The sequence below is a fragment of the Pectobacterium sp. IFB5596 genome, assembly GCF_021432585.1.
Classification (GTDB): domain Bacteria; phylum Pseudomonadota; class Gammaproteobacteria; order Enterobacterales; family Enterobacteriaceae; genus Pectobacterium; species Pectobacterium punjabense.
In genome coordinates this window covers 1-57,671 of the sequence record NZ_LXFY01000009.1, presented here as the reverse complement: position 1 = coordinate 57,671, position 57,671 = coordinate 1, and the positions used below count along the sequence as shown (strand labels likewise).

51 protein-coding genes, 3 tRNA genes and 1 riboswitch (1 of these 55 running past the window's edge) are annotated in these 57,671 nt (G+C 50.5%); of the genes, 22 read left to right on the top strand and 32 right to left on the bottom strand.

From position 1 onward, the window contains the following. Positions 1-94: the 3' portion of a tRNA epoxyqueuosine(34) reductase QueG gene (gene queG / locus A6301_RS09000; RefSeq protein WP_234257611.1), read on the top strand. It extends 1,046 nt beyond the left edge of the window; the window shows 94 of its 1,140 coding nt (coding positions 1,047-1,140); the start codon falls outside the window, past its left edge; the stop codon is at positions 92-94. Positions 95-621: 527 nt separating this feature from the next. Here the strand turns inward: queG and ahpF are convergent. From ahpF to A6301_RS08985, 3 genes are all read right to left on the bottom strand, one after another. Continuing rightward, on the bottom strand, positions 622-2,184 hold the full coding sequence (gene ahpF, locus A6301_RS08995) for an alkyl hydroperoxide reductase subunit F (RefSeq protein WP_234257610.1): 1,563 nt from the start codon (positions 2,182-2,184) through the stop codon (positions 622-624). Between the two features lie 147 nt (positions 2,185-2,331). After that, entirely contained in the window at positions 2,332-2,895 is a 564-nt protein-coding gene (ahpC, locus tag A6301_RS08990; RefSeq protein WP_010287114.1) for an alkyl hydroperoxide reductase subunit C, read from the bottom strand. Positions 2,896-3,008: 113 nt separating this feature from the next. Continuing rightward, complete coding sequence (locus A6301_RS08985) at positions 3,009-4,658, bottom strand: DUF4153 domain-containing protein (RefSeq protein WP_234257608.1); 1,650 nt, start codon at positions 4,656-4,658, stop codon at positions 3,009-3,011. 214 nt (positions 4,659-4,872) lie between these two features. Between A6301_RS08985 and A6301_RS08980 the strand changes: the two genes are divergently transcribed. The 3 genes from A6301_RS08980 to A6301_RS08970 all read left to right on the top strand — a co-directional run bounded on the left by A6301_RS08980 (position 4,873) and on the right by A6301_RS08970 (position 9,693). Then, positions 4,873-7,905, top strand: coding sequence for an autotransporter domain-containing protein (locus A6301_RS08980; RefSeq protein ID WP_234257606.1), 3,033 nt, complete (start codon positions 4,873-4,875; stop codon positions 7,903-7,905). Between the two features lie 431 nt (positions 7,906-8,336). Further along, complete coding sequence (locus tag A6301_RS08975; protein WP_205540331.1) at positions 8,337-8,789, top strand: hypothetical protein; 453 nt, start codon at positions 8,337-8,339, stop codon at positions 8,787-8,789. Positions 8,790-8,883: 94 nt separating this feature from the next. Then, positions 8,884-9,693: a hypothetical protein gene (locus A6301_RS08970; protein ID WP_234257605.1), complete on the top strand. Its 810-nt coding sequence runs from the start codon at positions 8,884-8,886 to the stop codon at positions 9,691-9,693. Positions 9,694-9,858: 165 nt separating this feature from the next. Here A6301_RS08970 and A6301_RS08965 read toward each other — a convergent pair whose 3' ends face one another. The 8 genes from A6301_RS08965 to A6301_RS08930 form a co-directional block, all read right to left on the bottom strand. Further along, entirely contained in the window at positions 9,859-11,124 is a 1,266-nt protein-coding gene (locus tag A6301_RS08965; RefSeq protein ID WP_234257603.1) for an efflux RND transporter periplasmic adaptor subunit, read from the bottom strand. Then, positions 11,117-12,583: a TolC family protein gene (locus A6301_RS08960; RefSeq protein WP_107170073.1), complete on the bottom strand. Its 1,467-nt coding sequence runs from the start codon at positions 12,581-12,583 to the stop codon at positions 11,117-11,119. Before A6301_RS08960 ends, A6301_RS08965 begins: the two co-directional genes overlap by 8 nt. Then, positions 12,576-13,823 (bottom strand): ABC transporter permease, encoded by a 1,248-nt coding sequence (locus A6301_RS08955; RefSeq protein WP_234257602.1) that lies wholly within the window; start codon positions 13,821-13,823, stop codon positions 12,576-12,578. Before A6301_RS08955 ends, A6301_RS08960 begins: the two co-directional genes overlap by 8 nt. Next, complete coding sequence (locus A6301_RS08950; protein WP_234257601.1) at positions 13,816-14,517, bottom strand: ABC transporter ATP-binding protein; 702 nt, start codon at positions 14,515-14,517, stop codon at positions 13,816-13,818. Before A6301_RS08950 ends, A6301_RS08955 begins: the two co-directional genes overlap by 8 nt. A 281-nt stretch (positions 14,518-14,798) precedes the next feature. Then, positions 14,799-15,317 carry a hypothetical protein gene (locus tag A6301_RS08945; protein ID WP_133169872.1) on the bottom strand — a complete coding sequence of 173 codons (519 nt, stop codon included), beginning with the start codon at positions 15,315-15,317 and terminating at the stop codon, positions 14,799-14,801. Positions 15,318-15,456: 139 nt separating this feature from the next. Beyond that, positions 15,457-15,915: a flagellar protein FlhE gene (locus A6301_RS08940; protein ID WP_107170069.1), complete on the bottom strand. Its 459-nt coding sequence runs from the start codon at positions 15,913-15,915 to the stop codon at positions 15,457-15,459. A 552-nt stretch (positions 15,916-16,467) separates the two neighbouring features. Beyond that, entirely contained in the window at positions 16,468-17,202 is a 735-nt protein-coding gene (locus A6301_RS08935) for a hypothetical protein (protein ID WP_107168427.1), read from the bottom strand. 197 nt (positions 17,203-17,399) lie between these two features. Continuing rightward, positions 17,400-17,867 (bottom strand): hypothetical protein, encoded by a 468-nt coding sequence (locus A6301_RS08930; protein WP_107168426.1) that lies wholly within the window; start codon positions 17,865-17,867, stop codon positions 17,400-17,402. Between the two features lie 749 nt (positions 17,868-18,616). Here A6301_RS08930 and A6301_RS08925 point away from each other — a divergent pair. After that, positions 18,617-19,090 carry a hypothetical protein gene (locus A6301_RS08925; protein WP_107168424.1) on the top strand — a complete coding sequence of 158 codons (474 nt, stop codon included), beginning with the start codon at positions 18,617-18,619 and terminating at the stop codon, positions 19,088-19,090. Between the two features lie 87 nt (positions 19,091-19,177). Then, positions 19,178-20,047 (top strand): hypothetical protein, encoded by an 870-nt coding sequence (locus A6301_RS08920; protein WP_234257600.1) that lies wholly within the window; start codon positions 19,178-19,180, stop codon positions 20,045-20,047. Between the two features lie 224 nt (positions 20,048-20,271). Here A6301_RS08920 and A6301_RS08915 read toward each other — a convergent pair. The 6 genes from A6301_RS08915 to A6301_RS08890 form a co-directional block, all read right to left on the bottom strand. Further along, positions 20,272-20,347, bottom strand: a tRNA-Gly gene (locus A6301_RS08915). 305 nt (positions 20,348-20,652) lie between these two features. Further along, complete coding sequence (locus A6301_RS08910; protein ID WP_107168422.1) at positions 20,653-21,054, bottom strand: hypothetical protein; 402 nt, start codon at positions 21,052-21,054, stop codon at positions 20,653-20,655. Between the two features lie 433 nt (positions 21,055-21,487). After that, on the bottom strand, positions 21,488-22,414 hold the full coding sequence (locus tag A6301_RS08905; RefSeq protein ID WP_107168421.1) for a D-2-hydroxyacid dehydrogenase: 927 nt from the start codon (positions 22,412-22,414) through the stop codon (positions 21,488-21,490). 61 nt (positions 22,415-22,475) lie between these two features. Beyond that, positions 22,476-24,188, bottom strand: coding sequence for a DUF6138 family protein (locus tag A6301_RS08900; protein ID WP_234257599.1), 1,713 nt, complete (start codon positions 24,186-24,188; stop codon positions 22,476-22,478). A 369-nt stretch (positions 24,189-24,557) separates the two neighbouring features. Beyond that, positions 24,558-25,607, bottom strand: a complete 1,050-nt coding sequence (locus A6301_RS08895; protein ID WP_234257598.1) for an NAD(P)-dependent alcohol dehydrogenase — start codon at positions 25,605-25,607, stop codon at positions 24,558-24,560. 172 nt (positions 25,608-25,779) lie between these two features. After that, positions 25,780-26,397, bottom strand: a complete 618-nt coding sequence (locus A6301_RS08890; RefSeq protein WP_205540342.1) for a LysE family translocator — start codon at positions 26,395-26,397, stop codon at positions 25,780-25,782. A 251-nt stretch (positions 26,398-26,648) separates the two neighbouring features. Here A6301_RS08890 and A6301_RS08885 point away from each other — a divergent pair, with 251 nt between their 5' ends. Then, on the top strand, positions 26,649-27,533 hold the full coding sequence (locus A6301_RS08885; protein WP_205540343.1) for a LysR substrate-binding domain-containing protein: 885 nt from the start codon (positions 26,649-26,651) through the stop codon (positions 27,531-27,533). A 19-nt stretch (positions 27,534-27,552) separates the two neighbouring features. Beyond that, complete coding sequence (locus A6301_RS08880) at positions 27,553-28,719, top strand: MFS transporter (protein WP_107168416.1); 1,167 nt, start codon at positions 27,553-27,555, stop codon at positions 28,717-28,719. A gap of 64 nt (positions 28,720-28,783) precedes the next feature. Here the strand turns inward: A6301_RS08880 and A6301_RS08875 are convergent, their stop codons facing one another. Genes A6301_RS08875 through A6301_RS08865 form a run of 3 tightly spaced genes read right to left on the bottom strand, consistent with a single transcriptional unit; the run spans position 28,784 to position 31,398 of the window. Then, complete coding sequence (locus A6301_RS08875; RefSeq protein WP_234257597.1) at positions 28,784-29,602, bottom strand: ABC transporter ATP-binding protein; 819 nt, start codon at positions 29,600-29,602, stop codon at positions 28,784-28,786. Then, positions 29,599-30,363, bottom strand: coding sequence for an ABC transporter permease (locus tag A6301_RS08870; protein WP_234257596.1), 765 nt, complete (start codon positions 30,361-30,363; stop codon positions 29,599-29,601). The genes A6301_RS08875 and A6301_RS08870 overlap by 4 nt, the downstream gene beginning before the upstream one ends. Positions 30,364-30,378: 15 nt before the next feature. Beyond that, positions 30,379-31,398 carry an ABC transporter substrate-binding protein gene (locus A6301_RS08865; protein WP_234257595.1) on the bottom strand — a complete coding sequence of 340 codons (1,020 nt, stop codon included), beginning with the start codon at positions 31,396-31,398 and terminating at the stop codon, positions 30,379-30,381. Between the two features lie 449 nt (positions 31,399-31,847). Here A6301_RS08865 and A6301_RS08860 point away from each other — a divergent pair, with 449 nt between their 5' ends. After that, entirely contained in the window at positions 31,848-33,497 is a 1,650-nt protein-coding gene (locus A6301_RS08860) for a DUF1963 domain-containing protein (protein WP_234257594.1), read from the top strand. 125 nt (positions 33,498-33,622) lie between these two features. Here the strand turns inward: A6301_RS08860 and A6301_RS08855 are convergent, their stop codons facing one another. Both A6301_RS08855 and A6301_RS08850 read right to left on the bottom strand, forming a co-directional pair. Further along, positions 33,623-34,318 (bottom strand): YjjG family noncanonical pyrimidine nucleotidase, encoded by a 696-nt coding sequence (locus A6301_RS08855; RefSeq protein WP_215483899.1) that lies wholly within the window; start codon positions 34,316-34,318, stop codon positions 33,623-33,625. Then, positions 34,315-35,547, bottom strand: coding sequence for an MFS transporter (locus A6301_RS08850; protein WP_234257593.1), 1,233 nt, complete (start codon positions 35,545-35,547; stop codon positions 34,315-34,317). The genes A6301_RS08855 and A6301_RS08850 overlap by 4 nt, the downstream gene beginning before the upstream one ends. Positions 35,548-35,713: 166 nt before the next feature. Between A6301_RS08850 and A6301_RS08845 the strand changes: the two genes are divergently transcribed. Further along, positions 35,714-36,319, top strand: coding sequence for a hypothetical protein (locus tag A6301_RS08845; protein WP_234257591.1), 606 nt, complete (start codon positions 35,714-35,716; stop codon positions 36,317-36,319). 45 nt (positions 36,320-36,364) lie between these two features. Here the strand turns inward: A6301_RS08845 and A6301_RS08840 are convergent, their stop codons facing one another. Then, positions 36,365-36,688 carry a helix-turn-helix transcriptional regulator gene (locus A6301_RS08840; protein ID WP_107168409.1) on the bottom strand — a complete coding sequence of 108 codons (324 nt, stop codon included), beginning with the start codon at positions 36,686-36,688 and terminating at the stop codon, positions 36,365-36,367. A 47-nt stretch (positions 36,689-36,735) separates the two neighbouring features. Here A6301_RS08840 and A6301_RS08835 point away from each other — a divergent pair, with 47 nt between their 5' ends. Together A6301_RS08835 and A6301_RS08830 are read left to right on the top strand one after the other, a co-directional pair. Beyond that, positions 36,736-37,575, top strand: coding sequence for an alpha/beta fold hydrolase (locus A6301_RS08835; RefSeq protein ID WP_234257590.1), 840 nt, complete (start codon positions 36,736-36,738; stop codon positions 37,573-37,575). 10 nt (positions 37,576-37,585) lie between these two features. After that, entirely contained in the window at positions 37,586-38,212 is a 627-nt protein-coding gene (locus tag A6301_RS08830; RefSeq protein WP_234257589.1) for a dimethylsulfonioproprionate lyase family protein, read from the top strand. A gap of 80 nt (positions 38,213-38,292) precedes the next feature. On the opposite strand, the gene A6301_RS08825 is transcribed toward A6301_RS08830, so the two are convergent. The 3 genes from A6301_RS08825 to orn all read right to left on the bottom strand — a co-directional run bounded on the left by A6301_RS08825 (position 38,293) and on the right by orn (position 39,256). Next, positions 38,293-38,368: transfer RNA gene (locus A6301_RS08825), tRNA-Gly, on the bottom strand. A 76-nt stretch (positions 38,369-38,444) separates the two neighbouring features. Next, positions 38,445-38,520: transfer RNA gene (locus A6301_RS08820), tRNA-Gly, on the bottom strand. Positions 38,521-38,713: 193 nt separating this feature from the next. Further along, positions 38,714-39,256 (bottom strand): oligoribonuclease, encoded by a 543-nt coding sequence (orn, locus tag A6301_RS08815; RefSeq protein ID WP_215484395.1) that lies wholly within the window; start codon positions 39,254-39,256, stop codon positions 38,714-38,716. A gap of 183 nt (positions 39,257-39,439) precedes the next feature. Here orn and rsgA point away from each other — a divergent pair, with 183 nt between their 5' ends. From rsgA to mscM, 3 genes are all read left to right on the top strand, one after another. After that, positions 39,440-40,489, top strand: coding sequence for a small ribosomal subunit biogenesis GTPase RsgA (gene rsgA, locus A6301_RS08810; protein ID WP_205540359.1), 1,050 nt, complete (start codon positions 39,440-39,442; stop codon positions 40,487-40,489). 144 nt (positions 40,490-40,633) lie between these two features. Next, a complete protein-coding gene (gene asd, locus A6301_RS08805) occupies positions 40,634-41,587 on the top strand; it encodes an archaetidylserine decarboxylase (RefSeq protein WP_205540360.1) in 954 nt (317 codons plus the stop codon). Between the two features lie 54 nt (positions 41,588-41,641). Next, positions 41,642-44,965: a miniconductance mechanosensitive channel MscM gene (gene mscM, locus A6301_RS08800; RefSeq protein ID WP_107168403.1), complete on the top strand. Its 3,324-nt coding sequence runs from the start codon at positions 41,642-41,644 to the stop codon at positions 44,963-44,965. Between the two features lie 51 nt (positions 44,966-45,016). On the opposite strand, the gene epmA is transcribed toward mscM, so the two are convergent. Next, the gene (gene epmA / locus A6301_RS08795; RefSeq protein ID WP_234257588.1) at positions 45,017-45,994 is read right to left on the bottom strand and encodes an elongation factor P--(R)-beta-lysine ligase; all 978 of its coding nucleotides are present in this window, start codon (positions 45,992-45,994) and stop codon (positions 45,017-45,019) included. A gap of 473 nt (positions 45,995-46,467) precedes the next feature. Here epmA and frdA point away from each other — a divergent pair, with 473 nt between their 5' ends. From frdA to A6301_RS08770, 5 genes are all read left to right on the top strand, one after another. Further along, positions 46,468-48,264 carry a fumarate reductase (quinol) flavoprotein subunit gene (gene frdA / locus A6301_RS08790; RefSeq protein ID WP_215484397.1) on the top strand — a complete coding sequence of 599 codons (1,797 nt, stop codon included), beginning with the start codon at positions 46,468-46,470 and terminating at the stop codon, positions 48,262-48,264. Then, positions 48,257-48,994 carry a succinate dehydrogenase/fumarate reductase iron-sulfur subunit gene (locus tag A6301_RS08785; protein ID WP_205540363.1) on the top strand — a complete coding sequence of 246 codons (738 nt, stop codon included), beginning with the start codon at positions 48,257-48,259 and terminating at the stop codon, positions 48,992-48,994. The genes frdA and A6301_RS08785 overlap by 8 nt, the downstream gene beginning before the upstream one ends. Before the next feature lie 13 nt (positions 48,995-49,007). After that, complete coding sequence (gene frdC / locus A6301_RS08780; protein WP_107168445.1) at positions 49,008-49,403, top strand: fumarate reductase subunit FrdC; 396 nt, start codon at positions 49,008-49,010, stop codon at positions 49,401-49,403. 14 nt (positions 49,404-49,417) lie between these two features. After that, positions 49,418-49,774, top strand: coding sequence for a fumarate reductase subunit FrdD (frdD, locus tag A6301_RS08775; RefSeq protein WP_014701584.1), 357 nt, complete (start codon positions 49,418-49,420; stop codon positions 49,772-49,774). Between the two features lie 121 nt (positions 49,775-49,895). Further along, a complete protein-coding gene (locus tag A6301_RS08770; protein ID WP_234257587.1) occupies positions 49,896-50,495 on the top strand; it encodes a lipocalin family protein in 600 nt (199 codons plus the stop codon). Positions 50,496-50,537: 42 nt separating this feature from the next. Here the strand turns inward: A6301_RS08770 and A6301_RS08765 are convergent, their stop codons facing one another. From A6301_RS08765 to efp, 3 genes are all read right to left on the bottom strand, one after another. Beyond that, positions 50,538-50,891: a DMT family protein gene (locus A6301_RS08765; RefSeq protein WP_107168432.1), complete on the bottom strand. Its 354-nt coding sequence runs from the start codon at positions 50,889-50,891 to the stop codon at positions 50,538-50,540. Between the two features lie 376 nt (positions 50,892-51,267). After that, positions 51,268-51,399: an entericidin A/B family lipoprotein gene (locus A6301_RS08760; RefSeq protein WP_005972977.1), complete on the bottom strand. Its 132-nt coding sequence runs from the start codon at positions 51,397-51,399 to the stop codon at positions 51,268-51,270. Positions 51,400-51,852: 453 nt separating this feature from the next. Then, positions 51,853-52,419: an elongation factor P gene (gene efp, locus A6301_RS08755; RefSeq protein ID WP_107168434.1), complete on the bottom strand. Its 567-nt coding sequence runs from the start codon at positions 52,417-52,419 to the stop codon at positions 51,853-51,855. Between the two features lie 41 nt (positions 52,420-52,460). On the opposite strand from efp, the gene epmB reads away from it, so the two are divergent. Beyond that, positions 52,461-53,507 carry an EF-P beta-lysylation protein EpmB gene (gene epmB / locus A6301_RS08750; RefSeq protein ID WP_234257586.1) on the top strand — a complete coding sequence of 349 codons (1,047 nt, stop codon included), beginning with the start codon at positions 52,461-52,463 and terminating at the stop codon, positions 53,505-53,507. Between the two features lie 49 nt (positions 53,508-53,556). Here the strand turns inward: epmB and A6301_RS08745 are convergent, their stop codons facing one another. Both A6301_RS08745 and pgi read right to left on the bottom strand, forming a co-directional pair. Next, positions 53,557-53,901 (bottom strand): DUF4156 domain-containing protein, encoded by a 345-nt coding sequence (locus tag A6301_RS08745; RefSeq protein ID WP_205540365.1) that lies wholly within the window; start codon positions 53,899-53,901, stop codon positions 53,557-53,559. Positions 53,902-53,944: 43 nt separating this feature from the next. Further along, entirely contained in the window at positions 53,945-55,594 is a 1,650-nt protein-coding gene (gene pgi, locus A6301_RS08740; protein WP_107168437.1) for a glucose-6-phosphate isomerase, read from the bottom strand. A 168-nt stretch (positions 55,595-55,762) separates the two neighbouring features. Next, a riboswitch (Lysine riboswitch) is annotated at positions 55,763-55,955 on the top strand. A gap of 116 nt (positions 55,956-56,071) precedes the next feature. Between pgi and lysC the strand changes: the two genes are divergently transcribed. Further along, a complete protein-coding gene (gene lysC, locus A6301_RS08735) occupies positions 56,072-57,448 on the top strand; it encodes a lysine-sensitive aspartokinase 3 (protein ID WP_107168438.1) in 1,377 nt (458 codons plus the stop codon). The last annotated feature ends 223 nt before the right edge of the window (positions 57,449-57,671 follow it).

Below are 57,671 nucleotides of genomic sequence, written 5' to 3'. Positions count from 1 at the left end.
AGCACGCCGCGCATTATTGGAAATTGACGTCCAATCCACACAGAAAAAACGACTCATCCGTGCAGTAGAGAAAGGATTACCGCGCGATGCATGAGCGGCTAAAACCGTTGCCATCAGTTTGTCGCATTCGCTGTGAATAAATAAAAAAAATCGTTGCCAATCAACTGTCACAAAAAGTACAAGCGATCGTTATAGCGTTTTATAAGTAAATTTTATGAATAAATATCAATAAGATACTCTACTGTATTTTATCAACAATATTGCGGGGTTAATAAATAACCAACAAACAGCCTGTGGATAAGTCTGTTAAGAAGAATATGATTTTTTGTATTAACTGATAAAAAACGATGTGAATTGAGGTAACGCTAGCGCCCTAAATACGATGTTGTGAAAACAGCAAAAAACAGGTCACAACACAGAGCGGCCAGCATTATGAATTTCTTATTGTCCTTTAGCAAGGGCTGAGATCTAATTTTTACGATCGAAAGAAAAATTTTACGATCAAAAGCAAAAACGCGGCGACACCTCGTTATGAGGCATCGCCGCGCGGAACGTTAAGATCGTCGTCAGAGAAACAGAAGGATGGCAAATATATCCACCTCCGTCCTCAACAGGCCGATGTTATGCACGGGTTCTGATCAAGTAGTCAAAAGCACTCAAGGATGCTTTTGCGCCTTCGCCCGTCGCGATAATAATCTGTTTGTACGGTACCGTCGTACAATCGCCGGCAGCAAAGACCCCTTTCACACTGGTTTCACACTTGGCATCGATCTCAATTTCACCAATGCGGTTTCTGGCTACCGTACCTTCCAGCCAGTGGGTGTTAGGCAGCAGGCCAATCTGTACGAAGATCCCTTCCAGCGCTAAATCATGCACCGTATCAGTAAGACGATCTTTGTAGCTCAGCCCCGTCACCTTCTGCCCATCGCCCTTCACTTCTGTGGTTTGCGCATTCAGAATGATGTCGACGTTCGGCAGGCTACGTACCTTCTCCTGCAATACCGAATCCGCTTTCAGCTCCGGTGCAAACTCAAGCAGCGTGACGTGTTTCACCACGCCAGCCAGATCGATCGCCGCTTCTACGCCGGAGTTTCCGCCGCCAATCACCGCGACGTGCTTGCCTTTAAACAGTGGGCCATCGCAGTGTGGGCAGTATGTTACCCCACGCGTCCGATACTGATCTTCACCGGGCACATTCATGTTTCTCCAACGGGCGCCCGTCGCAATGATCACGCTACGCGCTTTCAGCGTCGCGCCGGATACGGTAATCACCTGATGCGGTTTACCCGGCTCTCCACCAGGAATTAAAGCTTCTGCACTCTGCGCATCGATCACATCAACATCATAGTCATCAACATGGCTCTTCAGTGCGGTCGCCAATTTGGCACCTTCCGTTTTCGGCACTGAAATGTAGTTTTCGATATCAACGGTATCCAACACCTGGCCGCCAAAGCGCTCACCGACCAAACCGGTGCGGATGCCTTTACGCGCCGAATAGACTGCCGCTGCCGCCCCTGCCGGGCCGCTGCCGATGATTAACACATCATAGACGTCACGCTGGTTCAGCTTCTCAACCTGCTTAGCGCCCGCGCCAGTATCGATTTTAGTCACAATCTCAGCAAGGCTTGTTCGCCCCTGGCTGAAATGTTCTCCGTTCAGGAAAACAGTGGGGACGCCCATGACATTACGGTTTTGGATCTCATCCTGAAACACGCCGCCGTCTATCGCGGTGTGGGTGATCTTCGGATTCAACACCGCCATTAAATTCAGCGCCTGCACCACGTCCGGGCAATTGTGGCAGGACAGCGAGTAATACGTTTCAAAGTGGAACGCACCATCAAGATTGCGGATTTGATCGAGTAATTCTTTTGCTTCTTTCGACGGATGTCCACCCACCTGCAATAACGCCAGAATCAGGGAAGTAAATTCGTGTCCCATCGGCGCACCGGCAAAACGTGGGCCGCTTTGGGAACCAGGGTTGGTAATCAGGAATGAAGGCTTACGGACGGATAGATCATTCTTTTCAATAAAGCTGACCTGATTGGACAACTCGGCAATATCGGTCAATAAGGTTCTCACTTCCGCAGATTTAGCGGAATCATCCAGAGTCGCAATTAACTCAACAGGTTTGGTTAATTTTTCCAGATAGGCTTTCAACTGGACTTTCATCGTATTGTCGAGCATCGGTCGTCCTTAATGAGGTAACTAGGTACAAAGGCAAAATTAGGTACGCAGACAAAGTAGTGCGAGGTGTTGGCCCGAAAAGGAGCCGGGCCAGAAAAATCGGGTGCATCGCACCCGAAAAACAGCCATATTTTCCGTGGTGTCAGCTTAGATTTTGCCAACCAGATCCAGAGACGGGGCCAGCGTGGCTTCGCCTTCTTTCCATTTAGCTGGGCAGACTTCGCCAGGATGAGATGCAACGTATTGAGCGGCTTTGACTTTGCGCAGCAGGTCAGAGGCATCGCGGCCAATGCCTTCAGCCGTGATTTCTACTGCCTGAATGATGCCCTGTGGGTCAACGATGAACGTACCACGGTCAGCCAGACCTTCTGCTTCACGCATGTTTTCAAAATTACGCGTCAATTGGCCAGTTGGGTCACCGATCATGGTGTATTTGATTTTGCCAATCGTTTCAGAGCTGCTGTGCCACGCTTTGTGCGTGAAATGGGTGTCGGTGGAAACAGAGTAAATTTCCACGCCACGCTGTTGGAATTCGTCGTAGTAGTCAGCGACATCACCCAGTTCGGTCGGGCAGACAAACGTAAAGTCAGCCGGATAGAAGAAGAATACGCTCCATTTTCCTTCGATATTCTTCTCAGTCACTTCAATGAATTGGCCGTCTTTGAAAGCCATGTTTTTGAATGGTTTAACTTGGGTATTAATTACTGACATCACGTTATCCTCATGTGTTTTTGCATGTGGCTAAAGTACAGAAACGTGATCGTTATCACCAATTCGTTGTCTTTATTGAATCAATAAGTAATACCTAACTAACGCGACTAAAATCAGGGATAGGTGATCTCCATATTCTGCCCCCCAATCCTGATCGTCTTAAAGCGTGGGGCAACCGCTTCGACCTTACCGTCTTTCACCAGCGCGACCAGTTGTTCCGTGCCAATCGCACCATACAGGCTGGCTGCAATCTGCCACTGTCCCTTTTCATCACGAGCAAGGATCTTCCCACCATTCGCCCAGCCTACTCTGGGAAAAATGAGCACTTCGTTGTGACCATCACCAGTCAAATCAATCGCAAAGAGCAGGCAAGCCATTTCCCTACACTGATTACCCAGATTATCGCCCCGTAACATGCTTTCGACCCCGTCTTCCAACGGGCCTACCCACTCGACCTGAACAGGAAGCACTTTTGCGGGACGCCCCTGCAACCGATCGCGCAGCACCTGACGCCCTGCAGCATCAAGAATTTGGTCTTGCTCCAACGCGTCCGCCAGCCAGTTAAACTGCTCCCTGCCTGCTGTTCCTAGCTCATCACGCAGCGCCCACAGATCAAACTTATCAATCGGCGTTTTCCCGCTCAGCAAGCGCTGAACCTGATTTCTCGCACTAAAGGCTTCTGGGCTCAGCAGCGGTGTATGCAGCAATACCATCAGTAAGCAGGTCACAGCCGCGAGCAGCGAATTGCTCGTGCGTAAATGACCTAACCAGACTCCAGAGCGTCGGATGACAGCCCATAGCATGGCTAGACTGTAAAGCATGGCGATCGCTACGACAAAGAGTGACTGAAAACGGAAAGGAGTCAGGCCGTATTGTTCGATGCGCAGCCAACTGGAGTAACCCGCCAGTGCGCTCAACACTGGCAGACACAGCACACTGGCGCTAACCAGCCCGCGTAAAACTGCCGGATAAACACGCCCTTCGCTATCATCTTGAGATGCGCAGTTAATCAAAAAGAGGTTCACGCCCATCAGACATAGAAGAATGAGGGTGGAACGACCAGTATTCCATATCGGTTCCAAACCACTAAAAGGCAGCGTCAAGGTGAAAATCACCGTGATCAACGCACTAAACGGCAGCAGAAAACGACACGCCGATAGCAAAATCCCCCGCAGTAGTCCAACTACCGCTTCTTTGGTCATTCCGATGTACATGCCAATAGAAAACACGACCGGCAAGAACAGCATATAGAACCGATAATGACCGAATACTTTATTAACCTGCGAGAAACCCAACATGTTGAACAACATGCCGCACAATACGAGTAGCAGCACGACCACCAGAACAACTAGCCACGCTAACAGCACGGTAAAAATATGGCCCCAGGCGTGTTTGCAGAGCGCGTCATAGGATGGCCATCTTCCTTCACGGGTTGACCAGCAGCGAATAAAAGTACAGCAGATATAACCGAGGAGGATGCCGCACAACCCCCAAGAACCAGACAGACGCTCTCGCCCACTGTCATAGAAAACCCAACCGCTAATCGCCGTCATCAGCACAGTCAGCACGCTGACCCATAGCCACGTTTTTTTCAAAAAAAGCGTACGTTCCAGCCATTGCAGGCTAATCCCGCCAACCGTCGCCATCGTTATCAACAACGTCTGAACGATGCCTTCTTTCATCTCCAGCGCAGTGACAAATAAAAGCCCCTGAAGCAGGCCAATAGCCAAATAAAACCTTAACGATGGAGAACGGGCAAACATGGCAAATCCTTTTATCGATACGAATCAATGAACGACCTACTGTAGCATCGAACGCGTGTAACTTGAGTGAATAGCGTCTCTTCGACTGTTTACCGCGCCCGCCACTACCCTCCCATTTTTAATGTTCATACCAACGTCACCGTTTAGTCATTTGCCATCGTTACACTGCCGCCCGGAATTTCATAACGCATAGAAAAATAAAGGAATAATATAAATGGCATCCCCAACGAAAGCACTTTTGGCTACGGCAATAGCCTCATTAATACCGTTTAGCATCGCTGCCGCGGAAGGAGAACCCGCCTCTGCCATTGATGTTCTATCAGGGTTTAATAAATTCTGGACTGCGGGCACAGCCTGGAATAACGGCATACCCACTACGCTTGGCGAGATTGTACTGCGACAGAATATCCAAACGGTGATTGATATCGCCCGTTCGCGCACCCAGGCACAAGAAATATCAGCTTTTGAATTCGATGCTCAAGATGCCAATTACGCCGTCATCGCTGGTCTTGGCCCGCTAGCCAGCATCTTGAAAACGGAAACTGGCGCTTTCACAACGGTCGACGGTATTCCAGACCGCGCATACAGTAGCCGAGTCAGCGACGGCGGCAACGGACTTGGGTCTGCCACCAGCGGGCTAGGCAAGGTCGTCGAACTCGTCAACGCCGTGCGTTACCCAGCCTCCACCACGCCAGCCAAAAACAACTACAACTATCCGCGTCCCTTCCGCCAAACGCTGGACGGAGAAGATCTAAGCTGGGTACTGCAACGCTCTCTCGTTGCCCGCGTGCCGGCAACGGGAAATGGTGATGGCGGTTTTCCTAGCGGACATACCAACGCAGGCTATCTCTCCGCTTTCGGTCTCGCGTACGCGGTTCCGCAGCAATATTCCGATCTGATCCTACGGGCTGGCGAGATTGGCTACAGCCGCGTCGTGACGGGTATTCACTCACCACTGGATGTGATAGGCGGGCGAATGCACGCGACCTATTACGCGATTCAAGACCTCATCGCCAATCCAACGTTACGTGCAGAAGCCTACGATCAGGCACAAGCATTCTTCGCAGGACAATGCGGAGGCACCATCACCGCGTGCTACACCAGCGGCAGGAGTGCCGAGGCAGCCTACGCTCAGTATCAGATCGATAAAGCCCTATACGCGAAATACACATTCGAAAACGCCTTCACGCCTATCGGTGACACCCGTGCCGCCGCGATTGTTCCGCAAAACGCCGAAGTGCTGATCGAAACACGCTACCCCTACCTCACCGCAGCCCAACAGCGCGACATTCTGGCGACAACATCGAATGCCTCAGGCGGCGTGATGGATAACGGCATGGGTTACGATCGTTTGAACCTCTTCAAGGCAGCAAATGGCTACGGCGCGTTCAACAGCAATGTTGCGGTAGTGATGAACGCCACAAATGGGGGCTTATCTGCCGCCGATCTGTGGCTAAACGACATCACAGGCACAGGCTCCTTGACCAAATCAGGTAGCGGGCAGCTCACACTCGCCGGGCGTAATAGCTGGAGTGGCGGTACAAGCGTATCAGACGGGACGCTGATTGGTACTAATGGTCGTGCTTTCGGCACTGGTGCTATCGTCAACAACGCAACGTTGGCTTTTGACATCAACACCGACGACACGCTCGCGAATGACATTTCAGGTAACGGGATACTGCGCAAAGACGGTGTAGCTAAGCTGACCTATACAGGCAATGGATCGTCCTTTACCGGAACCACACAGGTGACAAACGGCAGATTGGCAATTAACGGCTCACTGGGCGGTTCAATCGTTGTGGCCGATGGTGCGACCGTTTCAGGCAGCGGTACGTTAGGCAGTCTGACCGTCGCCAGTGGCAGTACGCTGGCTCCCGGTAACTCGATTGGCACACTAAGAGTGAACGGCGATCTAACGTTAACCAATGGGGCTATTTATGAAGTTGAAGTCGATCCAGAGACGACCGAAAGCGATCTGATTGCGGTGACAGGCACGGCCACGCTGGGTGATGCTTCAGTGCTGCACGTCGGCCAGAATGGGGATTATCGTATTGCTTCAACCTATACCATTCTGACCGCAGACAAGGGGATCTCCGGTACCTTCGGTGCGGTAACGAGCCGCTATGCTTTCCTCGATGCCAATCTGGGTTACACCGCTAATGCGGTGACGATGCAACTCGCACGTAACGACATCACATTTGCGTCAGTCGCTACCACGGCCAATCAATCAGCCGCCGCCAATGCAGTAGAGTCCTTAGGGACAGGCAATGCCGTTTATAACGCAGTAGCGATGCTCGACCGAGGCGCACCACAGAACGCCTTTGACGCGTTATCGGGTGAAGGCTATGCCTCGCTGGCTGGTGCCATGACACGCGGTGCATTGACGGTCAGCGATACGGTTACAGAACACGCCCGTACCACGCATGATGATAACGTCTGGCTCAATGTTTATGGCGGTCGCCATGATGCGAACGGCGCTAACGGCACGGCCGATACTGACTATCGCAGCAATGGTTTTCTGCTCGGCATTGACGGTGCGCTGTCCGACAACATGACGCTTGGCATTTTCGCTGGGGCAGACAAGGGAGATGTTGACGTAAATGGGCGTCATTTCTCAGCAGATGTCGACAACTACCAGTTAGGGGCTTATGCCAATTATACGTATAACCGGTTGGGATTGACCTTCGGTACAGTCGGAAGCTGGGGCGATATCGCGGCGCAGCGTGACGTCACCGTCGGTTCCCTGAATGAGAAGTTGTCAGCAGATCTGGATGCCCGCACTCTCCAGGTATTTGGTGAAGCACGAATGAAATTCGATGCTAACGTGGTTACGGTAGAACCTTTCGCCAGATTAGCGCACGTCGCCAGTAAAATGGACAGCTTCAGCGAGGCTGGCGGTGCTGCCGCATTAGGCGGCGAAGCGCTCAAAATGGATACCACCTTTTCTACCCTCGGCGTCCGTCTGGAACGCAGCTTCGGCACGCAAGCACGCGCATGGACAGTGAATGGCAGCGTCGGCTGGAGACATGCTTTTGGCGACATCGATCCTACGGCACGCCTGCACTTCATTGGGGCTGATAACTATAACGTGACGGGAACACCACTGGCTGAAAATAGCGTACGTGTTGAAGCGGGCATCGGCAAAAAGCTAACCGACAATGCGAACCTGTCATTATCCTATGGCGGCCAATTCGGTGGCGGCGTTACCGATAATGCCGCTCACCTGAAACTAAATGTTCGTTTCTAAAATACAATGACGACGTAAGGCGATGGAAAAGCGTTTACCGCTTTACGTCGTCTTACCATCGCCACCTCACTGTCATTTATTGATTTAAAAAAGGTAGACGAACCGATTACGTTAAAGCTCAATTCATACAGAATAGTCGCCTCTCATTATGAACAATAATTACGAATGAAACGATATTAAATAATAATCACTGGAATTAAATAATAACAAGGTAATGAAAATAGCAGATTTAATATATCGACATGAATCACAAATCCACTTCAACATAACCATAAGTAATTAAAGTTATTTACATAACTTGCCGATTATAAAAAATCACCATAGGGTAGTTTTCTGAGTTTTATGGCTACAGCACGCAGATGTTGTATTCCTCCCTCTGGTATAAGGATGAAAGACTGTAGCCTCGGATGAAAATACATGGAGTTGTTCAAGTGAATACAAAGAAAATATTGTTATCGTCTATTGTTGCAACAGCACTACTGGCATCAGCTGCCGCCAATGCAGGCCCAAAATTCAACGTGACCTTTAAGAATTTAAACTCGGCCCCCACAGATACCGCTATATTCTCGCCTACAACAAGTGCAGAAATTTTCTCACAAGCCAATGCATCGCCCACGCCATTAGATTCTGTCTTAGCTGGCCAATCAAATTTTTATACCATCTCCAGTCCATATAACGATGTAAGTTCAATGCACGTTCGCTACACGATTGGAACTAAAGTCTGCCAATTTGATATGACCTATACCGTGAGATATGGTCTGGGGAATAAAATCCCACAATGGACACAAAGCACAACACCAAGCAACGGTGCTAGATGCGATCTGCGGGTCACCTATGCCAATCTCTTTACTCATGATTCAAATGTTGAAATCACAATGAGATAAAATATCTCAATATGATAATCATATAAAAATACAAGATAAGCCACTGTAAAGTGGCCTATCTTTCAGATATCACCTGTTACCTGGAAAATTGACGATGATTAATCTAAATAACCTTCCCACCGCTAAAAACATTGATGTTAGAGACTCGGTGAAAACCCACTCATCTGCGCCAGCAGACAGCACATCAAATAACAAATCATCGTCTGTGCTATCAACTGAATCAACAATAAAAGATAAAAGCAGCGTATCGTCACTGGCACGTCAGTTGAGTGCTGCCGCAGCACGCGCAGAAGCAAGGGATGCCAGTCATAGTCGTAGCGAACTGGCATCGTATGCACGGTCCGTTATTGAAGAACTCGCTGGCGTCAGTTATATAAACAGCTACAAAACACATGCTGAAGAATTACCCGCCACTGACGATCCGGAATTACTTGCTCGTGCCAAACAGGCTAATTATTTCTCCAATAATTTCACTAATGGTCGCAGTACGAATCCGTTTAAAGGGTTATCTCGCGATCAGCTCGCGCTCATTATTTATGACGATAGCAATACTTTTACCATCAACGAGCGCAGATCGGCATTACATGAATCAAATGAACAGGAGAGCGCCTGGAGCTTCTGGGTAGTGGAGAAAAGCAAACAAGAATGGAACGCGGGGGAGTTTAAACAGACAGAATTTTTCAAGCTCGTTCTGAAACACTATGAAGATTTACCGCGAATCGAACAGGTACAGGCTCCCGCCAACTACGAATCTCGGCTCAACCATCTGATAGCAATGGATTACAACTTTGTAACCGGTGAGTCAGGAAAAAATGCGAATCCGCTGAACAGTCTGTTCGATTTGCTTTTACCGCGTAATGTCCAGATAGGAAGTAATATCACCACTACGGGCAAGGTTGAATAAGAAAACATAAATCCCACAACCATCTATTTTCGAGGGAGGTGTTCAGGGAGAAACCAATAGCAAGCCTGTGCTAATTTCCTGAACACCCACTTCCGACTTAAAAAATAGCAACCGTCGTACTCACAATTACCATCTCTGGTGCCATCCACACGCTTACGTTGATAATTAAGGGAGCAGCACTTCACCCGCTTCCAGGCCAGAGATTTCTACACCCTGCGCCACGGTTTTCCCCAGCGTTACGTTGATTTTCTTTGGTGATGCATCAGCAGTCGGGCGATAAATGACATAGGTATCGCCATGCTCATCGGTATGCACGGCCTGTGCAGGCACAGCGATACCTTGATCATTACGATAAACAATAATAGCCAGACGTGCGCTCATCCCCAGTCGAATATTTTGCTTTAAGTCTGCCAACGGCGTATCAAGCGACACCACCACATCATAGTAAGCACCGCTACCTGATATATCAGCAGCATCGGCCTGCATATCAATCGAGGCAATCTTGCCTGCCAGCGTCTGCCCGGCAAAGCCATCCCCGGTCACGTTAACTGCCATTCCCTCTTGCAGCTGATGCAGGTCCGTTTCTTCTACCCGGGTTGCCACCTGAAAACGGTCCTGAGCAATAACACCAAACAGCGGCGTCCCCTGACTGACGAGTAAGCCAGATTGGATGACCACAGGTTTGCCGGTATCAGGCATAGCCGGGCGCACCACAAAACCGCTGAACGGTGCCTTGACGCTCTGCCGTGCAACCTGTGTCGCCAACGCCTGATAGCGAACCTGTGCATTGGTCAGTTCCATCTCCGCAATCTTACGATCCTCACCGTTCGCACGTGCTAACACCGTTCGATACTCCTCTTGCGCCGCGATAACATCCTGCTCCTGAGTACGAATCTGCTGCTTTAACGTATCCACTTCCATTCGCGCAACAATGCCACGCTCGAACAGCGCCTGTGTATCCCGAAGGTTGGCCTGCGTGTTGCTAAACGTTGACTGGGCTGAATTTACCGCACGCCGCGCCCGCGATACCTCAGAGCTTTGCTCCCACTGCTTGAGTGACTGCACCTCACGCTGTGCTTTGAGCAGTTCAGCCTGCGCCTGACGGAGCTGAATCTCAATTTGTCCGGGGTCCAGTACCAGCAATGTTTGCCCTTGCTCGACGCGTTGCCCCTCATGCGTCAGTACCTCACGGATAACGCCTTCAAAAGGGGCTGCTAGCGTTGTCTGCGTCGCGGCCTGAATTCGCCCCACCAGCCCTAATTGATTTTCCAATCGCTGAGGCTGAATGGGTAGCCATTGCCCCTGAGGAACGCTTTCCTGCTCACCCGTACGCCCAGCCAATAGCCACATAAACACACCAAGCGCCACAATCAGCGACACGACAATGTAGTGACGCCGACGCAGTCGAGATAGAAAGCGATGTCTAATCATTAAGTGCAATATCCCAGCTTTGTAATGTAGTGCCCAGCGTCTCATCCAGTTCAGCCTGCGCATTAAGGTAGCTAATGAGCGCATTGAGACGGGCGTTTTCCGCGTTGCGTAAATCGTTCTCGAAGCTCAGCACCTGAAAGTTACTGGAACGCCCAACCGTGAGCTTTTCTCGCTCAATGTCCAGCTTACGGCGCGATAGATCTCGTGCACGTTGAGAAATCTCGAACTGCCGCCAGCGTGTCCCGATATCACGCACCGCGTTGGCAACATCACGTTCAAGCTGCTGCCTAACTTCATCCAACTGAATGTGCCGATTACGCACATTGACCCGCGCTTGAACCTCAGCCTGACGGGTACTCAGATCGCCAATCGGGATCTCCACCTGAACACCAACATAATTTTCCCAGGTACGTGACGTGCTATTCTGTGCTGCACGGTCACGCACCTGACTCGCGCCGCCGACTAGCGAGACATCCCACAGGCGATCATTACGCGCAACCGCCAGACTGAGCGCCGCCTGCTCGTTAGCGATAATCTGTGCCAGATAAGCAGGTCGAGAGGCTTCGGCCTGTTTCAACGCCTGCGCAGCGTTGACATCAACGCGCTGTGCCTGCATGGATTCTGTTGCCACAATCAGCGTATTTAAATCCAACGCCAGAAGTTGCAGCAGCGCAAGCCGCGCGGTATCCAGTTGGTTTCTAGCTTCCTCATACGCCAATTCCTGCGTGGCAACTTCAGCTTCGGTTTGCACAATTTCAAACTCGGCCATACGCCCTGCGGCAATCATCGCACGGTTGACGTCAACCAGTTGGCGCGCACGCGCCAGAACATCACGAGCAATTTGCAGTTGCTCCTGTGAACGCAGAAGTTCCCGATAGGCAGCGATAATCTGCGTAATAGTCTGCGAGACCGTAGATTTCAGCGTCAGGCGATTGAGTTGTTCAGTCAGCCGCGCAATATTAACGGGCGCAGTAGTGACATCTTTACCTGCTCCACGAAGCAAAGGCTGAATCACCGTGATGTTGGCACCATCGTTACGCGATAACCCTGCGTTATCAGCCTGCGTGTGGCGGTAGGTCCAGCCTAGGCTGAAGCGGGTGCCATAAGGCGTGAGCAGTGTCGATGTTGGCGTCAGGTTGCCCTGTCGATAACGATCGCTTTGATTGCGATTGGAAAGATAGCTACCCGTCAGCGACAATTTGGGAGTAAAACGATCCTCCGCGACACGCAGATCGAATTTCTGCGAGATGCGATCCAGATAGGCGCTGCGGATCGCGCGATTGTCACGCAAACCAAGATAAATGGCATCGCTTAGCGTGAGATCGATAGTTTGCGCATTTAGCGATACGCTCACGGTCGCCAGCCCTTGCCGCGTTGCCTGAGAAGGATTCAAAGCAGTTTCCGCATACCCTTCATGAGCAGAAAATAAAACAAGTAAACATAGGAGAGATTTACGCATCGCGTAGCGCCTGCACAGGTTCAAGCCGAGCCGCCGTCATCGCTGGATTAAGTCCAAAAAACAGGCCAATCGCCAATGAACTGCCAATACCGAGGGGAAGTGACAGTACCGAGAGTGAAAAAGCTGACCAATCGGAAAAAAAGACAAACAGCCACGCGGCCGCGACACCACACACCGCCCCGATCAAAGCGCCACAAGCGGATAGCACAACGGCCTCCAATAAAAACAGCCCTGCAATATCGCGTGGTCGTGCACCTAATGCCATACGCACCCCGATTTCACGGCGCCGTTCAGACACATTCATGACCATGACGTTCATCACCCCGACCCCACCGACCAGCAGGGAAATCCCTCCCAGCCCTGCTAGCAACCATGAAAACATCCGTGATTGCTGCGCCATCCCCTCCAGCAACTGCTGTGGGATTTGTACATCAATATCAACCTTCGGCATCAGAGACACCAAATAATCCTTTAGCTGCGAGCCCGTTTGTACCAGCGTGTCGCTGCTGCTATTACGTGCAATCACGCTGATGATTTGTGGTGTTGGCATGACACGACGCATACCAGAGATCGGCATCAGGATAGAGTCGTCAACTGAGACGGGAACCAAAGGGTTGTTCCCCTGCGGTTGAAGGATTCCTACGATCTCAAATAAGTATCCGCCTACCTGCACGCGTTCACCCAAGGCGGCTATGCCCCCCTGCGATGCCCATTGCCCCGCAACATTCGCACCCAATACGATGTAAGTACTTTGTGCATCGAAATCACTCAGGTAGCGACCCTGTGCAAGCTTTAATCCTAAGACTTCCGACAATTCAGCCCTGCTCCCCACAACCATGCCGGTAAACGAACGGCCGCGCAATCGCACCTCAGTAGCAGTAATAATGAGAGCCGTTGCTGCTTTAATATCAGGCAAATTTTGTCGCAAAACGGGGATATCCAGATCCGCAGGCACCAAACCAATAACGTGACTCCCCACCCTATTCTGTACGGCCGCGACCAGCAGGTCGCTGCCCATGCCTTTGAATACCCCCATGGCTTCAGCTTCCGCGTTGTGCCCGATGTTAAGCAACGCAACAACAGAACCACATCCCACCGCAATCCCAAGCAGGGCCAGAACAGCACGCCGCCCTAGAAGAATGAGACTGTTCAATGGCTCAAGCAGACGCTGTTGCAGCGAAGGACCATAGTGGGATTGTCGGGTCTGGCACGCTTGCGTTCGTAAACGACGGTCAGGCATGCTTCACCTCATGGATTCGGCCGTCCTGCACATGAATGCACCGAGCCATACGACAAGCTATACCTTCATCATGTGTCACCATCACTAACGTCGTCCCCTGTTCGCGGTTCAATGCCAGTAACAGCGTGATGATGTCATCAGCTGTTTGGCTATCAAGGTTGCCGGTTGGTTCATCTGCGAGAAGAAGCGCGGGCTCACCAACCAGTGCGCGTGCAATCGCTACCCGCTGACGTTGACCACCGGATAAATCAGCAGGGCGATGATGGGTTCGCTCAGCCAAACCAACGCGCGCCAGCTGTACTTGTGCGGCTTGCCGAGCAGCTTGCCGAGACATTCCACGATAGATCAAGGGGAGTGCGACGTTATCCAACGCGTCCAGACGCGGCAGCAAATTAAAACTTTGGAAGACGAAACCAATAACCTGATTGCGCATGATGGCGCGTTCATCGGCACTTGCTTTGGTCATATCTTGCCCAGAAAGCAGCAAACGCCCAGAAACGGGCTGATCGAGTAAACCGATGATATTGAGCAAGGTGCTTTTACCAGAACCCGATGCACCAACAATAGCGCAGCTTTGTCCGGCAGGAATGGATAGATAAATATCATGCAATACCGATTGAGAAGAAGCACCGGTACTGTAGGTGTGTGAAATAGCTTGTAAACAGATCAGATCCGTTATTCTTGCATCAGACATCCTTGCCTCTTTGCCGATCCCCTAGAGCACCACATGAATCGGATTATCCTACTGTTTATGCTTTAGGAAAAGCCTTCAACATCATCATTTAGCTACCTCTCCGATTACTCCGTATTGCCGAGATATTTATTCTATATGCCTAAAATAATTTGCGTTTTGAATAAAACGTTAGCGTTTTGAACAACACAAAGCGTTGGAGATACACATCAGTGTGCCACATGACGTAGCCAACGCACCTGCAATTTGAGGTATTACGGGTATAAAACGGGCAGAGAGCTCAATTACATCTCTTGGTTCGGCCAATTGATCTTTCTTAGAAAATGCTCTGGCTGCTGGCTTATATGTGTCTGAATTTTTAAATAAATGTCTGAAGACAAAGACCCCTTCGCTCGTTCATTATTATATATACGCGTTGTTTCCGCTAATACAGCCTGATCCCACTCGGAAAATTTAGCAGCAGACTCAGGTGTTACTTGCTCACCAGTATAAGAATTAAATACATCAGGATAATGTTCGATGGAAACTAACTCTCCTGAATGACGAGGTGTTGCGTACAGGTCTCGAATATAAGAATCAACTTCATTCTGATCGACACGACTACGCAATTCTTGGTATTTGTTGACGACCGAATCAGGTAATGTAGCCTGCTGTTGTGCCTGAGACGACAGCGACACCTTAGTGCTAGATTTCGATTCAGTTGATTGATTAATTTCATGTTCATTATCGATAAATGGCTGATTTCGCTTTTCAGTACCCATTGTGGAAAGGATGCCTGATGTTAACTCAATTTTTGATAACACTTTTATACCTCCCAAAATCACGCTATTTTTATAGCAGTCAATGTTACAGAGACATTCAACGCTAGCGAGAAAAAAATATGCAAACATTCTATCGTTTAGCAATAAATGCTTGCATATCATGTTAACTTACGACTGCTTTTTATTGATTATTTTGCCAATTTACAGTTACCTGCGTTGATCCTGAACCATAGATAGACCCGATGGTTGAACGACTATTCACACGATAATACAAAAAGAATGGTGTCGTTGCAGATTGATCTCGAAACACCTCAGTAGAACCTGAGTTCATGTTCGATATATCAAAACAAGTAGAAGTATTACCTTGACATAAATAAACGATTAGCGTCCCTTTGCTTCCGACCTGAAGCTGTCCTAGCGCATAATTCCAGTAAACGCGAGTTACCTTAGCATTTGATGGTGGAAGAAAGCTGGATGATATTGGAAAGTTAAATTGATTCCAAAAATTTGCAGAATGAACATCCATACTTGCCATAGGTGCAGAAGTATAAGCACCACTAATAGCATGTGCAGAATTTGATAAGAAAAAAGAAGATAATGAAAGTAAAGCAATAGCTGAAGCAGCCTTGAATGTTTTCATAGCATTCCCTTACAATGAAAAAGAAATTTATTTATATCACATAAAAATTCATTGTCAAAAAAAACATCCGGATAGAAAAAAACAATATATAAACTAACATTTAACACTTATAAAAAAACTTACCTAAAGTCGTTAAGGGTTTATCAATTAAACATTCATGCAGTGCATATATTTATAATCTGAAGCATTTTAGCTCCATCAACAAAAAACGAAAGAAACCAAAGCAAGCTAATTATTTTAAAATAATTTATTGCAAAACCATCACAGACCTATAACAATATCAAGGATTATAATTGCATTCGATATAATTAAATATCATTGTTTTCACCTCTTCCCTGCAGGCAATGTGCTCGACGAGGAACGGTATTTTCACCATGCTTTCGCTTATAAATTCTAACGCTAAAAATAATGGTTTTCACATTGTATATCAGCAACTCATTAGCTAAACATGGTGCGCCATAATGGCGTTAGGTAAAGCGAACAACTGCTGCTGTTGTGTTCGCCATATATAACGCTGATAGTCATGAAGGCTGAATGTGCTGTTGGCTAAGATCAACTCTCTGTCATACGATCCAGAAATACTTGCAAGTCCTTTACGCTCTGAGGTAAGCCACCGCTTTCCGAAGCTTGAATCTGAGACAATAGCTGCGCATCGTATCCTTTGGGCAATTGTGCTTCTTCAATTGCTGGTAAGGATTTGTAATGCTTCAGAATCTCTGACAATGTACCAGAAGAGACTTGTCCAGTACGGTTATACTCCTCATCCATTTTGGCGATCGCGGCACGCTTCCACTGCTGCTCTTGATCATAAGACTCCAACCAGGCCGCACGTCTTTCATTGACGGTGAAATCACCACTTTCATCGTAGGTGATCAACGCTAACTGCTCGCGGGACATTCCCCTGAACGGATTTGCACCATCACCATTCACGAAGCTGGTCGCTTGTTTGGCCCGAGCTAATAAATCGGGGTCTTCTGTTTTAGGCACTTCAGCATCATGAGCGACTTTATTCATATCATAGCTCGCGCCTAACAGCTTCTCAGTGACCGATCTGGCGATCTCCCCTAAACCATCACGATCGGTTCCTGCATCTCGGGCGGCAGCCCGAACAGCAGCGTCGCTTAACTGACGAGCGAGTGCGGATACCTGCGTGCTCTCATTGTTCGTCGCTGTTGCATTATTCTCTTGAACCGATGCTACAGCCTTTGCATCAACAGCGCTTTTTCCAACCGTATTGGCCGGTATATAGCGGCTGGATACAGCATCAAGTGAATTTATTTTTTCCATAATCTGCCCCTATTTAAAAGCAGCGATGCAATGACATTGAACATACCGCGGTGCTATACCAGCAAAGCTGAGCGAGTCAAAAAAGGGACGTCAATGATGCATGACGTCCCCATGACATACATAACAATAGCGCTAGCGATGCGTTTTATACAAAAACGCGACCTCTCGCCTATCAGCAAAAATACATCGCCTGCTGATTATTTCATTGTGAATTCAACATTCCACGCATATGTGGATAAACTCTGCGAAGTAATCGTTGCAGTACAGACAGCCCCACCGCTTCCCTCAGCTGATTTATTCCATTTTGGAGCCTTTTTAGGGCCGCCAGGATTAAAAAGGCCACCAGGAATGATGGTATTGACGAAGGTAGTACCGAATACGCACGTTTTACTGCCCATGGTATAACGAACAATTGCTGCATTAGCATCAGGGCTGATGACATTCTGAACCCGATAAATATCAGATTCCTTCGCAGGAACAGTCGTAGCGGGTTTGGGGCTGGCGCTGGCATTAGTACTGACTTCATTGTTAGTAATAACTTTGTATGTCGCGGTTTCGTTGCCCAAATTTTTGAAAGTCACAGTCACTGGAGGCCCAGCATAAGCCGCTCCAGCAGCAAACATAGAAGTCACAATACTAGCCAGAAGCACCTTTTTAAAAGTCATCGCACTTTTCTCCATGTGTTAATGTTTTTTTGCTTATATGACGGAACATCCGCCCAGCTCAGATGCGGCACAGACCTTGAATCTGCGCCACAAATCCATTCCAGTGGCGACGTAATATTACTCCCCCCACCATAATTCCAGAGGATCGCTAAAAAAATAACGTTAACCTTTGTGAAATTTAACGGCAAAGGTGAAAAAAACTTTAATTTATTTCCATATAAACTCGTCGACATCACAAAGTCCTTGCGGGAATAAAAACCAACAACAAATAAAAAACCCACAGGGAAAAACAATGATCGCAATAATAATTACCGTGATCATATTATTAACCAACAACGCCAACTCAAAAATCACAGTCGAATTAAAGACGTGTATGATATATGTTATGTAAAAATCGGAACCGTTATAGAAAAACAACATTCGACACACTTTAACGTTCATCGGTTAGATTTATTTTTTATAAACATTAAATTTTACTTTTCTTATTCCGTTAATAATGGATAGTGACTGCGGAATTCGTATAGGGCACCCAACCTCGCTGTAATACTCTGGCTGGAAGGAAATCGTCATATAGGAACCGTTAACAAAGCACCGGATCTGCTGACACAATGGTTGGACGTTTATTGCCCCATAACAAGGCTGTCAAGAGACTGACATCCTGATATCGATAGCAAAAAATACCACCATGATGCCTGATGCAGAAAAGCGCTGTAATGCGTAAAAAAACGTAAGAATACCCAGGAGAAATCATGAAGAAGGAATTCGTTTCTTTGTCCCTACTAATTGCTGCTAGTGTAGCAGCGTTCCCTTTGATGGCCGCCACTGGCAGTATCAGTGAAACACCACTATCAGCACAAATAAGATTTGTTTATTCCGATGGCTCAAGTACCCCTGCGTTGAACCAGTTTTATGCGAGTGCAACAAAGTTTCCCTCTGGAACATTGAGCAAAACTAAGAAGCTGACCCAGGTAAATTATAGCGTAGCGTCCTACCCCACTGCATATACTGAAAGTGTCGACATATGTTATTATCAACCTTATCAGACATCACCAACAAAATGTATTATTGTCCCTAAAGGTACATCTGGAACAACCTCTCAATTCAATGAATTACGTTTTGACCACGGTGTACGCATTCAAATTCAGCACAAACTTACGGGAAAACCCGGAGAGAATCTACACCCATTACAAAAAGAGAGTATTACCTGGGAATATACTTATTAGCCTAATCAATTATTCACATCGTTCTAATTGACGGTAGCGATATATTTCTAGCTTCCTTTAAAAAACAGGCAAGGGGAAATTTCCATTATGATTATCAATACATCCACAGCGGCATACGCTCAGATGAAAAATATATCAGGCGACGACCAAAAAACAGTTCGCCCCTTGCCTGCACAGGTAAATAGCGCGCAGGATGAGATATTATCGACCAAGCAGGCCCAAATAAGTGGTAAAGGACTGATGATGTCTCGCTTGTTTGGTGGTACAGATACTATCCCATCAGTGCAGACACAATTAACCGAAGCTACGATGCAGATGTCCTCTGTTAACTTCCTCACCAATGAGGACCGCAGTATGTTGTCCGAGTTGTACGCTCAGACTCAACAACAAGGAACAGACTTGGGGTATGTGGACGCTCTGGCAAGAGATTTGGGTGACTATCGTATGTTTGGGGGCGTAAGTGCCAACGTCAATAGCGGAGGAATGTATGATACCAGTGGGCGCATGCAGACCTTTAAATTTACCGAAACGGATACTGCAACAGCTGCACGCATACTAACCAGTGATGGAATCGCTAAAACATCACTGGATTCGGGATTTCTACGCTATGCACTCGATCCTGGCTTTTCGTTCGATCATCGAACAAATTTTGAATTCCTGGAAGAGGTTGTGAACACTTTCGGTCAAGGGACGGTAAATGAAGGTCAGCCTTTCTCCAGTAAATTCTCTGTCTATACACCGTCTGGAAATCAAAACTTCATTGTTGAAACCTCCAGCGAGATTACATTGCATTCTGAGGAACCAGATTTTCGAAATGTCGATGGGGTATTCTTCGTCACCGAAACCGGGTTAAAGAATGGATTTAGCCTTATCGATGGAAATCCAGTACAGGGAATTCCAATGATGATGCTGGATCTTCTTAAGACAGGTAACACCCTCTGGAATAGTATGAAATAACCATATTCGATGCTAATTTCTGAATAACATGCCAAGAACCCAACTAAGCTAGCGTTAATCTGTGGCTACGCCAATGTTCTTAACCGTAGGAAAATCGGTGTGTGAAAGAGTCTTAGGGGTATCAATATTTAACAAGGATGAATAATCGGCGGTACAGAGATAAGAACCTAATATCAGTGTATTGGAAGGTATTGGAAGGTATTGGAAAAAACGATGAAAAAATTTGGAGCGGGAAACGAGACTCGAACTCGCGACCCCGACCTTGGCAAGGTCGTGCTCTACCAACTGAGCTATTCCCGCATAGAATCGGATTTACTATCTTCTGCTTTCAGCAAAACCTATCGAAATCAGAACGTATAAAATCCTATCAAACTGTATGTAACCTAATGAATTTAATCATTATTTATTAAATCATCAGTTCAACGGCCAGCATTATGTACCAATCAACTTAACGTGGCAAGTCCTTTTCACTGAAAAACATCTCCGCGCGATTTCAGCCAGTAGTAAGCTGTGGAAGCTCTGAACCCGCTTCCACAGACCAACCACTCAGGCATCTGCGGTTTTTCATTACACCGTTTAACGCCTCGGGAACCTTATATTATTAATTATATTTGGTTATACCAGTTGCTATCCCAGTTCCGTTGGTGGATCGCCACAGCAGTACCATCACGAGGGGCGGAACGTGCGAGATGCCTTGTTAGGATATCAACCCCCATATCGATGGTTTCACCGTAATTATCTCGGCTAAGCGTTTTTTGGGTGTTGAAGCCCTTATGCGCATTAAACACCTCAATTTGAGCATCCGCCAAATCATTCGCCAAAGCGACTAATTCATCAGAGCCATTCAACGCTTTTTCCAAACGATCAATTTGTTCGCTATCCAAGCCTTCCGCCTGCGTCACAAAAAGCGTTCCATCTTTATTCACACTAAACCCGAAAAATGCCCCCTTCAAGTCAGGGTGATCTTCAGCAAGCTGATCCAAGAAAGACGCATAAGTTTGATCCATTTGCTTCGTTAGCGGAGAAAGGTTACTCCAAGCATCATCTATCTTCTTATGCTAATTACGTCTTCGGGTGTATGCGCAATGAGTCCCCAAACGATTATCCCCGTCATACTTCAAGTTGCATGTGCGTTGGCCGCGTTACTGAAACTCGAATTATTTAGGCTATATAAGGGCCATCGCGATTTCGGTTAAATTGATCCACCAGGCACCGAATATAGGTCTGAACTGCGATGTGTTATCTGGCTATTCGCTTATCCTGGGAGCAGCTTAAATAGGGGGGGTTACCCCGACCGCAGAGTTAAGAACGGACTAAATTAGGGCGATATTATTCCGCCCTGCTATAGTATTAACGGTTATTTTTCAGAATTCTTTACAATAGTTTTTATATGCAATTATTATTTTAAATATTAATTTATGGCGGTAATTGATTTAGTAATCAATACTCGCGACTAAAATCCACCTCTCCGCGCAGTACATCATCAGCATGAAAACGAGCAAGATTATCCAGAAATAATCGCCCCATCAGCCCCGGCACCATCGGCCCAGCAATATGTGCCGTCAATGTTATATTCGGCGTATTCCAGAACGGATGACTGTCCGGTAGCGGCTCTTGTCTGAATACATCCAGCACCGCACCTGCAATTTGCGCATCACGTAGCGCGGCCCGTAGGTCATCATCGACTACCGCACTACCGCGCCCGACATTAATAAACAGCGCAGAAGGCTTCATAGCGGCAAACAGACGGGCATCATAGATATCGGTGGTTGCCGACGTATCGGGAAGGAGGTTGATGACATAATCGGCCTCCGGTATCGCGACAGGCAGCTCTGCCAAATTCATGATCCGTTTAAAATCAGGCCGCTGTCTTGGCGTACTGACGATGCCATATAGCTCAACGCCAAAAGGCCGTAGAAAACTTGCGACTTCACAGCCAATCTCTCCCGCACCAACGATCAGCACGTTTTTATCCGCCAGCGATCCCGGCAGGCGGTGATCCCATCGCCGCTCTTCCTGACTGATTTGCCGCTCCCCCAGACGAAGCTCATGCCTGAGCATATAGGCAATCACATATTCTGCTATCGGCTGCCCAAATACCCCAACGGCACGGCTTAAACGGTAATCACGCGGTAACCCATCAGCCAACAGCGGCTTGAATCCTGCCCAGGTAGACTGTAGCCATTTCGGTTTGGCTCCCTGAGCAAGCAATGCCGCTGCGGTGTCTGGTTCTCCCAACCAAATCGGACAGCTCGCAGCCTGCTCAGCCGTACCGTTTGACAGCATCAGCTCAAGTTCCGGTGCTCCATGATTTAAAACAGGGCCGATTTCATCAGCACGCGAGTCCAGCAGCAGAATAGCGGTCATCAATACGCTCCGTCATAGGGTGAGGCACATCTGTTCTCACCCAGCGTTATCATTATTACGTTTAGGCTTCGGCCGAAGCCTGAATAAGCGACGTCAATAACGCGCCGCGCTTCGCTTCCGATTTTTTCACCAGTGCGGCGAGCTTCTTGGCATTGCCCCAGATGAGATACAAAATATGTTCTATCACCGCAGGTTCTCGCCTCCGCACTTCTTCGACCAACTGTTCAAACAAGGCATCATTTTCTAACGCAGGCAGCATGTTCAACTTGAGGCTTTCCGTCGCATGGCTCAGACAGGCGACCAGTGTCGCCACATTCTGTGTCGTCACGCTATGCTTATCGAAAAATGCACGGATGAAGCCATCGTGTACCGATTGGTGCTCGTCATCCACGCTTTCCATATAATCTTTTACGAGTGGGAAATATCCTGCATCGGTCAGCCCCAGCCCAAATACCGCATAGCTTCCCGGCATACTGCACTTCTCGCCTTCCGAATCGGCGTACCATTCAAATGTCTCAATCGCAGCACGAGCATAATCCTCAAGAAGCGGATAGGTCGATGCATACTGCAACGCGTTAGCAAAAAAGCGATGGGTATCCGATTTTGCCACGCCTTTGACGGGAAGGTACTGTCGCGTCGACGATTTCAGAACAATCTTGTAACTCTTTGGAAAACCAAGCGTCAGTAAACGCGTAATGAAAAGCAGCGCCTGTTCATACGCTTCGGCGCTTTCCTGACGAACATGCACCGTGATGGTAGAAAACACATCATTCGCTACACATTCCACCGATTCGTTCTTCAGGTTAATCTGCGCTTTCTCAAACGTACCACTTCCCTCTTCCATCATGCTGATTGCACGCGGGTAGCCCAACTGCTTCGCGATATCCAGATATTCCAGCGCCTGAGACTTACTGTAGGAAGGCTCATAACGCAGGATCATCACTGCCGCATAGAGCACGAGCTCGACGGGGTGAAGCAGTTGTGAATCCTGCCAATCCAAACTGATTCCGGGTTTAAGGATATAGATTACCGGTTGAAAGGACTGCTTAGGCTGGGACACGTCGCAATACCGCAACAGAAATTGCGGCTCTACCCACTTTTTTAATGCGCCGATAATATTGCGCCGATGCTCCGACAATTCCGCGTGCCCTGTATTTCGCTGCTGAATGTGTTCAAACTGAGTCATGATCCAGTGGATATCCTGCGAGGGAAAGAGCTGTACATCAAGCAGGTGGCGAGCCAGAAAGAAAGTTTCTAGCGTCTCAGTCGGCGCATTGCCATGGGTAAGATGCTGCTCGATATAGGTATGAATAGACTCAAGTAGCTGCTGTTTTTTCACCTCGTTGGTGAACGTAAATAGCGTAACCAGCAGGCGACCTTCGATTGCCGGGAGCACGGCACGGAAACAGAATCGGTAGTCAATCACCGCAGTATCTGCGAGTTTCTCAACCCGCAGGGCAATAGCCTGAGCCAGCGCAGGAACCACATCTTCCTCAATTTGCGCCACACTCAATTCCCCTTTTCGGCTACCGGGCGACAGCCCATCGGCATCACTTTTCGATTCAGAGGATATCGACGTCCGGCTCGGCGCATAATCCAGTACCACATCGTTATAGATACCCGCTTGCAGCGTGGTTCGCGATACGATCTTATCAACACCGACCCTTTTCTCCAGCGCGTCAAACCATTCGCTGATGACCTTAAGCGATTCATCTCGCAAAGGCAGGTCGTGTTGTAGTGATGCTCCGGTTTCGTTTGAATGCTTATCCGTCATTTTTCTTTTTTCCTTTTTATCGCAGGTGAAACATGGCCAGAAAATAGTATTGATGCGTGTTTACCAACCACCAAAGGCAGCACAACGCATGCTATTTTTGCCTTCCTCGCTACGCCATAGCAGTGAAGTCTAGCGAAGAGAGCAGGAGGGCTAAACCAAGATAACCGTCTATTTAAAACGGCATTTTGGTTATGATAGCGAAGGAAAATCAACGTGTTGGTGTAACAATGGATAGTACCGCATCCGCACGTATTTGGTGACAGGAAATGACGATGAGTTAGCTTTTCGGATGATGCAAAGAAGGCGCGAACGCCCACGCGGTGACAATCCCACGGCACCGAAAAACAGGTACGGTGGGACTCAGGCTAATCAGGCACTCAGCGTCGCATTATCAATGACGAAGCGGTATTTCACATCGCCTTTGAGCATCCGCTCGTAGGCCTCATTGATTTCATCAGCGCGGATCAGCTCAATATCTGACACAATCCCGTGTTCAGCGCAAAAATCCAACATCTCCTGCGTTTCAGGAATGCCACCAATCATCGATCCCGCCACCGTACGACGTTTCATGATCAGATTGAACACGTTAGGAGAAGGATGTGGTGACGCAGGCGCACCGACCAGCGTGAGCGCACCATCTCGCTTCAGCAGGACCAGAAACGCGTCCAAATCGTGCGGCGCGGCAACGGTGTTGAGAATTAAATCGAAGCTGCCTGCGTGCACGGCCATTTCCTCAGCATTACGAGAAACCACAACCTCGTTTGCACCCAGCGCTTTTGCATCGTCGCGTTTAGATTCAGACGTAGTGAACGCAACAACATAGGCTCCCATTGCATGTGCCAGTTTGATCCCCATGTGACCAAGCCCGCCGATCCCCACAACGCCAACCTTCTTACCCGGCCCAGCATTCCAATGCCGCAGCGGTGAATAGGTGGTTATTCCTGCGCACAGCAGGGGGGCAACGGCAGCCAGCTCCGCCTCAGAATGACGAACACGTAGCACATAGCGCTCATGCACGACGATTTGCTGAGAGTAACCGCCAAGCGTCCATCCAGGTTCATCGGCTGTCGGGCCGTTATACGTGCCGACCATACCATCACAGTAGTTCTCTAAACCCTCATCGCACTCTTCGCAGTGTCGACAACTGTCCACAATGCAGCCAATCCCGACCAGATCGCCAGCCTTAAAAGCAGAAACATGCGCTCCTACCGCAGACACCCGCCCGACAATTTCATGGCCGGGAACGCAGGGAAACTGTGTTCCAGCCCATTCAGCACGCACCTGATGCAGGTCCGAATGGCAAATACCGCAGTACGCAATCTCAATTTGAACATCGTGAGCTCCTGGCGCACGTCGGACAATCTTCAACGGCTCAAGAGGTTTGTCGCCCGCATGGGCTCCATACGCGTGTACAAGCATGGCTATTTCCTTTTCTGTTGAGAAACCGATTATGTTGAGAAACAGACTATTTTCCTAAATCCTCTCAGCAAACAGGTATAGCATTCCGACTGTTTTCTTGCCTGATCCTCCATTTATTTATGTACAGGCTAGCGAATTCGAAGCGCCTCCCATCATTTCGTCAGCGCGGCCTCTAGAGGGCAATTTTAGTAAACGCCAGAGAAGCACCTAAAGCAATGAGGGCAATGCCGATCCCTTTATCGACCAGATGCTGACGCTCGAGTAACCGACGACGCATAGCCGGTGCGGCAAAAAACAGCGCAACAATACTGAACCAGACCCAGTGCGCCACTGACATGAATAACCCGTAGCCAAAATTATGGCTCATTGGGCTGCCGGGCTGCACGACTTGGGTATAGGTGGCGACAACAAACAGCATCGTTTTCGGGTTAAGGGCATTGGTGAGAAACCCCATACGGAACGCAGCCAGTGATGACGGCGCCTGACCGGATGACGCATCTAATGTTATTTTTGTCTTATTGATTAATGAGTTATATCCCATATAAATCAGGTATGACGCCCCCAAAATCTTCATCGCCATAAACATCATCGGGGAGTTAACGATGAATACGGCAATGCCAAAAACGGTATACATCACATGAATCTGGACGCCGCAGGCAATGCCAAACGCGCTGAGTAGCCCGGTACGTGAGCCAAACGCATAGCTGTTGCGAGTTACCATCGCAAAATCAGGCCCCGGGCTGATAACTGCCAAAATAGTGATCGTCGCGACGGCAATTAACTCATTCATTAACAGTTTCCTTGTTCAGCAAGCCATCATTTTTACGATGATTTTGCACAGATAGAAGACAGGTGGATTAACAGAGAAATACAATGGTCAGTGATGTAGTACGGTTATTAACGATGCCATCCCTACAATATTTTCTCATTATTTAGGCTATTACACATATTTACGCTGGAGCGCAGTTTGATTATTCAGCGTTTGCATGTGCCAAAAAAGCGATTTATCTTGGTGTAAATCTGTCAAATTTCATCGCGTATATGAAACTTCCCTCGTTAGCTTCTTTTCGCTTCTTTGAAGCAGCCGCACAAACAGGTAGCTTTGTTAAAGCCGCCGAGTCTTTGCATGTCACACACGGTGCTGTCAGCAGACAAATTAGATTGCTGGAAGACGCGTTAGGCGTTGAACTGTTTGAACGACGTAACCGGGCGATCTTTTTAAACGCCGCAGGCCGCTCTTTGCACACGGTCACACAGTCTGTCTTCGAGCAGCTTGAAGGGGCGGTATATCGCCTACAGCAAGCTGCGCAGGATGAGGTACTAACGCTGTCATGCGAACCCACGATTGCCATGAAATGGCTGATTCCGCGACTGCCTGCTTTCAATCAGGCGCATCCCGATATCAAACTTCATTTGGTGGCTGCGGGTGGGCCGATCGATTTTGTACGTAGCGGCGTTGATCTCGCGTTGCGGCGTGACGATTTTCACTGGGAACCACAAACGCATGGGGTAAAGGTATGTGACGAATGGATGGGGCCAGTAAGCCGCAATAAAGCCGAGCGCCAAGACAGTCTGGAGGGAATGCGTTTGCTCTACACCGGAACGCGACCAAGAGCGTGGGCAACATGGCAGCGACAGGCACACGTCTCCCTCAAAGGCAGTACCAGAGCTGACTATGAACATTTTTATCTGTGTATTCAGGCTGCGGTTTCAGGGTTAGGCATGGCGATGGCGTCGTTCCTGATGGTGCAAGACGAGATTGGAAGCGGACAATTGCATGCACCGTATGGGTTTGCGCGGGATGGTTCTGCTTATTACTTGCTCTCGCCCGTCCCTCTTGAGCAAAATGAAAAATACGCGCGGTTTCATACCTGGCTCATGAAGGAAGTTTCTACCTGCCTTTCCGGGGTTGAAGAACCTTGTTAACCCCCACACTGGAAGCACAATGACAGCACACTCCCGTGAAGCTAATTTCACGACACTGAACATGATTATTGCCGCCTCCCTCGTGGGGCTCGTCACTGGATACACACTGCCGCTAATCAGTTTAAAACTGGCAGAGCACGGGCACAGCACGACGACGCTCGGTATTCTGGCTGCACTCCCAGCGGCAGGAATGATGCTCTCATCCTTTGTTACGCCGTGGCTCAGCCGCCACCTGCACGCCAGATATCTGTTATCCGGCAGCCTGATTATTCTGGCGGTATCAACCGTCGCCTCATTCCTGCTGTCGCATCCTGTTTCACTCATTTTACCCCGCCTGCTAACCGGGCTCGCTTCAGGGATACTTGTAGTACTGGGAGAAACCTGGGTCACCAGCCGAGCCTCAGACAAACACAAAGCAACACTGACGGGGCTGTATGCCTCCGTTTTCACAGGGTGTCAGTTGATAGGACCGCTGCTTATTGCCGCTGGCGAGACTATTCAAACCTATGCGCTATGGCTGATTGGCGGCATATGTGGCGCCTGTGCGCTTATGCTGAGGAATTGCGACAGTATGGTTCGTGCCGATGAGCAATCCTCGGCGTCTTATCGGGACTTTATCCCTTTTCTCCCCGCGATGGCTTCTGGCGTACTCTGCTTCTCCTTCTTTGACGCCAGCATATTGTCGCTCTTTCCGCTCTACAGCATGGCGCAGGGGCTGGACGAAAAATCCGCGATCTTGTTGGTCACACTCATCTTTCTGGGCGATGCCGTATTTCAAATGCCGATAGGCTGGCTGGCGGACAAATGCGGCATCATAAAAACCCACATCGGCTGCGGCGTCTTTTTCTGTGTGATGCTGATAAGTACCGCCTTCTCGTTTTCCTCTCCCTCACTGCTGGCACCGGCCTGCCTCGCGCTGGGTGCAGCGGCGGGCGGGCTTTACACGTTATCTCTGGTTCGAGCCGGTCAGCGATTTGCTGGTCAGCGGCTGATTGTGATGAATTCCCTTCTGGGGCTAGTGTGGTCTGCGGGTAGTATCACTGGGCCACTGTTCTCCGGTGCAGCGATGACGTTTTACGGCTACGACGGCCTCATCGCTATATTGCTACTCATCGGCGTGTTGTTTGTCGGCATACAGAGCGTATTAAGAAAAGAACACGTACCGCGTTCGCTGAGTGAAGAGTGAATGTTCGAAGCCTGTCTCCCAAACCCATTGCCGTTTGGGAGACAGAAAACCAGCTCGACGTTCTCTATGCAGCCATTTCGCGTTTGAATACTTCCAACGTGTGCGCTTTGACGCGAATAAACTCTGGATCGCTCATCGCCTCCGCCCCGCGTGGACGCACCAAATCGAAAGGAACAATCTCCGACACCGTCGTTGGCCGACGCGTCAGCAGCAGGATTTCGTCCGCTAAAAATACGGCATCTTCCAAATCGTGTGACACGATGACCATTGTCACGCCGGTTGCCAACTGAACCTCTTGCAGTTTGTCGCGGATAAACAGCGTCATTTCAAAATCCAGCGCCGAGAACGGTTCATCCAGAAACATGACTTCCGGCCCCGTCGCTAGCGCCCGCATAATACACACCGTCTGCTGCTGTCCGCCCGACAGTTCATACGGATAGCGCTGAAGGTCGAAACGAATATCAAACATCGCAATCAGTTCATCCATGCGCGTCTGAACATCCTGTTTGCGCATTCCACTGCGCACCAACGGGTAGGCAATATTTTTCCAGGCGCTCATCCAGGGGAAAAGCGCATCACGATAGTTTTGAAACACATACCCGATTCTGGTTTCCGCCAGCGTTTTACCGTCAAACAAAATATCGCCGCTATCAACAGGAATCAGCCCGGCAATCATGTTCATCAGCGTCGATTTACCACAGCCGTTCGGCCCGAAAATAGACACAATCTTGCCGCGCGGCAAATCCAAATTCAGATCGGTATAAAGCGGCTGACCCGCAAACGACTTGTTCAAGCCGCGAATGGTCACATGAGTGTTCGGTGCCGGATAAGGCGGAAAGGCGGAATCCGGTTTTTCCACTTGCGCTGTATGAGATGTCATCATGCTTTGCCACTCCAGTGAACAATTCGTTTTTCTGCGATTAAAAACAGCACGTTAAGCAGATATCCCAGTGCGCCAGTAATCAGGATAGAGGCATACATATCCCGAATATTGAACACCTGCTGAGCATCAATGATGCGGTGTCCCAGCCCCGTTTCGGAACCGATAAACATCTCCGCGACAATCACGATCACCAACGCCATCGACACACCGGTACGCAGCCCGACAAAAGTTTGCGCCAGACTTTCCAGCAGCATGATGTCCTTAAAAATATGCCAGCGAGAGATCCCCATAACCTGTGCCGCCATCAGACGGGTTTTCTTAGCATTCATCACGCCATAAGCGCTGTTGAACAGAATCACCAGCACGGCGGCAAAAGCTGAAATGGCAATTTTATTCGCATCGGTTATCCCGAAAATCAGCAAAAATAGCGGAATCAACGCAGACGACGGCGTAGAGCGGAAAAAGTCGATCAGAAATTCCAGGCTGCGGTAAATCTTTTCATTGCTGCCTAGAATAACGCCCAGCGGCACGCCAATCAGTGCAGCAAAACCAAATGCGGCGAGCGTGCGGTATAACGTCGCGCCGATATCTGTACGCATGCTGGCATCCGCGAAGGACTGGAACATATAGCTCAACGTGTCGACTGGCGACGGTAATAAAATGGGGTTCAGCCATTTCGCGCTGACCGCCAACTGCCAAAAGAGAAACAGCAGAATCGGGCCGACAGCGGGTAGTAATTTAGACGTCCAATGCTCACGCATAATCGCACACCTCCCTTAAGGCTGATAAATCAGGCTGCTAACATCCACCGGCTGCCGAAAGATTTTTCTCTCGGTGAACACGTCATAAAACCTCTGGAACCATGCCAGATTGTCGCCTTTTAGCTCGTCGTACATGACAAATCCCGGCAACGGCACCTCTTTACTCAGTTCAACTTCAATACTGGTGTATCCGGTAATGTGTTCGCGCGCCGCTTCTGGATTCTGCTGAATAAACTGCACCGATTTGGCATAAGCTTGCGTGAAGGTTTTCGCCTCAGCAGCGCGGCTTTCGATAAAACCGCTATTTAGCGCCGCCGCACCGCCAAACCACGGCGCATCTGGGTTACCGAGCACATAGCGTGAGATCACTCCCGTTTCCAGCGTACGCGACAGCCCTTTCAGTCGCCCAACTGTCCCCGTAGGCTCCAGCGTATAAACACCGTCGATCTGACCAGCGGCCAGCGCCGCCACATGTTGCCCGACGGGTAATTCCGTCACACGCAGCTCATCCGCCGTAAAGCCATTTTTTTCCAGAATAATTTTGGTCATGACCACATTCTGAATACCCGGCCCACAGGCGATACGCTTGCCCTTCAGCTCCGAGATGCTTTTTACGTCGCTGTTTAGCGGCACCAGAAACTCATCCAATACCATCTGGTGGTTAGAAGGGTTTGAGCAAATGATCTTGAACAAGCCGGGTGAAGTAATTTCCCCTAACCCCAACGCGCCTGTAGCCGTACCGTTGGCGCAGCCGTGTATACGCCCCGTGATCATTCCCTCGACAATCTGCTGTGGGCTGGCGAATTTCACCGCACGAACATTCAATCCCACCTCTTTGAAAAAACCGCGTTCAACGCCCACATATAAAGGTAAGCCGCCCACAATCGGCCAGTAACCAATGCGGATCTCTTCACCTTCTGCGGCGAAAGCAATACCCGGCAGCATGCTGCTTAGCGTCAGCGCACCTGCGCTAACCGCTGACCACTTCATTAATTGCCTGCGTTTACGATCGATCTTGTCATTGTTATTTTTCATTGTGTTCCCCCTTCAACGGTGAGCTAACAACAGCTGATCATCACCAGCCTGAAAAAACCGATCAGGTCGATTGCCTGAGTCGCGCCATCTTGTACACAAGACGGTATATAAGACTAAGCACAGGCCGTGCCATGATTCCTGACTCCGTGAAAATGCAGTAAACGCGCCGTTCTGACAGGAACGCGCGCACCAAAAAAAGGCAAAACGTTACAAAAATGCATTACAAGTGATGCAACGTCATCGGCAGTCAGTGCGTCGATGCCTTTAGGGGTAAAGCCATCCCGCATCATAAAAAATCATCGGCTGCCGTGTTTTTCCTACGTTACGTGGGGGATTGGTTGCCTCACCATTCGGTGGTGGATTGTGATGAATTCCCTTTCGGGAAGGTATCACCCGCGGGTAGTATCACTGGACGACGGTTTTCTGAAATCAGCATTCAAGGAATAGCCATGCCAATCATACACACGGATGTTTTATCTATAGACTTCCCCCCGAATTTCACTTCCGTTGAGCAAATCGGACAGGGCGCGCTCGGTCAGTATCCTACTGACGACAGTCTCGTCGTGCTGGATATTTATCCGGTTGATAGGGAATTACTACACAAAACAGAAACGGGACAAGCTGAGCAATACCGCGCTTTCTGCGGAAAAATCTATGGAAAGCTCACCTGGCTTGAAGAAAAAACGTTAGCCCTTGGAAACGACAGCGCATTGTTAATGACGGCTGAAGGGGTTTACGGCTTTGCTTACCTGTTCGCGTTTATCCGCTTAACCGACACGGTCTGCCTTTTCGCAGGGGGATACTGCCCGCTGGAGCAGCAACAAGAGCACTTCATCACAATGGAAGCCGCACTGCGCAGCCTGCGAATTGTCACTGCCACACCAGAAACGGCATATCACAGCCACCTGCAAGCGAAGGGAGCAAAAACGGCCACAACACAGGGCAACGATGCGAAAGCAAAGCAGAGAAGCATCGTAGAGACACCAATCTACCCCCCTGTAACGCGAGATCCTGCCCTGCTCCCGTTGCTGGCTGAACATTCTCCACAGCGCCAGCATCTTATGAACACGTTACTCTCGGCTGATGCCATCACGCCTATCGCCTATGCCGTATCTGGCACTTTACGCAGTAGCATCGATTTCTATCATGGCGCAGAAGACGACCACTCTGGGCTGGGTAACCACCGACTCGGCGGCCTGCCAGATTTACCTGTCGATATTCCTTACCCTTGTGTCAGCGTCGCCAAGGACACCCTGCTTGAGTACGAAGAATGCTGGGAAGCAAGTGATGACGAAGAAGATGTCTGCATTTTCCCTTGGGACGACGTCACACAGACCTATCGTGTACCGTTGGAATTTATTGCACAGGTAGACTGCCGTGATTTGGCCCCATTGCAGAGCTATTTGCCACGCGAAGGCACGTTATTCTTCTTTCTGGAGTGTGGAAGTAGCCCTTTGACGACCAGAGGGAAAGTTATCTATGTGCAGGATACGGCGAGCCTGAGTAGTGGAACACGCTTTGCCGAACTGGCTTTCAATGACGAAAAGACCCTCGGGCAAAAGCCCGCCTTTAAACTGCATCCCAGAGCCAGCGTTACCGTACCCAGTTTTTACGCATTACGCCAAAATCCTCATATTGGTTCCATACTCTGCTCACGCATGAGTCTGGAACAGCAGGCAGCACTGGATGATGATGAATACGACGATGCGCTATCCCGTCTTGGCTTTGCACAATATTATGCCTGGAAGCTGCGGCAGTTGGGGGCATTCAATCTATTACCTGATAGTAAAGCGACTGAAGAACAGCTGGCCTGGATGACCGAAAACGACATGCTGCCATCGGACTTTCCGCCGGATGCGCCGTTGCCTGAATATCAGGGCATTGCCCGAGTCAACGGCTGTGGTTTCAGCCAGCATGAATTACCAGAGTTGCAGGCAGCACAGAAATTGGGTGGCGAAGCACAAGACTGGCTGGTGCTGTTTCAGGTCTGTCTGGACGGGCAATTTCAGTGGGATGACGGCATACTGAACTTCATCATCCATCGCACTGACCTTGCCGCTCAACGCTTCGACCGAATATTCATGGTCTGCGACTATTGAGGACGTACATGTTGCTAAAGCGAACGCAGCAGTGTTGATAACACTGCTGAGCTCACGAGCCAGTGCGACGACAACCTACGGCAAATTAACCGTGGTGATTGTCGTCGATGCTGCGTGATACTGGCTCAGGATTTAGCACTGAGCTGTGTGAAGACATCCCGTAGCGTTGCGGCCTCGTAGGTTGGCGTAATATCCGAATCGTTGGCGGCTCCGTTTGCATTGAACCAGCAGCTGTCTATGCCGTACAGGTTTGCTCCCAGAATATCGGCATCAAGCCTGTCGCCCACGATGATCGCCTTGGTTTTCTCAAATGCGCTGAATTTATTGGCTGAGAACTCAAAGAAGCGCGCATCCGGCTTTGCGAATCCACAAGCCTCAGAGGTGGCGACAAACGTGAGCCAGTCTGCCAGACCCGAGTTCGCCACCCGCTTCGCCTGCACATACTCAATACCGTTGGTAATAATGCCAACCTCACCGATCTCAGCAAGCGCTTCGCATATCTGGACTGCGCCATCTACCAGCACCACAGTCTCAGGCAGGCATTCCAAATAGAGGCGGCTTGCCTTATCGGGATCGATGTCGATGCCATGCAGAGAGAACGTGCGGCGGAATCGTTCTACTTTCAGTAAATCTTTGGTGATTTCTCCCTTCTCGAATTCACTCCATAGTTGAGAGTTCTCACGCTGATAGTCTGCAAACAGAGTGGTATTTTCAATATCGACGCCAAGATTTGTCAGCGTGCGGGCGAACGAAAGCCGCTCAGAGGCTTTGAAATCTAACAGCGTGTCGTCAAGGTCAAACAGGAAGTGGCGGTATTTCATAAATGTTGGTTACTCGAAATCAAGGAATCGTTTTTGGTGGAGACGAACTGCGCGGGCTTAGCCGCCGTCAGCGCGCGGTTAACACCCAGAATCACAACGAGGAATGATAGCGTCAATATCCCAATCATCACCCACGGAAATGCGCCCGGACCTGCGCTACTGAGGAGTAATCCTCCAATAACGCCTCCGGCCGCGACAGCAGTGTTCCATGATGTAGTAGACATCGACTGTGCGACATCTACGGCATCAGACGAAAGATGGGTCATGGCCGTTTGCGTGACGACAGAGAATCCCCCGAAAGAGATTCCCCACATAAAGACGGCCAGAACCAAAATGACCTGTACATCGGACCAAAGGCCCAGAAGTAGCGTCGCTGCGGCGAATAACATAACTTCGGCAGGGCCAAGACGCTTTAGATTTCCATCAACGATGATGCCAGACAGCACAAGGCCAAAAACCGCACCCGCTCCGAAAATGAATAGAACCCCGTTGAGCCAGTCACCCATGGCTGAAGCGACGAGGAAAGGTTCGATGTAAATATAGAGAATGTTGTGCGTGACAATATAAGTGAGGATCAATGCAAGCGTCGCTCCGACGCCGCGCTTGGAGGCGACCTGAGGTAGCGATAGCCGCTTATCAGCCGATTCGCCTGGGAAGTCAGGGGCAAAAATCGCGATCCAAACAACAAGAAGCACCGCGATAACCGACACTAACCCAAATGCGCCCTGCCAGCCGATCGCTGACCCGAGAAGGCCGCCAATCGGCACGCCGAGAACTAACGCGGCCGTAGAGCCTGCGCCGACAATGGCGATGGCACGCCCAAGTAACCAACGGGGAACCATACGAGATGCGTACCCGGCAAGCATCGACCAAACCACCCCGCCGAACAGACCTGCAACAAAGCGGGCAGCCAGTGATAAAACGTAGTTGTCCGAAACCGCCGTCACCGCATTAACGATGGCAAATCCGCTAATCACTACAAGTAACAGGGGTTTGCGCCGCATTCCCCGCGTCAGCGCCGTAGCGGGAATCGCGGATAACAGCGCCCCCAGCGCAAATGCGGTAATGAACTGACCCGCAAGACTTTCGGACACGTCCAGACCCGTCGCGATCGAACTGAGGAGCCCTGCTGGCATGATCTCAGTCAGTAAGGTCAGAAACGCGGCTGTCGCAAGCGCGAGAAGCTTTAACACGGGAAGAGACGGGGATGGAATTCGATTTGCACTCAAAATGATTATTCACCTGTAACGCTGGCCTGTCGTGGCGCACTAATTTTCTGCCACCTGAATAGAGATGATACCATCACATCCATATACAAACAGGTAACATGATGATTCCTGAAAGTCACCATGTTGCGGATACGCATTCAGAGGCACAATACGTGGTTGGTCAACAATGTTAAAAACATCTTTCTTTAATCTATTTGCGATGTATTTAAAAGAATCGACCATTCGGCACCCCGGTATTTTTGGGCTTAAGGATTTTTCGCCGACAGAACTGATTTCTCAAGAGTATGAGTTAGTCGGCGAACCGGCTGATTTTCATTTTTATGAGAAGGATTATGTTGTTGGTTACCATAATAAAAAATTGGATATTGTTTTTAAACACTACTTTTACCTCGATGAAAATGCCGGAAGCGGTCTCTCTGTCGGGAAAGGAGTGAGCCTTATTTCCCTTTTGCAATACTATAAGGCCGCTGGTTTGGCGGATGGAACGATTGAACCAATATTGGATTTTTATTTTTCGGATGATAAGAAAGACGGTGCCGTTATATTAGAAAACGCGATCGTCGTTCGCTTCAGCCAATCGAGTAAAAGAGGGCAATATTCCGTTGTCACTATTGAAAGTGATTTTAGTGAGTCGGCACAGTTTCAGATGGTCTCAACCAATGCGGTTAAAAAAACCATGCACGCCTATGACGCTACATTACCGCTCTCAAAATCAACGCTCAGGAAAAAATCCAGTGCGTTTTTCGGGCTGGCTAAATTTCTGTCAGTTTGAACGTTTTGTTGTGATTACAGGCCGTCAGAAGCAGAATATTTTTCTTTAGCCCTCGGTTTTTCCACACAGTTCTTCAGACAGCCACTGAATGTAATCCGCCAATGCCGTCTCATTTCTCTGACAGTACGTCCATTTCTGGTAGCGCTTTACCGTAATAAAACCCGCCTGTCGTAACAGATCGACATGCCGGCTGGCGGTTGGCTGAGCGATATGTAATGCATCGGCGATCAGCGTAATGCACACGCCAAATTCCTGCGGATCGGCCGACATTTGTCCGCTGAAATGTTGTTGCGGATGCTTAAGCAACCGGAGGATTTCCAACCGTGGCTCACTGGCTAATGCTTTGACTTGGGTTGATCTCTCACTCATCTTTCGTATTATATAGTCATATAGCTAATATTGAATATGATAATAACATGCTTGAACTGAAACATAACTTTATTTTCGAAGACCAGCCTGTTGCCTGGGGATGTATGGGGCAAGGCCCCGCGCTGGTGCTGATTCACGGCACCCCCTTTTCTTCCCAGGTATGGCGGCGCATCGCTCCCCTGCTTTCCTCACACTGGACCGTTTATTACTACGACATGGTGGGCTACGGGCAATCACATCAATCTGCCGGACAGCAGGTATCGCTTGGCGTGCAGGATCGGCTATTGGCCGCACTCCTGAAAGAATGGGAACTGACGCGACCCGACATACTTTGCCATGATTTCGGCGGCGCGACGGCGCTACGCGGCTATTTCCTGCAAGGTCTCCGCTATGCCTCGCTAACGTTATTTGATGCGGTCGCCATTTCCCCGTGGGGATCGCCCTTTGTTGCACATGTCAGAAAACATCAGGATGCTTTCACCGGCCTGCCGGAATATGCTCACGATGCGTTACTCAATGCTTATTTACAGGGCGCGGCTTATCAGCCGCTATCGGAAGAAGCGTTGAACATTTATATGTCACCGTGGCAAGGGGAAGTCGGGCAAGCCGCCTTCTATCGTCAAATAGCCCAGATGGATCAATGCTATACCGACGACATTGAGTCATCGCTCACCAAACTTGATTGTCCGGTGAATATGTTATGGGGCGAGCAGGATAAGTGGATACCACTTGAGGTCGGCAAACGTCTGGCACATCGACTCGGCGATGCACCTTTACAGATCGTCAAAAACGCAGGGCATCTTGTTCAAGAAGATGCCCCTGAAGCCATCGTTCAATCGATGTATTCCTTGCTGCTACAGCGGGCGGGAATATCATCCTCACGGTAAGGCGACATTCATGAGCAGCAGTGACGGCATTCTCGAACGCTTACTCTTCACGATCCATAAGCGGCTAGTCTCGATCCCCATCACTCCGCAGTTATGTAAAGGCATCGCCCCAATCGCTAACAGCTGGCCTTCCGAACCAGAAAAAAACACGCGATTGAGTACCTCTTCGCCTCTGCCTGCGGTTGATTACCTTGAACGAGCGTTGAAAATTGGAGAAACATCGGGAGACAGAGAAATATGCTCGATGCTCAGGTTAGTAGCCCCAGAATTACGCTGGAACTTTGATTATACCCCGCATCCCGAGTTTCCATATCTGGATGAAAACGTCGCTTTTACACAATTTGTCGGGCCAGACGATCTCTGGGTATCTTCTCACTTAGCGATAGGGTTGACGCTTATTGCGCCAGAAACACACTATCCAGCGCATTACCACCCCGCGACGGAGATTTACCTTCCTCTGGCTGGCACAGGTTTATGGACGATGGGGAATAGGGGTTATTTTCCGCGCCAGCCCGGTGAGTTAATTTTTCACCCTAGTGGTGTGACACACGCGACCCAGACACAAAAAGAACCCGTTCTCGCGCTATACATTTGGCACGGCGATATCCGTTCGCCTTCTGAATGGCAACATGAATAGCAGGCGGCTAAAAGCAATAAAACACAGGGGCAACAAGAAATTATAAATTTTGGAAGTAATTAAAAAGAAGACAAAAAGATTGGAGCGGGAAACGAGACTCGAACTCGCGACCCCGACCTTGGCAAGGTCGTGCTCTACCAACTGAGCTATTCCCGCATATCGGACAGACGAAAACAGGCGTTACGTCTGATTACTGCACACGGCTTGTATGGTGACAAACTGTGATAAAACTTGGAGCGGGAAACGAGACTCGAACTCGCGACCCCGACCTTGGCAAGGTCGTGCTCTACCAACTGAGCTATTCCCGCCCGGGAAATCTGCATACGATGTTGAAGTTCTTTACTTGAAATTCTTCATCGGTATGGGGTGCGCATTATACGAGAAATCCGTTTAACCGCAAGCCCCAGAAAATGAAAAATCGTCTGACTGCTGATAAAAACGACATCATGGTGTAAATATCAGCAGTTCGTGGCACATCTATGCCCTACCGCCTCGCTTCACCTACAGTCGCAGAAAATTCTCACGGTAATAGGCCAGTTCCGCCAGCGATTCACGAATGTCGTCCATCGCCTGATGCGTGCCTTGCTTCTTAAAGCCCGCCATAATTTCCGGCTTCCAGCGTCGCGCCAACTCTTTTAGCGTGCTGACATCCAGATAACGGTAGTGGAAGTAGGCTTCCAACTCTGGCATATAGCGGAACAGGAAACGGCGATCCTGACCAATACTGTTGCCACAGATCGGCGATTTACCCGCAGGCACCCATTTTTGTAAAAATGCCAGCGTTTCCAGCTCGGCAGCACGTTCGTCCGTGGTGCTGGCTTTAACGCGTTCAGTCAGTCCGCTGGTACCGTGCGTGCGCACATTCCAGTCATCCATCAGTGCCAGTTGGCTATCCGACTGGTGCACCGCCAGTACCGGTCCTTCGGCCAACACGTTCAAATTTGCATCCGTAACCAGCGTTGCGATCTCAATGATGCGATCGTGATCCGGGTTGAGGCCGGTCATCTCAAGATCGATCCAGATCAGGTTATTTTCATCTACCATCGTGGGAATTCCTGTTGCATTGTGCCCTGTCATCGATACAAGGATACCAGTATCAATCTCAATGCTGATACCGACAAAGTGGTATCAGTTAATTAAAATCAAATAGGGTGTATTATAATCGGTTCAAACGCGGCGGGCGATAACACACTGCCGCGAACGATAAATCGTCTTAAGTGAGGCTCAGTGAGCAAAAAGAAACTGTCGAAAGGTCAGCAGCGTCGGGTTAGCGCAAACCACCAGCGTCGCCTGAAAAAAACGGAAAGCAAAGTTGAATGGGAAGATAGCCAACTGGGCGATGCGCAGGAAGGCATTATCATCAGCCGATTCGGCATGCATGCCGATGTAGAAGCCGCCGATGGCGTGGTGCACCGCTGCAACATTCGTCGGACAATTTCATCGCTGGTCACAGGCGACCAGGTCGTCTGGCGTCCTGGCCATGAATCGCTCGCTGGCATCAGCGGGATCGTGGAAGCCGTTCATCCCCGTCATTCGGTCCTTACGCGCCCTGACTATTATGATGGCATTAAACCGATCGCCGCCAATATCGATCAGATCGTGATCGTTTCAGCGATCTTGCCCGAACTGTCGCTAAATATTATCGATCGCTATCTGGTCGCCTGCGAAACGCTGGAGATCGAACCGCTGATCGTACTGAACAAAATTGACCTGCTGGATGATAAATCCCGTCAATTTGTCGATGAACTGATGGATATTTACCGCGCGCTCAAGTACCGCGTGTTGATGGTTTCCAGCCATACCCAACAGGGTATTCCCGAACTGGAGCAAGCGCTCACCGACCGCATCAGCATTTTCGCTGGGCAATCAGGCGTTGGGAAATCCAGCCTGCTTAACGCGCTGCTTGCGTTGGGTGAAGAACGCATTCTGGTGAATGAGGTTTCCGACACATCAGGATTGGGGCAACACACCACCACCGCCTCCCGGCTTTACCACTTCCCGCATGGCGGCGACGTCATCGACTCACCGGGCGTACGTGAATTTGGTCTGTGGCATCTGGAGCCAGAACAGGTTACGCGTGGTTTCATTGAGCTACGCGAATACATCGGCTCGTGCAAGTTCCGCGATTGTAAACATGAAAACGATCCGGGCTGTGCGATTAACGCCGCACGTGAGCGCGGAGATATTGCTGTAGAGCGCTTTGATAACTACCACCGAATTCTCGAAAGCATGGCGCAAGTAAAAACGCGTAAAGGCTTTTCGGATACAGATAACTGACATTTATCATGACCGTCGTTACAATGCGCCCCCTTTGAGGGTAAGTGAATCCGCTTGCTCTCTTTCTGGGTTACCGCTGGCGGTACTAAGCGTGTTCCCCAGAAAGCTTGTTTTATGGCGCACTATTAACCCAAGAGGCTCACTGTGCTGGATAATATTAAAATCAAACTACAGTATTGGCTTCCCAAGATCTGGCTGACCCGCTTAGCGGGCTGGGGAGCAAATAAGCGTGCGGGAAAACTCACCAAGCTGGTGATCGATCTGTTTGTCCGTCAATACAACGTCAACATGCAGGAAGCTCAGCAGCCGGATACCGCTTCCTATCGCACGTTTAACGAATTTTTCGTTCGCCCTCTTCGCCCAGGCATTCGTCCTGTCGATCCCCATGCGCACCGTCTGGTGCAACCGGCAGACGGCGTGCTATCGCAGTTTGGCCCGATTACCGACGGCAAGCTGATTCAGGCAAAACATCATGATTACACGCTAGAAGCGCTGCTGGCTGGCAACTATGTGATGGCCGATCTGTTCCGCGACGGCCTGTTTGCCACCATTTATCTTTCGCCGCGTGACTATCACCGCCTCCACATGCCGTGTGACGGCGTATTGCGTGAAATGATTTACGTCCCAGGTGATCTGTTCTCCGTCAATCTGCTGACGGCAGATAACGTGCCGAATCTGTTTGCGCGTAACGAACGCGTCATTTGCTTGTTTGATACTGAGTTTGGCCCATTGGCACAAATTCTAGTCGGCGCAACCATTGTCGGCAGTATCGAAACCGTGTGGTCGGGCGTGGTGACGCCACCGCGTGAAGGTATCATCAAACGTTGGACTTACCCGCAGGCGGGCGAAGAAGGTGCCATCGTGCTGGCGAAAGGCGAAGAAATGGGTCGCTTCAAGCTGGGCTCAACGGTGATTAACCTGTTTGCCACAGGCAATAATCTCCAGTTTGCCGCACACCTGAATACCATGAGTGTGACCCGTATGGGTGAGCCATTTGCCGAAGTCCGTCAAGATGAGCCAGCATCCGTTGTCTTCCCGGAAGGCACCGAGCTGGAAGAAAACGGCACGCAGACAGGCCACAAGCCCGACGCACCGTAAATAACGTCCGACTTTAGTCGCTTGTAAAAGTGTTGTTTGTAGAAGGTAGCTAACGTGCGTTTGATTCTGACTTTTCTTCTGGGATGTTTATTATCAACCGCCGCGTTGGCTGCCACTGCGCCCAATGAGGCGCAATTACGCCAGCAGCTACAGCAGGCGGAAGCCAACAAAGGTGCGGCCGATCAGGCGAAAGTCGTTGAGGAATACCAGGCTGCGCTGAATACCTTGCAGGATCGCAAAGAAGCGCAAGAACGCGCCACGCAGTATCAGCGCGTCATTGATGATTTCCCCAAACTGGTTCAAGAGCTGCGTCGCCAGCTTAATGCCGAAGATGGCAAACCTTCATCCATTTCAGAAAGCCTTTCCAGTAACGATCTCGAACAACAGTTGCTACAAACGAGCAGCCAACTGTTGGAACAAGCCCGTCAGCTCCAGCAGGAGCAGGATCGACTGCGTGAAATCGGCGATTCACTGAGTCAGCTTCCACAACAGCAAACTGAAGCCAGCCGCATGCAAAGCGAGGCGGAACGCCGAATTCAGTCTCTCGGTACACCCGCTACGCCGCTGGGGCAAGCACAGCTCATCGCACTTCAGGCCGAATCCGCCCTGCGCAAAAGTCGGGTGGACGAGCTGGAGCTGGCACAGCTTTCAGCCAGTAACCGTCAGGAGCTATCCCGGTTACGCGTCGAACTGTATAAAAAGCGCCACGATAGACTGGATCTGCTGCAACAAGATTTACGCAGCCGACTCAACAATCTGCGCCAGCGTGAAGCCGAGCAGGCATTAGAACGCACCGAGCTTCTCGCAGAACAAAGTGGTGATTTACCCGCCGTCATCAGCAAGCAGCTACAGGTTAACCGTGAGCTCTCCGTCGCGCTGAATCAACAGGCACAGCGGATGGATCTGATTGCTTCTCAGCAGCGTCAGGCAGCGACACACACGATTCAGGTTCGCCAGGCGCTAAGTACCATCCGCGAACAGGCCCAGTGGCTCGGCGTTTCACCGATACTGGGAGAAACGTTACGCGCACAAATCGCTCGCCTGCCGGAAATGCCCAAACCTCAGTTGCTGGATAGCGATATGGCGCAGCTCCGCGTACAGCGGCTGCACTTTGAAGACCTGATCAACAAACCGCAAGATTTTGATAACGCCAAGCAAGATAACGGCGATCCGCTGACCAGCGCACAGCAGCGTATTCTGACCGATCAGATGCGTACCCAGCGCGACCTGCTGACGTCGCTGATCTCCGGCTGTGATTCACAGATATTGGAACTCACCAAACTCAAAGTCGCCAATAACCAGCTGGCGGATGCCTTAACTGAAACGCGCGAAGCAGCCCACCGCGATCTGTTTTGGGTCGCTGATGTTGAGCCTGTGACATTCGCCTACCCGCTCAAGCTGGTGCAGGATCTGACGCGGCTGCTGTCATTGGATACACTGACGCAGTTGGGTAGTGCACTGGTCATGATGGTGACCAGTCAGGAAACCGTGTTGCCGCTGCTGGGTGCACTGCTGCTGGTTGGCTTCAGCGTCAGTTCCCGCCGTCACTACCACGCGTTTATGGAGCGTGCGAGCAGCCGTGTCGGCAAGGTCACGCTCGATCACTTTATGCTGACGCTGCGTACTGTGTTCTGGTCCATCCTTACTGCCCTACCGCTGCCGGTGCTCTGGGCTGCCTTGGGCTACGGGCTGCAAAACGCCTGGCCTTACCCGATTGCCGTAGCCATCGGCGACAGCGTCACCGCTACCGTACCGTTAATGTGGCTGGTGATGATCAGCGCCTCATTCGCACATCCACAAGGGCTGTTCATTGTCCACTTCCGCTGGTCGCCAGAGCGCGTAGCCAGAGCGATGCGCTATTACCGTCTCTCCATCGCCTTTATCGTGCCGTTAATTATGGCGCTGATTACGTTCGATAAGCTCAATGACCGCGAGTTCTCCAGCACGCTGGGGCGGCTCTGCTTCATCCTCCTCTGTATGGCATTGAGCTTAGTCACCACGGGATTAAAACGCGCGGGTATCCCACTGTATCTGGATAAAGAGGGGTCGGGGGAAAACTCCGTTAACCGGGCGATGTGGAACATCCTGATCGGTGTGCCGCTCGTTGCCGCGCTGGCCTCCTGCATCGGCTATCTGGCGACCGCACAGGCGCTGTTGGCGCGACTGGAAACCTCCGTCTCGATCTGGTTCTTCCTGCTGGTGGTTTACCACATTATTCGCCGTTGGATGCTGATTCAGCGGCGTCGTATTGCCTTCGACCGTGCCAAACAGCGGCGCTCGGAGATTCTGGCACAGCGTGCCAAAGGCGAAGAAGACACTCAGCCTACTTCGTCCCATGAAAGCAGCTCGGAAGCCGTCGAAGAGCCGGTGGTCGATCTGGATGCCATCAGCGCTAAATCCTTGCAGCTGGTGCGATCCATTCTGACGCTGATCGCACTGGTTTCCGTGATCGCACTGTGGTCAGAAATTCATTCGGCCTTCGCGTTTCTGGAGAACATCAGTCTATGGGATGTTTCCAGCACGGTTAAAGGCGTGGAGAGCGTGCAGGCCATTACGTTGGGGTCTGTGCTCATCGCGATTCTGATCTTCATTATTACCGCACAGTTAGTACGCAACCTGCCCGCCCTGCTGGAGTTGGCGATCCTCCAACACTTGGACCTGTCGCCAGGCAGCGGTTATGCGATTACTACCATCAGCAAATATATTCTAATGCTGATCGGCTGTCTGATGGGCTTCTCGCTGATCGGGATCGAATGGTCGAAACTGCAATGGCTGGTTGCTGCTCTGGGTGTGGGACTCGGGTTCGGCTTGCAGGAGATCTTCGCTAACTTTATCTCCGGCCTGATCATTCTGTTTGAGAAACCGATCCGTATCGGCGATACGGTCACGATCCGCGATCTTACGGGTAGCGTCATGCGGATTAATACCCGCGCCACTACCATTTCTGACTGGGATCGCAAAGAGATCATCGTGCCAAACAAGGCATTTATCACCGAGCAGTTTATCAACTGGTCACTGTCGGATTCAGTTACGCGTGTGGTGATGACGGTGCCCGCACCAGCGAACGCGAACAGCCAGGAAGTGACGGAATTACTCATGGATGCGGTGAAGCGTTGTTCTCTGATCCTCGATACGCCAGAACCTGAAGCCTTCCTCGTCGATCTACAACAAGGGATTCAGATTTTTGAACTGCGCGTTTTCGCCGCCGAAATGGGGCACCGTATGCCACTGCGCCACGAACTGCATCAGTTAATTCTGGAAAACTACCGCAAGCATAATCTGGAGCTTCCTTTCCCACCGTTCCAGGTGAAAATGGATAATCTGTCGCGCAGTGGGAAAACGCTGACGCCACGGCAGCGGACGCCGGGCAGCTTATAAGAAAGGAAAACGGGCGGCAGCCAGATCTGGCGCCGCCCTGCTGCAAGTCTGCTATGCGCGCTCGACGGAGAACGCAATCACGTCACTCAGGCTCTCAGCCTTCAGTGCCAGCATGATCAAACGATCCACACCCAACGCCACACCGGAACACTCAGGCAAACCCTGTTTCAGCGCCGCCAGCAGGTTTTCATCGATCGGCTGCTGTGGCAAACCACGCGCGGCACGCTTGCGGTTATCCTGCTCGAAACGCTGACGTTGTTCATCGGCATCGGTTAATTCACGAAAGCCGTTCGCCAGCTCAATCCCTTTAAAATAGACTTCAAAACGCTCGGCGACGCGATGATCCTCCGAACTGATCTCTGCCAACGAGGCTTGCGTGGCTGGGAAATGGTAGACAAACGCCGGTTTGTCGCGACCAATATTCGGCTCTACGCCAAAGGTAAACAGCATCTGCACCAGCAAATCGCGATCGTCTTCGCGGCAGGCAATATCACCCAACCCGAGTTTTTCTGCGGATTCGCGCAGTTGCGCTTTATCAACAGAGAGGGGGTCAATCTCCAGATGGCGTAAAAATGCCTGCTGATAAGAGAGCATTTCTGCACTTTCACAGTCCAGCACCTGCTGCAACAGATCATCGACCTCATTCATCAGGCGATACATATCATAATGAGGGCGATACCATTCCAGCATGGTGAATTCAGGATTGTGGTGTCGGCCAGATTCTTCGTTGCGGAAACTGCGGCACAGTTGAAAGATCGGCCCGCTACCAGCAGCCAGCAGGCGTTTCATGTGATATTCCGGGCTGGTCATCAAATACAGCGTCATACCATCCGCAGCACCGGGGCCAACGAAACGGGTTTGGAACGGATATAAGAAAACATCCGTTACCGTAGCCTGGCTCATCGCTGGCGTTTCAACTTCGAGCACCCCACGATCGGTGAAGAAACGTCGGACCGCTGCAACTATCGACGCTCTTTTCAACAAATTAGCGACAGAAGCACTAGGTTGCCAACTTGTCGTCTCGCTCATGGTTCTTACTCCAAAGTCAAAATAGGGGATGCAGTCTACCCGCATCAGCCCAAATTTCCAGCAGAAAAAGTGCCTCCGCGGGGTTTTAGCAATGCTAATTCTTCTCTTCGGGAGGGCGCTGAAGGTGGCCGCTGTAAATTATATCCAGTGAATCATTTTTCTATATCCCCTTCAAAAGGGTTATTAAAGAAATAAAAGCATTATTTCCCCGTAAATAAGCCTTTCGATCACGTTTTTATCAATAAATACGGAACCCGCTGAAAAAACCACAAAATGCAGGATCACATCAAATTTCGTCTACCTATAATTCGGTATAATTATTCCCACACAAAAATTATAGGTTTATCTATTCTTTATAGGTCTATCACACAATTTTAAGCGGGTTTGATATTAAGCTCGGATATAAAGACAGAAATGAATAGATATTATTTTTTTATTTTAACTTAATTAACTTAAGTAACTGGAGGAATGCATTGCAAACCTTTAACGCTGATTTGGCCATTATCGGGGCCGGGGGTGCTGGCCTACGCGCAGCAATTGCTGCCGCAGAAGCCAATCCCCAACTGAAAATAGCGCTGATCTCAAAAGTCTACCCAATGCGTAGCCATACCGTGGCAGCAGAAGGTGGATCAGCCGCGGTGACTCAGGAACACGATAGTTTCGATTATCACTTCAACGACACCGTATCCGGTGGCGACTGGCTGTGTGAACAGGACGTTGTTGAGCACTTCGTCAAACACTGCCCGGAAGAGATGATTCAACTAGAACAGTGGGGCTGCCCCTGGAGCCGTAAACCGGATGGTTCTGTCAACGTTCGCCGCTTTGGCGGAATGAAGATTGAACGCACCTGGTTTGCCGCCGATAAAACCGGCTTCCACATGCTGCATACGCTGTTCCAAACCTCCCTTAAATATCCACAAATCCAACGTTTTGATGAGCACTTCGTCCTCGACGTTCTGGTCGATGATGGCCAGGCGCGCGGCCTCGTAGCCATCAACATGATGGAAGGTTCGCTGATTCAGATCCGCGCTAATGCTGTAGTACTGGCGACTGGCGGAGCAGGACGCGTGTACCGCTATAACACCAATGGCGGCATCGTCACCGGCGACGGCATGGGCATGGCATTCCGCCACGGCGTCCCGCTGCGTGATATGGAGTTCGTGCAGTATCACCCGACCGGTTTGCCCGGTTCCGGTATTCTGATGACTGAAGGCTGCCGTGGCGAAGGCGGTATCATGGTCAACAAAGACGGCTACCGTTATCTGCAAGACTACGGCATGGGCCCGGAAACACCGCTAGGCCAACCGAAAAACAAATACATGGAGCTGGGCCCGCGCGATAAAGTCTCGCAGGCATTCTGGCACGAATGGCGCGCAGGCCGCACCGTCTCAACCCCGCTGGGCGATGTGGTTTACCTCGATCTGCGCCACCTCGGCGAGAAAAAACTCAAGGAACGTCTGCCGTTCATCTGCGAACTGGCAAAAGCCTATGTTGGCGTCGATCCTGTGAAGGAACCGATTCCTATTCGTCCTACGGCGCACTACACAATGGGCGGCATTGAAACCGATCAGAACTGCGAGACACGCATCAAAGGGCTGTTTGCCGTCGGCGAATGCTCTTCTGTTGGTCTGCACGGGGCGAACCGTCTGGGTTCCAATTCACTGGCTGAACTGGTGGTCTTTGGTCGCGTCGCAGGTGAGCACGCTGTGCAACGCGCACAGGCAGCAGCACCCGCCAACGGTACAGTGCTGGACGCACAAACGCGTGACATCGAACAGCGTCTACATGACCTGATGAATCAGGAAGGCACCGAAAGCTGGGCGAAAATCCGCGACGAAATGGGCATGTCGATGGAGGAAGGCTGTGGTATTTACCGCACCACCGACCTGATGCAAAAAACTGTCGATAAGATGGCGGAGCTGAAAGAACGCTTTAAACGCGTGAAAATCACCGACCGCTCCAGCGTGTTCAACACCGATCTGCTGTACACCGTTGAACTAGGCCACAGCCTGGATGTTGCGGAATGTATGGCGCACTCGGCAATCAACCGTAAAGAATCCCGCGGCGCGCACCAGCGTCTGGATGACGGATGTACCGAGCGTGATGACGTCAACTTCCTGAAGCATACGCTGGCGTTTTATAACCCAGAAGGCGCACCTCGTTTGGAGTACAGCGGTGTGAAGATTACCAAACTGCCACCGGCTAAACGCGTCTATGGTGCAGAAGGTGATGCACAGGAAGGCAGCAAGAAGGAGCAGGCGAATGGCTGAGATGATCAAAACCCTGAAAATGGACGTCATGCGCTACAACCCGGAACAGGATCGCGAACCGTATTTTGAGACGTTCGATGTCCCGTATAACACACAAACGTCGCTGCTGGATGCGTTGGGTTATATCAAGGATAACCTGGCACCGGATCTCTCTTACCGCTGGTCCTGCCGTATGGCAATCTGCGGCTCCTGCGGCATGATGGTGAACAACGTCCCTAAATTAGCCTGTAAAACCTTCCTACGTGAATACACGAATGGTCTGAAGGTCGAAGCGCTGGGCAACTTCCCTATCGAGCGCGATCTGGTGGTCGACATGACCCACTTCATCGAGAGTCTGGAAGCCATCAAGCCGTATATCATCGGCAACGACCGTAAACCCGCTGACGGCCCGAATAAACAGACTCCAGCGCAGATGGCGAAGTATCACCAGTTCTCTGGCTGTATTAACTGCGGTCTGTGTTATGCGGCGTGCCCGCAGTTCGGTCTGAACCCTGAATTCATCGGTCCGGCTGCAATTACGCTGGCGCACCGCTATAACCTGGACAACCGCGATCACGGCAAGAAAGAGCGCATGACGCAATTGAACGGTAATAACGGCGTCTGGTCCTGTACGTTTGTGGGCTACTGCTCAGAAGTGTGTCCGAAGCACGTCGATCCTGCTGCTGCTATCCAGCAAGGCAAAGTCGAAAGCGCGAAAGACTTCATGATTGCCATGCTGAAACCACAATAAGGGAGGGACAATGATGACAACTAAACGTAAAGCGTATGTTCGCGATATGTCGCCAACCTGGTGGAAAAAGCTGGGGTTCTACCGCTTTTATATGTTGCGTGAAGGGACTGCCGTCCCTGCGGTCTGGTTTAGCATCGTCCTGATGTGCGGCGTCTTCGCACTAAAAAACGGGCCAGAAGGCTGGGCAAACTTCGTCAGCTTCCTGCAAAACCCGCTGGTATTGCTGATCAATATCGTGGCTCTGCTGGCTGCTGCGCTGCATACCAAAACCTGGTTTGAGCTGGCACCTAAGGCCAGCATCATCGTCATTAAAGACGAAAAAATGGGGCCAGAGCCAATCATTAAAGGGCTTTGGGCTGTCACCGTGGTGGTAACCGTAGCCGTTCTGGCGATCGCCTTACTATTCTGAACAGGAGAAATAATGTGATTAACCCAACGCCAAAACGTTCTGACGAGCCTCCTTTCTGGGGTCTGTTCGGTGCTGGTGGGATGTGGAGCGCGTTCTTCGCTCCGGTAATCATCCTGCTGGTCGGTGTGATGCTGCCTCTGGGGTTGTTCCCAGACGCGCTAACTTACGAACGCATCGCCACATTCAGCCAGAGCTTTATCGGTCGCGTATTTTTACTGCTGATGATTGTGCTGCCGCTCTGGTGTGGCCTGCACCGCATCCACCACGCGATGCACGACCTGAAAATCCACGTTCCAGCCGGAAAATGGGTATTCTATGGTCTGGCGGCAATCCTGACTGTCGTTACCGTCATCGGTGTCGTCACGCTGTAGATGTAACGCTGTAAAGGTGACCCCCTACTTAACGGCCTGTGTAATGCAGGCCGTTTTTTTCCCCGCCTGACTACGTCCATCGTCTACACTGGAACAAAGATTAAACCAATGAGACGTCAATATGGTGCGCTTTAACGCTATTCGCTTTAATACTATTCGCTCTAACACAACGTTCTTCAAATCTCTTATCTTCAAAATCAGACGATATGGGAAAACATGTGTTGCTGTGCTGGTAGCACTCTTCTCTGTCGCCTGTAGCGTAACACCGCCCGATAACGTCAGCGTGGTGGAAAAATTTGACGTCAATCGTTACCTCGGCACCTGGTATGAAATCGCCCGTCTCGACCACCGCTTTGAGCGCAATCTGGAGCGCGTAACGGCAACCTACAGCCCACGGGATGACGGCGGCATCAAGGTGATCAATCGCGGCTTTAACGTCGAAAAACAGGAATGGAAAGAAAGTATCGGAAAGGCGTATTTCACGGGATCGCCCCAGCGCGGAGCGCTAAAAGTATCGTTCTTCGGGCCGTTCTATGGCGGTTACAACATTATTGAACTGGATGACGACTACCGCTACGCCCTGATTTGCGGGCCGAATCGTGACTATCTGTGGATTCTCTCACGCACGCCAACGCTGGATGCCGTGACGCGCGACAAACTACTCGCCACGGCCAAACGCTACGGCTTCCCAACTGAGGCGCTCATTTGGGTCAATCAGTAACCTGATCGTATTGGTCGCAACACAGGGGGGTAACCGATAGCGTTATCCCATAATCTTATCGCGAAACATAAAGAAAACCGCGCCCAGCAGGCATAGCCCCGCCCAAATATAATCGGTGCGAAACGGTTCTTTTAAAATAAACATGGAGAAAGGGATAAATACAGAAAGGCTGATCACTTCCTGCAATATTTTCAATTGACCCGCAGAGGCGACCTGATAGCCAATTCTATTTGCAGGTACCTGTAAGAGGTATTCGAATAATGCGATACCCCAGCTGATCAACGCAGCAATTACCCAGGTTCGGCCGCTGAAATAGCGTAAATGCCCATACCAGGCGAACGTCATAAATATATTGCTCAGCGTCAGCATGCCGACAGTAATGAAAAGAGGCGACATTATTACTTCTCCGAGTGATCCACTTTCACATTATCTCGCCGCGGGGAAGAAAACACCATCACGGCATTTTCTTCCACTCGGAAAAGTTATTACGACTTATTTCCTAAAGCATACCTAGATAATTCGAGTTGCATGCAGGCGGCAACGCAGAGACAAATCGGTTAGAGACCGATTTGAACAGCGTTCGCGCTGGCCCGAAGGGTGGACCTCATTTATGAGGTCCATTAATCCCCAGGAACTTACATCAGTAAGTGACTGGGGTGAGCGAGGACAAATTGGCTTAGCCAATTTGAACGCCGTTTACGGCGGCCCTTCAGGGCGAGGCTCAGAGATGAGCCGAGTATTGCCAACACACATGCAGCTTGAAGTATGACGGTTATTGGGCGCTGCGCTGAATAGCCTTCCCACCCGCTTCCACATCTTGCCCAACGCCTCGAGTGGTATTACACCCCACCACTGCGGAAAGAATAACCAGAGAGAAAATGGCAACAAACGCTTTCTTCAACATACTCGATTCCTTCTTTATGAGAGTAGGATTTCAACGGTACGAAAGTGACTGCTTTCTAAGCGTAGACAATTTTGATGCTTGTGAAGGTTTTTTCGGATGAGGTGCAAAACAGAGGGAGACTCAAATGAGGAAAAATGAATTAAAAATGCCGCTCTCACAGAAGGCGGCATGTCCAGAGTATACCCAAGATAATTCGAGTTGCGAGAAGGCGGCGACGCAGTGACAAATTGGTTAGAGACCGATTTGAACAGCGCTAGCGCTGGCCCGAAGGGTGGACCTCATAAATGAGGTCCATTAATCCCCAGGAGCTTACATCAGTAAGTGACTGGGGTGAGCAAGGACAAATTGGCTTAGCCAATTTGAACGCCGTTTACGGCGGCCCTTCAGGGCGAGGCTCAGAGATGAGCCGAGTATTGCCAACACACGCGCAGCTTGAAGTATGAAGGGTATAAATTACTTAACGCGTGAAACGTACTCACCAGAACGCGTATCAACTCTGACAACTTCGCCGATCTGTACGAACAATGGCACTTTAACCACAGCACCGGTGCTCAGCGTCGCTGGCTTGCCACCTGTTCCGGCAGTATCACCTTTCAGACCCGGATCGGTATCGGTGATTTCAGCTTCGATGAAATTCGGCGGCTGAACGGCGATAGGACGACCATCCCACAGCGTAACGATACATTCGGCATTGTCCTGCAACCATTTTGCAGAATCACCAACGGTCTTCTCTTCAACCTGATGCTGTTCAAATGTCTCAGGGTGCATGAAGTGGTAGAACTCACCGTCGTTATACAGGTAGCTCATGTTGGTATCTACTACGTCTGCACCTTCTGCTGAGTCGGTAGACTTGAAGGTTTTTTCAACACGAGAGCCCGTCAACAGGCGACGCATTTTCACACGAGCAAAAGCCTGGCCTTTACCCGGCTTAACAAATTCACTGGATTCGATGGCATACGGCTCGCCTTCGAACATGATTTTAAGACCGGAACGGAAATCGTTGCTAAGATAAGTCGCCATAAAGGCCCTCTACAATTTAACACTGGTACGAAGCCAAAAAAATGGCACACATTGTAACCCTAAATATACCTTCCAGAGAAGATTGGTTGCAGCAACTTGCGGACGTAATCACCGATCCTGATGAATTGCTACAACTTTTGGCTCTGGCCGATCACGAAAAACTCCGGCAAGGGCATGATGCACGGCGGCTTTTTGCTCTGCGTGTACCGCGCGCATTCGCCGCGCGGATGCAAAAAGGCAATCCTGACGATCCGTTGCTACTACAGGTATTGACCGCACGTGAGGAGTTTGTTGTCACACCAGGCTTCACCCACGATCCGCTTGATGAGCAACACAGCGTCGTCCCTGGGCTACTGCATAAATATCATAACCGCGCGTTATTGCTGGTTAAAGGCGGCTGCGCGGTGAACTGTCGCTACTGCTTCCGCCGCCATTTCCCGTACCAGGATAATCAGGGCAATAAGGCAAACTGGCGTCAGGCGCTGGATTATATCCGCCAGCACGCTGAGCTAGATGAAATCATTTTTTCCGGCGGCGATCCGCTGATGGCCAAAGACCACGAGTTGGATTGGCTTATCACTGAACTGGAACACATCCCGCACGTGAAACGCCTGCGTATTCACAGCCGTTTGCCTGTGGTGATCCCCGCCCGTATTACCGATGCACTGTGCGATCGTCTAGCACGCAGTTCGCTTCAGGTATTGCTGGTGACGCATATTAACCACCCGCAGGAAATTGATCCTGATTTAACACAAAGTATGGCGCGTTTGCGCCGTGCAGGTGTGACGCTGCTCAACCAAAGCGTGTTGCTGCGCGGAGTGAATGACAACGCAGAGACACTCGCCCGGCTCAGTAATGCGCTATTTGACGCAGGAATTCTCCCTTATTACCTACACGTGCTGGATAAGGTACAAGGTGCCGCCCATTTTCTGGTGGATGACAACGAGGCGCGTGCCTTAGTCAAAGCGCTAATGAAAAAGGTGTCTGGCTATCTGGTGCCGCGTCTGGCGCGGGAAATCGGTGGGGAAGCCAGTAAAACACCACTGGATTTAGGCATGAAACAGCATCAGGACGACGCCGGGCAATGACGGTGATGAATACGGTGAGAGCAAGGCTCTCACCGTATTTCTTTTTAGCTTAAGGACACTTGTAAACGCTGCCGTTCATCTTGCTGTCCAGCGGCGCAAAGCTTGACCAGAAGGTTTCACTCGGGCTGGTGGCACCATAGATAGTGTTGCCGCCCAGCGCTGCCGCTTTATTACGCAGGTCGTTTGCCGCACCGCGCATAGCACTACCGTCGCCATGGTTGCCCGCCAGCCAGTTCGACTGGCTACCGCTAACTTGCCCCAATAGCTGGCATTCGCTTCCTGGTTTGGTATCCGTGAACGTCACGGCCTGCCCAGCGGCGCTGAGTTGGCTGGTACTGCTGCACCCTGCCAGCAAGACTGCCGCTGATAGCCCCAACAACATACGAACCTGCATATCTTCCTCCTTGCGATTAAAAAACCAAAGGGCACAGGCCCGATTAGTTACGCCACGCCTTGAAGCGGTTGATCAACCCGTTGGTGGAGCTGTCATGACTGTCGATCGTATTATCATTTTCCAGCTCTGGCAGAATACGGTTCGCCAGTTGCTTACCTAATTCCACGCCCCACTGATCGAACGTGAAGATGTTCAGGATCGCGCCTTGCGTAAAGATCTTATGCTCATACAGTGCGATCAACGCACCCAGACTGTACGGGGTGATTTCACGCAGCAGGATCGAGTTGGTCGGGCGGTTACCTTCAAATACCTTGAATGGTGCCACGTGTTCTACGTCTTTTGCACTTTTACCCGCAGCCGCAAATTCCGCTTCCACTACCTCACGGCTCTTACCGAACGCCAGCGCTTCCGTCTGTGCAAAGAAGTTCGACAGTAGCTTGCTGTGGTGATCGCTCAATGGGTTATGGCTAACAGCCGGTGCGATAAAATCACACGGAACCAGTTTGGTACCCTGATGAATTAACTGGTAGAACGCATGTTGGCCGTTTGTGCCCGGCTCACCCCAGATAATCGGCCCAGTCTGGTAATCCACTGGGTTGCCGTTGCGATCGGCTGATTTCCCGTTAGATTCCATATTCCCCTGTTGGAAATAGGCGGCAAAGCGGTGCATGTATTGGTCATACGGCAGAATCGCCTCAGTTTCAGCACCGAAGAAATTGTTGTACCAAATGCCGATAAGCGCCAGCAACACAGGCAGGTTTTTCTCCGCAGGCGTGGAAGCAAAGTGCTTGTCCATCGCGTGCGCGCCGCTGAGCAGTTTTTCAAAGTTTTCAAAACCCAGAGAAAGGATGATCGACAGCCCAATCGCCGACCACAGAGAGTAGCGTCCGCCCACCCAGTCCCAGAATTCGAACATGTTGTCGGTATCGATACCAAATTCGCCGACGGCTTTCGCGTTGGTGGACAGCGCAGCAAAGTGCTTGGCAACGTGTTTCTCGTCCTGCGCCGTTTTCAGGAACCAGTCGCGAGCACTGTGCGCGTTGGTCATGGTTTCCTGCGTGGTGAAGGTTTTCGACGCGACGAGGAACAGCGTGGTTTCTGGGTTCAGCGGCTTCAACGTTTCAGCGATGTGCGTGCCGTCAACGTTAGAGACAAAGTGCATGTTGAGGTGATTTTTATAAGGCTTCAGCGCTTCCGTTACCATGAACGGGCCCAGATCGGAGCCGCCAATACCGATGTTAACCACATCGGTAATGGTTTTGCCGGTATAGCCTTTCCATTCACCGCCAATCACACGTTCGCTGAAATCTTTCATCTTCGCCAGCACCGCGTTGACTTCCGGCATCACATCCTTGCCATCCACCAGAATCGGCGTGTTGCTGCGGTTACGCAGGGCAACGTGCAGAACGGCGCGGTCTTCCGTGCGGTTGATTTTCTCGCCGGCAAACATGGACTGAATCGCCGCAGACAGGTCGGTTTCCCGCGCCAGCGCGTGCAGTTTTTCCATCGTTTCAGCCGTGATGCGGTTTTTGGAGTAATCCACCAGCATCTGATCGTCGAACGTCGCGGAAAAATGCGCGAAACGATCGCTATCCTGTGCAAACAGCTCGCTGATTTGCACGTCTTTCATCGCGTCAAAATGGTGTTGTAATGCCTGCCAGGCGGCAGTTTGGCTTGGATTAATATTTTTCATAATGCGACTTTCTCTCTAAGCATGAGTTCAAAGTGACTGAATCGATTGTATCCCTTAAAATCCAGATTGAGATCCCTTTTCTTGCTAAAAGCGGCTCATGCCGTTTTGTTTATTGACAGAAACCGCATAACCCGTTATTTGTAACACCGTACTTGCACACTCGGTGTGCAAGCCAGAAGAGGCGCGTCGCCCAGGTAAGGTATCGGAGGAACCGTAATCCGCTGATGATATCTGAGGGGGAGCGACGCCGAGATGAGGTGAAATACGGCTTTCACCCTATCGACTACAGAGGCTGAATCCTCTGGGTTGTCACCAGATTCGTCCTGATGGACGTTTAGCAAGGTGGAGCGCTTCTGGGTGTATCGTAGCGATTTTCTACGCCTGCCCCCTACTTACCGCTCTCCCCCTGTGCCAAGGCTGATTTAATGGAATGCTGTTTACTGAAAACAGCCTACCCCTGACACGAGGTTTTTTGACATGTCTGCAACTGAAGTATCCGCAAACGCGAACTCTACCGTTATTGCCAAATTTGGCGGCACCAGCGTGGCGGACTTTGACGCCATGAATCGCAGCGCCGATGTGGTGTTGTCTAATCCGAATGTTCGCGTTGTCGTGCTATCGGCATCGGCGGGTATCACCAATTTACTGGTCGCGCTCGCGGAAGGCCAGACGCCAGAAACGCGCGCCGAACATCTGGCGAAGATCCGCCAGATCCAATACGCCATTATCGACAAGCTGACCAATCAGAGCGTTATTCGTGATGAAATTGATCGCATGCTGGACAGCGTAACCACGCTTTCTGAAGCCGCAGCGCTCGCGACATCCAACGCACTGACCGATGAACTGGTCAGCCATGGCGAACTGATGTCTACCCTGTTGTTTGTTGAGATCCTTCGCCAGCGCGATGTAGTAGCTGAGTGGTTTGATGTGCGTAAAATCATGCGAACCGACGATCATTTTGGCCGCGCACAGCCAGATTGTGACGTACTGGGCGAACTGACGCGTAGCCAGTTGCAGCCACGTCTTGAACAAGGTTTGGTGATTACTCAGGGCTTTATCGGCAGCGAAGCAAAAGGCCGCACAACCACGTTGGGTCGCGGCGGTAGCGATTATACGGCAGCATTGCTGGGCGAAGCGCTCAACGTCAGCCGGATTGATATCTGGACCGATGTCCCCGGCATCTACACCACCGATCCACGCGTGGTGCCGACAGCAAAACGCATCGATCAAATCATGTTTGAAGAAGCCGCCGAAATGGCGACATTTGGCGCGAAAGTCCTGCACCCAGCCACGCTGTTGCCTGCGGTGCGTAGTGATATCCCCGTGTTCGTTGGTTCCAGCAAAGATCCAGCCGCAGGCGGAACGCTGGTGTGCAATAAAACAGAAAATCCGCCGCTGTTCCGCGCGCTGGCGCTACGCCGTAAGCAAACGTTGCTCACACTGCACAGCCTCAACATGCTGCACACTCGCGGCTTTCTGGCAGAAGTGTTCAGTATTTTGGCGCGTCACAACATCTCCGTTGACCTGATCACCACGTCAGAAGTCAACGTGGCCCTGACACTTGATACCACCGGCTCTACCTCAACGGGCGACAGCCTGCTGTCCAGCGCCCTGCTGACCGAGCTGTCATCGTTGTGTCGAGTCGAGGTTGAAGAGAACCTGTCACTGGTCGCGCTGATCGGCAACAAGCTGTCTCAGGCCTGTGGCGTAGGGAAAGAAGTGTTTGGCGTGCTGGAACCTTTCCGCATTCGTCTGATCTGCTACGGTGCCAGCAGCAACAACCTGTGCTTCCTGGTACCGGGTGACGATGCAGAACGAGTGGTACAGACGCTGCACCACAGCCTGTTCGAGTAAATTCGCTCTCTCTTAGTCACATTTTATGTGAGCGCGGAGACAGTTTCGTGCGCGATAATGACATCATTTTCATGCTACCTCGTAGCACGCGCCCGACACAGGGCGGCTCAGTCGCCGTCGCCCTGTGAACCCTGGCTTTCCGGCTAAATTATGTCGCTGCGCGATGCCTTCGTCGGTATCAGGCTTAACGGACAGCTTGCGACACGTTCCCGACGTGGCGCAA

What these genes read in the sequence shown, in the direction of transcription:
- ahpF (WP_234257610.1), bottom strand. Translation starts at nt 2,184, where the DNA reads ATGCTCGACAATACGATGAAAGTCCAGTTGAAAGCCTATCTGGAAAAA.
- ahpC (WP_010287114.1), bottom strand. Translation starts at nt 2,895, where the DNA reads ATGTCAGTAATTAATACCCAAGTTAAACCATTCAAAAACATGGCTTTC.
- A6301_RS08985 (WP_234257608.1), bottom strand. Translation starts at nt 4,658, where the DNA reads ATGTTTGCCCGTTCTCCATCGTTAAGGTTTTATTTGGCTATTGGCCTG.
- A6301_RS08980 (WP_234257606.1), top strand. Translation starts at nt 4,873, where the DNA reads ATGGCATCCCCAACGAAAGCACTTTTGGCTACGGCAATAGCCTCATTA.
- A6301_RS08970 (WP_234257605.1), top strand. Translation starts at nt 8,884, where the DNA reads ATGATTAATCTAAATAACCTTCCCACCGCTAAAAACATTGATGTTAGA.
- A6301_RS08965 (WP_234257603.1), bottom strand. Translation starts at nt 11,124, where the DNA reads ATGATTAGACATCGCTTTCTATCTCGACTGCGTCGGCGTCACTACATT.
- A6301_RS08960 (WP_107170073.1), bottom strand. Translation starts at nt 12,583, where the DNA reads ATGCGTAAATCTCTCCTATGTTTACTTGTTTTATTTTCTGCTCATGAA.
- A6301_RS08955 (WP_234257602.1), bottom strand. Translation starts at nt 13,823, where the DNA reads ATGCCTGACCGTCGTTTACGAACGCAAGCGTGCCAGACCCGACAATCC.
- A6301_RS08950 (WP_234257601.1), bottom strand. Translation starts at nt 14,517, where the DNA reads ATGTCTGATGCAAGAATAACGGATCTGATCTGTTTACAAGCTATTTCA.
- A6301_RS08940 (WP_107170069.1), bottom strand. Translation starts at nt 15,915, where the DNA reads ATGAAAACATTCAAGGCTGCTTCAGCTATTGCTTTACTTTCATTATCT.
- A6301_RS08935 (WP_107168427.1), bottom strand. Translation starts at nt 17,202, where the DNA reads ATGGAAAAAATAAATTCACTTGATGCTGTATCCAGCCGCTATATACCG.
- A6301_RS08930 (WP_107168426.1), bottom strand. Translation starts at nt 17,867, where the DNA reads ATGACTTTTAAAAAGGTGCTTCTGGCTAGTATTGTGACTTCTATGTTT.
- A6301_RS08925 (WP_107168424.1), top strand. Translation starts at nt 18,617, where the DNA reads ATGAAGAAGGAATTCGTTTCTTTGTCCCTACTAATTGCTGCTAGTGTA.
- A6301_RS08920 (WP_234257600.1), top strand. Translation starts at nt 19,178, where the DNA reads ATGATTATCAATACATCCACAGCGGCATACGCTCAGATGAAAAATATA.
- A6301_RS08910 (WP_107168422.1), bottom strand. Translation starts at nt 21,054, where the DNA reads ATGGATCAAACTTATGCGTCTTTCTTGGATCAGCTTGCTGAAGATCAC.
- A6301_RS08905 (WP_107168421.1), bottom strand. Translation starts at nt 22,414, where the DNA reads ATGACCGCTATTCTGCTGCTGGACTCGCGTGCTGATGAAATCGGCCCT.
- A6301_RS08900 (WP_234257599.1), bottom strand. Translation starts at nt 24,188, where the DNA reads ATGACGGATAAGCATTCAAACGAAACCGGAGCATCACTACAACACGAC.
- A6301_RS08895 (WP_234257598.1), bottom strand. Translation starts at nt 25,607, where the DNA reads ATGCTTGTACACGCGTATGGAGCCCATGCGGGCGACAAACCTCTTGAG.
- A6301_RS08890 (WP_205540342.1), bottom strand. Translation starts at nt 26,397, where the DNA reads ATGAATGAGTTAATTGCCGTCGCGACGATCACTATTTTGGCAGTTATC.
- A6301_RS08885 (WP_205540343.1), top strand. Translation starts at nt 26,649, where the DNA reads ATGAAACTTCCCTCGTTAGCTTCTTTTCGCTTCTTTGAAGCAGCCGCA.
- A6301_RS08880 (WP_107168416.1), top strand. Translation starts at nt 27,553, where the DNA reads ATGACAGCACACTCCCGTGAAGCTAATTTCACGACACTGAACATGATT.
- A6301_RS08875 (WP_234257597.1), bottom strand. Translation starts at nt 29,602, where the DNA reads ATGATGACATCTCATACAGCGCAAGTGGAAAAACCGGATTCCGCCTTT.
- A6301_RS08870 (WP_234257596.1), bottom strand. Translation starts at nt 30,363, where the DNA reads ATGCGTGAGCATTGGACGTCTAAATTACTACCCGCTGTCGGCCCGATT.
- A6301_RS08865 (WP_234257595.1), bottom strand. Translation starts at nt 31,398, where the DNA reads ATGAAAAATAACAATGACAAGATCGATCGTAAACGCAGGCAATTAATG.
- A6301_RS08860 (WP_234257594.1), top strand. Translation starts at nt 31,848, where the DNA reads ATGCCAATCATACACACGGATGTTTTATCTATAGACTTCCCCCCGAAT.
- A6301_RS08855 (WP_215483899.1), bottom strand. Translation starts at nt 34,318, where the DNA reads ATGAAATACCGCCACTTCCTGTTTGACCTTGACGACACGCTGTTAGAT.
- A6301_RS08845 (WP_234257591.1), top strand. Translation starts at nt 35,714, where the DNA reads ATGTTAAAAACATCTTTCTTTAATCTATTTGCGATGTATTTAAAAGAA.
- A6301_RS08840 (WP_107168409.1), bottom strand. Translation starts at nt 36,688, where the DNA reads ATGAGTGAGAGATCAACCCAAGTCAAAGCATTAGCCAGTGAGCCACGG.
- A6301_RS08835 (WP_234257590.1), top strand. Translation starts at nt 36,736, where the DNA reads ATGCTTGAACTGAAACATAACTTTATTTTCGAAGACCAGCCTGTTGCC.
- A6301_RS08830 (WP_234257589.1), top strand. Translation starts at nt 37,586, where the DNA reads ATGAGCAGCAGTGACGGCATTCTCGAACGCTTACTCTTCACGATCCAT.
- orn (WP_215484395.1), bottom strand. Translation starts at nt 39,256, where the DNA reads ATGGTAGATGAAAATAACCTGATCTGGATCGATCTTGAGATGACCGGC.
- epmA (WP_234257588.1), bottom strand. Translation starts at nt 45,994, where the DNA reads ATGAGCGAGACGACAAGTTGGCAACCTAGTGCTTCTGTCGCTAATTTG.
- A6301_RS08785 (WP_205540363.1), top strand. Translation starts at nt 48,257, where the DNA reads ATGGCTGAGATGATCAAAACCCTGAAAATGGACGTCATGCGCTACAAC.
- frdC (WP_107168445.1), top strand. Translation starts at nt 49,008, where the DNA reads ATGACAACTAAACGTAAAGCGTATGTTCGCGATATGTCGCCAACCTGG.
- A6301_RS08770 (WP_234257587.1), top strand. Translation starts at nt 49,896, where the DNA reads ATGGTGCGCTTTAACGCTATTCGCTTTAATACTATTCGCTCTAACACA.
- A6301_RS08765 (WP_107168432.1), bottom strand. Translation starts at nt 50,891, where the DNA reads ATGTCGCCTCTTTTCATTACTGTCGGCATGCTGACGCTGAGCAATATA.
- A6301_RS08760 (WP_005972977.1), bottom strand. Translation starts at nt 51,399, where the DNA reads ATGTTGAAGAAAGCGTTTGTTGCCATTTTCTCTCTGGTTATTCTTTCC.
- efp (WP_107168434.1), bottom strand. Translation starts at nt 52,419, where the DNA reads ATGGCGACTTATCTTAGCAACGATTTCCGTTCCGGTCTTAAAATCATG.
- epmB (WP_234257586.1), top strand. Translation starts at nt 52,461, where the DNA reads ATGGCACACATTGTAACCCTAAATATACCTTCCAGAGAAGATTGGTTG.
- A6301_RS08745 (WP_205540365.1), bottom strand. Translation starts at nt 53,901, where the DNA reads ATGCAGGTTCGTATGTTGTTGGGGCTATCAGCGGCAGTCTTGCTGGCA.
- pgi (WP_107168437.1), bottom strand. Translation starts at nt 55,594, where the DNA reads ATGAAAAATATTAATCCAAGCCAAACTGCCGCCTGGCAGGCATTACAA.
- lysC (WP_107168438.1), top strand. Translation starts at nt 56,072, where the DNA reads ATGTCTGCAACTGAAGTATCCGCAAACGCGAACTCTACCGTTATTGCC.